General features: G+C 40.2%; 46 protein-coding genes, 11 tRNA genes and 1 rRNA gene (1 of these 58 only partly in view). 39 read left to right on the plus strand and 19 right to left on the minus strand.

Features of this window, described 5'->3' with window-relative positions:
• Window positions 1–58: 58 nt before the first annotated feature.
• The 9 genes from CWC11_RS02095 (at window position 59) to CWC11_RS02135 (ending at window position 7,884) form a co-directional block, all read left to right on the plus strand.
• Window positions 59–135 (plus strand) — tRNA-Asp (locus CWC11_RS02095).
• Between the two features lie 37 nt (window positions 136–172).
• Window positions 173–249: transfer RNA gene (locus CWC11_RS02100), tRNA-Asp, on the plus strand.
• Between the two features lie 53 nt (window positions 250–302).
• Window positions 303–379: transfer RNA gene (locus tag CWC11_RS02105), tRNA-Asp, on the plus strand.
• A 239-nt stretch (window positions 380–618) separates the two neighbouring features.
• Complete coding sequence (locus CWC11_RS02110) at window positions 619–1,332, plus strand: response regulator transcription factor (protein WP_138681396.1); 714 nt, start codon at window positions 619–621, stop codon at window positions 1,330–1,332.
• The gene (locus CWC11_RS02115) at window positions 1,329–2,684 is read left to right on the plus strand and encodes a HAMP domain-containing sensor histidine kinase (RefSeq protein ID WP_138681397.1); all 1,356 of its coding nucleotides are present in this window, start codon (window positions 1,329–1,331) and stop codon (window positions 2,682–2,684) included. Before CWC11_RS02110 ends, CWC11_RS02115 begins: the two co-directional genes overlap by 4 nt.
• A 112-nt stretch (window positions 2,685–2,796) precedes the next feature.
• Window positions 2,797–4,836 (plus strand): TonB-dependent receptor domain-containing protein, encoded by a 2,040-nt coding sequence (locus CWC11_RS02120; RefSeq protein ID WP_138681398.1) that lies wholly within the window; start codon window positions 2,797–2,799, stop codon window positions 4,834–4,836.
• 17 nt (window positions 4,837–4,853) lie between these two features.
• Window positions 4,854–5,987, plus strand: a complete 1,134-nt coding sequence (locus CWC11_RS02125; RefSeq protein ID WP_138681399.1) for a PepSY-associated TM helix domain-containing protein — start codon at window positions 4,854–4,856, stop codon at window positions 5,985–5,987.
• A gap of 200 nt (window positions 5,988–6,187) precedes the next feature.
• Entirely contained in the window at window positions 6,188–6,778 is a 591-nt protein-coding gene (locus CWC11_RS02130) for an ABC transporter ATP-binding protein (protein ID WP_138681400.1), read from the plus strand.
• On the plus strand, window positions 6,775–7,884 hold the full coding sequence (locus tag CWC11_RS02135) for a DUF6136 family protein (RefSeq protein WP_138681401.1): 1,110 nt from the start codon (window positions 6,775–6,777) through the stop codon (window positions 7,882–7,884). The genes CWC11_RS02130 and CWC11_RS02135 overlap by 4 nt, the downstream gene beginning before the upstream one ends.
• 14 nt (window positions 7,885–7,898) lie before the next feature.
• Here CWC11_RS02135 and fadE read toward each other — a convergent pair whose 3' ends face one another.
• On the minus strand, window positions 7,899–10,355 hold the full coding sequence (fadE, locus tag CWC11_RS02140; protein ID WP_138681402.1) for an acyl-CoA dehydrogenase FadE: 2,457 nt from the start codon (window positions 10,353–10,355) through the stop codon (window positions 7,899–7,901).
• Between the two features lie 297 nt (window positions 10,356–10,652).
• On the opposite strand from fadE, the gene CWC11_RS02145 reads away from it, so the two are divergent.
• Window positions 10,653–11,417, plus strand: coding sequence for a class II glutamine amidotransferase (locus CWC11_RS02145; RefSeq protein WP_138681403.1), 765 nt, complete (start codon window positions 10,653–10,655; stop codon window positions 11,415–11,417).
• Between the two features lie 99 nt (window positions 11,418–11,516).
• Here CWC11_RS02145 and CWC11_RS02150 read toward each other — a convergent pair whose 3' ends face one another.
• The 5 genes from CWC11_RS02150 to cmoA all read right to left on the minus strand — a co-directional run bounded on the left by CWC11_RS02150 (window position 11,517) and on the right by cmoA (window position 15,873).
• On the minus strand, window positions 11,517–12,323 hold the full coding sequence (locus CWC11_RS02150) for a DUF3108 domain-containing protein (protein ID WP_373864953.1): 807 nt from the start codon (window positions 12,321–12,323) through the stop codon (window positions 11,517–11,519).
• Window positions 12,277–12,924 carry a phosphoribosylglycinamide formyltransferase gene (purN, locus tag CWC11_RS02155; RefSeq protein ID WP_058548297.1) on the minus strand — a complete coding sequence of 216 codons (648 nt, stop codon included), beginning with the start codon at window positions 12,922–12,924 and terminating at the stop codon, window positions 12,277–12,279. The genes CWC11_RS02150 and purN overlap by 47 nt, the downstream gene beginning before the upstream one ends.
• Complete coding sequence (gene purM / locus CWC11_RS02160) at window positions 12,924–13,976, minus strand: phosphoribosylformylglycinamidine cyclo-ligase (RefSeq protein WP_058548296.1); 1,053 nt, start codon at window positions 13,974–13,976, stop codon at window positions 12,924–12,926. Before purM ends, purN begins: the two co-directional genes overlap by 1 nt.
• A gap of 190 nt (window positions 13,977–14,166) precedes the next feature.
• Window positions 14,167–15,135 (minus strand): tRNA 5-methoxyuridine(34)/uridine 5-oxyacetic acid(34) synthase CmoB, encoded by a 969-nt coding sequence (gene cmoB / locus CWC11_RS02165; RefSeq protein ID WP_002959991.1) that lies wholly within the window; start codon window positions 15,133–15,135, stop codon window positions 14,167–14,169.
• A gap of 12 nt (window positions 15,136–15,147) precedes the next feature.
• Complete coding sequence (cmoA, locus tag CWC11_RS02170; protein WP_002959989.1) at window positions 15,148–15,873, minus strand: carboxy-S-adenosyl-L-methionine synthase CmoA; 726 nt, start codon at window positions 15,871–15,873, stop codon at window positions 15,148–15,150.
• A 116-nt stretch (window positions 15,874–15,989) separates the two neighbouring features.
• Here cmoA and CWC11_RS02175 point away from each other — a divergent pair, with 116 nt between their 5' ends.
• Window positions 15,990–16,679, plus strand: a complete 690-nt coding sequence (locus tag CWC11_RS02175; protein WP_058548293.1) for a DUF3334 family protein — start codon at window positions 15,990–15,992, stop codon at window positions 16,677–16,679.
• A gap of 240 nt (window positions 16,680–16,919) precedes the next feature.
• Here the strand turns inward: CWC11_RS02175 and CWC11_RS02180 are convergent, their stop codons facing one another.
• Window positions 16,920–17,414 carry a M48 metallopeptidase family protein gene (locus CWC11_RS02180; protein ID WP_138681404.1) on the minus strand — a complete coding sequence of 165 codons (495 nt, stop codon included), beginning with the start codon at window positions 17,412–17,414 and terminating at the stop codon, window positions 16,920–16,922.
• Window positions 17,415–17,427: 13 nt separating this feature from the next.
• Window positions 17,428–18,276 (minus strand): DUF72 domain-containing protein, encoded by an 849-nt coding sequence (locus CWC11_RS02185; RefSeq protein ID WP_138681426.1) that lies wholly within the window; start codon window positions 18,274–18,276, stop codon window positions 17,428–17,430.
• 249 nt (window positions 18,277–18,525) lie between these two features.
• On the opposite strand from CWC11_RS02185, the gene aspS reads away from it, so the two are divergent.
• The 3 genes from aspS (at window position 18,526) to CWC11_RS02200 (ending at window position 21,320) form a co-directional block, all read left to right on the plus strand.
• On the plus strand, window positions 18,526–20,304 hold the full coding sequence (gene aspS / locus CWC11_RS02190) for an aspartate--tRNA ligase (RefSeq protein WP_138681405.1): 1,779 nt from the start codon (window positions 18,526–18,528) through the stop codon (window positions 20,302–20,304).
• A gap of 159 nt (window positions 20,305–20,463) precedes the next feature.
• Window positions 20,464–20,694: a hypothetical protein gene (locus tag CWC11_RS02195; protein WP_058548290.1), complete on the plus strand. Its 231-nt coding sequence runs from the start codon at window positions 20,464–20,466 to the stop codon at window positions 20,692–20,694.
• A gap of 29 nt (window positions 20,695–20,723) precedes the next feature.
• Window positions 20,724–21,320: a pentapeptide repeat-containing protein gene (locus tag CWC11_RS02200; protein WP_138681406.1), complete on the plus strand. Its 597-nt coding sequence runs from the start codon at window positions 20,724–20,726 to the stop codon at window positions 21,318–21,320.
• 86 nt (window positions 21,321–21,406) lie between these two features.
• On the opposite strand, the gene CWC11_RS02205 is transcribed toward CWC11_RS02200, so the two are convergent.
• On the minus strand, window positions 21,407–21,730 hold the full coding sequence (locus CWC11_RS02205; RefSeq protein WP_138681407.1) for a hypothetical protein: 324 nt from the start codon (window positions 21,728–21,730) through the stop codon (window positions 21,407–21,409).
• A gap of 126 nt (window positions 21,731–21,856) precedes the next feature.
• Here CWC11_RS02205 and CWC11_RS02210 point away from each other — a divergent pair, with 126 nt between their 5' ends.
• On the plus strand, window positions 21,857–22,600 hold the full coding sequence (locus tag CWC11_RS02210) for an alpha/beta fold hydrolase domain-containing protein (RefSeq protein WP_138681408.1): 744 nt from the start codon (window positions 21,857–21,859) through the stop codon (window positions 22,598–22,600).
• 62 nt (window positions 22,601–22,662) lie between these two features.
• Here the strand turns inward: CWC11_RS02210 and CWC11_RS02215 are convergent, their stop codons facing one another.
• Complete coding sequence (locus tag CWC11_RS02215; protein WP_138681409.1) at window positions 22,663–23,865, minus strand: bifunctional alpha/beta hydrolase/OsmC family protein; 1,203 nt, start codon at window positions 23,863–23,865, stop codon at window positions 22,663–22,665.
• A gap of 267 nt (window positions 23,866–24,132) precedes the next feature.
• On the opposite strand from CWC11_RS02215, the gene CWC11_RS02220 reads away from it, so the two are divergent.
• Window positions 24,133–24,972 (plus strand): isopenicillin N synthase family dioxygenase, encoded by an 840-nt coding sequence (locus tag CWC11_RS02220; RefSeq protein ID WP_138681410.1) that lies wholly within the window; start codon window positions 24,133–24,135, stop codon window positions 24,970–24,972.
• A 278-nt stretch (window positions 24,973–25,250) separates the two neighbouring features.
• On the opposite strand, the gene CWC11_RS02225 is transcribed toward CWC11_RS02220, so the two are convergent.
• Window positions 25,251–25,673: a DUF1801 domain-containing protein gene (locus CWC11_RS02225; RefSeq protein WP_138681411.1), complete on the minus strand. Its 423-nt coding sequence runs from the start codon at window positions 25,671–25,673 to the stop codon at window positions 25,251–25,253.
• A gap of 137 nt (window positions 25,674–25,810) precedes the next feature.
• On the opposite strand from CWC11_RS02225, the gene CWC11_RS02230 reads away from it, so the two are divergent.
• Entirely contained in the window at window positions 25,811–27,205 is a 1,395-nt protein-coding gene (locus tag CWC11_RS02230) for a DEAD/DEAH box helicase (protein ID WP_138681412.1), read from the plus strand.
• 115 nt (window positions 27,206–27,320) lie between these two features.
• Here the strand turns inward: CWC11_RS02230 and CWC11_RS02235 are convergent, their stop codons facing one another.
• Window positions 27,321–28,064, minus strand: a complete 744-nt coding sequence (locus CWC11_RS02235; protein ID WP_138681413.1) for a DUF3307 domain-containing protein — start codon at window positions 28,062–28,064, stop codon at window positions 27,321–27,323.
• Window positions 28,064–28,687, minus strand: a complete 624-nt coding sequence (locus CWC11_RS02240) for a hypothetical protein (protein ID WP_138681414.1) — start codon at window positions 28,685–28,687, stop codon at window positions 28,064–28,066. The genes CWC11_RS02235 and CWC11_RS02240 overlap by 1 nt, the downstream gene beginning before the upstream one ends.
• Before the next feature lie 168 nt (window positions 28,688–28,855).
• Here CWC11_RS02240 and CWC11_RS02245 point away from each other — a divergent pair, with 168 nt between their 5' ends.
• The 8 genes from CWC11_RS02245 (at window position 28,856) to CWC11_RS02280 (ending at window position 36,193) form a co-directional block, all read left to right on the plus strand.
• Window positions 28,856–29,359 (plus strand): LabA-like NYN domain-containing protein, encoded by a 504-nt coding sequence (locus CWC11_RS02245; RefSeq protein WP_138681415.1) that lies wholly within the window; start codon window positions 28,856–28,858, stop codon window positions 29,357–29,359.
• Window positions 29,360–29,533: 174 nt separating this feature from the next.
• Complete coding sequence (nudC, locus tag CWC11_RS02250) at window positions 29,534–30,457, plus strand: NAD(+) diphosphatase (RefSeq protein ID WP_058548715.1); 924 nt, start codon at window positions 29,534–29,536, stop codon at window positions 30,455–30,457.
• A gap of 9 nt (window positions 30,458–30,466) precedes the next feature.
• The gene (locus tag CWC11_RS02255) at window positions 30,467–31,645 is read left to right on the plus strand and encodes a cystathionine beta-lyase (RefSeq protein ID WP_138681416.1); all 1,179 of its coding nucleotides are present in this window, start codon (window positions 30,467–30,469) and stop codon (window positions 31,643–31,645) included.
• Window positions 31,646–31,798: 153 nt separating this feature from the next.
• Window positions 31,799–32,626 carry an ABC transporter permease gene (locus tag CWC11_RS02260; RefSeq protein WP_138681417.1) on the plus strand — a complete coding sequence of 276 codons (828 nt, stop codon included), beginning with the start codon at window positions 31,799–31,801 and terminating at the stop codon, window positions 32,624–32,626.
• Window positions 32,623–33,531, plus strand: a complete 909-nt coding sequence (locus tag CWC11_RS02265; RefSeq protein WP_058548279.1) for an ABC transporter ATP-binding protein — start codon at window positions 32,623–32,625, stop codon at window positions 33,529–33,531. Before CWC11_RS02260 ends, CWC11_RS02265 begins: the two co-directional genes overlap by 4 nt.
• On the plus strand, window positions 33,531–33,905 hold the full coding sequence (locus CWC11_RS02270; protein ID WP_138681418.1) for a PH domain-containing protein: 375 nt from the start codon (window positions 33,531–33,533) through the stop codon (window positions 33,903–33,905). Before CWC11_RS02265 ends, CWC11_RS02270 begins: the two co-directional genes overlap by 1 nt.
• Before the next feature lie 199 nt (window positions 33,906–34,104).
• The gene (locus CWC11_RS02275; RefSeq protein ID WP_058548277.1) at window positions 34,105–34,899 is read left to right on the plus strand and encodes a putative porin; all 795 of its coding nucleotides are present in this window, start codon (window positions 34,105–34,107) and stop codon (window positions 34,897–34,899) included.
• Between the two features lie 481 nt (window positions 34,900–35,380).
• Window positions 35,381–36,193, plus strand: a complete 813-nt coding sequence (locus CWC11_RS02280; protein ID WP_138681419.1) for a putative porin — start codon at window positions 35,381–35,383, stop codon at window positions 36,191–36,193.
• Between the two features lie 90 nt (window positions 36,194–36,283).
• On the opposite strand, the gene CWC11_RS02285 is transcribed toward CWC11_RS02280, so the two are convergent.
• A complete protein-coding gene (locus tag CWC11_RS02285; RefSeq protein WP_138681420.1) occupies window positions 36,284–38,131 on the minus strand; it encodes a M2 family metallopeptidase in 1,848 nt (615 codons plus the stop codon).
• A 167-nt stretch (window positions 38,132–38,298) separates the two neighbouring features.
• Between CWC11_RS02285 and CWC11_RS02290 the strand changes: the two genes are divergently transcribed.
• On the plus strand, window positions 38,299–40,575 hold the full coding sequence (locus CWC11_RS02290) for an acyl-CoA dehydrogenase (protein ID WP_138681421.1): 2,277 nt from the start codon (window positions 38,299–38,301) through the stop codon (window positions 40,573–40,575).
• A 71-nt stretch (window positions 40,576–40,646) separates the two neighbouring features.
• On the opposite strand, the gene CWC11_RS02295 is transcribed toward CWC11_RS02290, so the two are convergent.
• Window positions 40,647–41,081, minus strand: coding sequence for a hypothetical protein (locus CWC11_RS02295; protein WP_058548273.1), 435 nt, complete (start codon window positions 41,079–41,081; stop codon window positions 40,647–40,649).
• A gap of 145 nt (window positions 41,082–41,226) precedes the next feature.
• Entirely contained in the window at window positions 41,227–42,195 is a 969-nt protein-coding gene (cysK, locus tag CWC11_RS02300; RefSeq protein ID WP_058548272.1) for a cysteine synthase A, read from the minus strand.
• 364 nt (window positions 42,196–42,559) lie between these two features.
• On the opposite strand from cysK, the gene CWC11_RS02305 reads away from it, so the two are divergent.
• The 12 genes from CWC11_RS02305 to CWC11_RS02360 all read left to right on the plus strand — a co-directional run bounded on the left by CWC11_RS02305 (window position 42,560) and on the right by CWC11_RS02360 (window position 48,013).
• Complete coding sequence (locus CWC11_RS02305) at window positions 42,560–43,711, plus strand: dicarboxylate/amino acid:cation symporter (protein WP_138681422.1); 1,152 nt, start codon at window positions 42,560–42,562, stop codon at window positions 43,709–43,711.
• A 108-nt stretch (window positions 43,712–43,819) separates the two neighbouring features.
• Entirely contained in the window at window positions 43,820–44,470 is a 651-nt protein-coding gene (uvrY, locus tag CWC11_RS02310; protein WP_004589511.1) for a UvrY/SirA/GacA family response regulator transcription factor, read from the plus strand.
• A gap of 6 nt (window positions 44,471–44,476) precedes the next feature.
• A complete protein-coding gene (uvrC, locus tag CWC11_RS02315; RefSeq protein WP_138681423.1) occupies window positions 44,477–46,300 on the plus strand; it encodes an excinuclease ABC subunit UvrC in 1,824 nt (607 codons plus the stop codon).
• Window positions 46,301–46,341: 41 nt separating this feature from the next.
• Window positions 46,342–46,887, plus strand: coding sequence for a CDP-diacylglycerol--glycerol-3-phosphate 3-phosphatidyltransferase (gene pgsA / locus CWC11_RS02320; protein ID WP_058548269.1), 546 nt, complete (start codon window positions 46,342–46,344; stop codon window positions 46,885–46,887).
• Between the two features lie 211 nt (window positions 46,888–47,098).
• Window positions 47,099–47,174 (plus strand) — tRNA-Gly (locus tag CWC11_RS02325).
• 31 nt (window positions 47,175–47,205) lie between these two features.
• Window positions 47,206–47,279: transfer RNA gene (locus CWC11_RS02330), tRNA-Cys, on the plus strand.
• Window positions 47,280–47,316: 37 nt separating this feature from the next.
• A tRNA-Leu gene (locus CWC11_RS02335) sits at window positions 47,317–47,403 on the plus strand.
• Between the two features lie 65 nt (window positions 47,404–47,468).
• Window positions 47,469–47,544, plus strand: a tRNA-Gly gene (locus tag CWC11_RS02340).
• Window positions 47,545–47,583: 39 nt separating this feature from the next.
• Window positions 47,584–47,670 (plus strand) — tRNA-Leu (locus tag CWC11_RS02345).
• Window positions 47,671–47,719: 49 nt separating this feature from the next.
• Window positions 47,720–47,795, plus strand: a tRNA-Gly gene (locus CWC11_RS02350).
• Between the two features lie 19 nt (window positions 47,796–47,814).
• Window positions 47,815–47,888, plus strand: a tRNA-Cys gene (locus CWC11_RS02355).
• Window positions 47,889–47,926: 38 nt separating this feature from the next.
• Window positions 47,927–48,013 (plus strand) — tRNA-Leu (locus CWC11_RS02360).
• Window positions 48,014–48,033: 20 nt separating this feature from the next.
• On the opposite strand, the gene CWC11_RS22765 is transcribed toward CWC11_RS02360, so the two are convergent.
• The 3 genes from CWC11_RS22765 to CWC11_RS02370 all read right to left on the minus strand — a co-directional run bounded on the left by CWC11_RS22765 (window position 48,034) and on the right by CWC11_RS02370 (window position 51,684).
• Window positions 48,034–48,171, minus strand: a complete 138-nt coding sequence (locus CWC11_RS22765; RefSeq protein ID WP_171038385.1) for a hypothetical protein — start codon at window positions 48,169–48,171, stop codon at window positions 48,034–48,036.
• 327 nt (window positions 48,172–48,498) lie between these two features.
• The gene (locus CWC11_RS02365) at window positions 48,499–50,097 is read right to left on the minus strand and encodes a BCCT family transporter (protein ID WP_138681424.1); all 1,599 of its coding nucleotides are present in this window, start codon (window positions 50,095–50,097) and stop codon (window positions 48,499–48,501) included.
• A 171-nt stretch (window positions 50,098–50,268) separates the two neighbouring features.
• Window positions 50,269–51,684: an alanine/glycine:cation symporter family protein gene (locus CWC11_RS02370; protein ID WP_138681425.1), complete on the minus strand. Its 1,416-nt coding sequence runs from the start codon at window positions 51,682–51,684 to the stop codon at window positions 50,269–50,271.
• A 617-nt stretch (window positions 51,685–52,301) separates the two neighbouring features.
• Here CWC11_RS02370 and CWC11_RS02375 point away from each other — a divergent pair.
• Window positions 52,302–52,500 (plus strand): 16S ribosomal RNA (locus CWC11_RS02375) (it continues 1,337 nt past the right edge of the window).

The raw sequence follows: 52,500 nt of genomic DNA on the forward strand, positions 1-52,500 counted from the left end.
CGAGTCCCGTCCACTCCGCCACTATTTAAACACTGTTATGTTACAAAATTTGTATGCTGGAGTGGTAGTTCAGTTGGTTAGAATACCGGCCTGTCACGCCGGGGGTCGCGGGTTCGAGTCCCGTCCACTCCGCCAACAAATTTAGTAATGACAAGTAATATGATATCTCTGCGGAGTGGTAGTTCAGTTGGTTAGAATACCGGCCTGTCACGCCGGGGGTCGCGGGTTCGAGTCCCGTCCACTCCGCCATTTGATATCGTAACAAAATTAGTAAGTGCATTACCCCATGCACATACCACTGCGGAGTGGTAGTTCAGTTGGTTAGAATACCGGCCTGTCACGCCGGGGGTCGCGGGTTCGAGTCCCGTCCACTCCGCCACTTGTTATTTCCTCAATAGCAAGTTTATAAACTCCTTAGTTAAATAATTCCATTAAAAACCTCTATGTAAGCTTTTTAGCAGTTAAACTTCAGTCTTTAAATTATCTTTTATGTTCCTCCTTTATATGATCATTAAGTTTATGTAGATAACAAACAATAGTTGATTCAGTGTTTTTGATATTGATTTGTATTTCTATTTGCTTTAAGTTCTTTGCATTCGATCACTAACTAGGTTTGATATGCCAAGTTCTCTAGCATTTCAGCACGCAACCCCCGAATTTGAAATTTTAGTCGTTGAAGATGATAACTTGCTCAACGAGCAAATGAGCGAGTTACTAACCGCTCAAGGTTATGCTGTGACGTCGTGTTTTGATGGTGATGATGCATTGCACCTTGCAGTAACTAAAAGTTTTAACCTGATCTTATTAGATGTTATGTTGCCGGGAAAAGATGGTTTAACTATGTTAAATATCTTGCGCAGTTGTAATAACATTCCGGTGATTATTGTTTCGGCTAAGCATGCAGAAGAGGAGCGAATTAAAGGGTTATCTGCAGGGGCTGATGATTATCTTGCCAAACCATTTAATAGCCAAGAACTGCTTTTACGCGTCGATTCTGTGCTAAGACGCGTGTTTAAACAAGACGGTAAAGCACCTTATGTTGCTAATATTGATGGGCTTGAAGTTAACAGTTTACACCAACAGGTGAGCTTACATGGTTCAGTGGTATCCTTTACGCCTATTGAATTTGGTTTATTACATATTTTGATTAAAAATCAGGGGCAGATATTGCTAAAACCTTTTTTATATCAAGTGGTATTAAATAAACGTTTTAGTCAATATGATCGTAGCTTAGATATGCATATGAGCCGAATACGTAAAAAACTAAATAATGCGGGCTGGGATGGAGCGCGTTTGCAAACTGTACACGGCAAGGGGTATTGCATTAAATGACCCGGCGTTTATTTTGGAAACTATGTTTAATTATTGGCACCGGCGTGGTGGCCATGTTTTATTTAATCAATGTTGCAGTTACTCACTTTGAAAACGATATGAGTATGCTCTCAGAGCCAAGTCGTGCGCAATTACTTGAATGGCAGAAGCAGGCAGAAGATATTTTACACCAAGATGATATTGAGGCACTTGAGCTATGGGTAAGTGACTTACAACAGCAAGAGAATATTTGGGCTGTAATTGCCCGAGCGGATGTGGTTGAGTTGGCTGGCAATCGAAACCACCGTTATGAATATACCGGTTACAACCTTGGTCGTAGTATTGATTGGAAAATTCACCTGTATTTTGATCACGCCCCAGTGGTGCAATTACCTTTCACTCATAACGAAGCAAGTTTAGTAGTTCAGTTGCCTGAGCGTATGCGCCCAGGTTCACTGTGGAATGCTACACGCTTATCATTACAGGTTTTTTTACCTATGCTGATTTTAGTGTGCTTATCCATTGTGTTATATCGCCATATTATGCATCCCATTAGAGAAATGGACAGTGCCACTCGCGCATTTAGTTCAGGAGATTATAGTGTTAGGATCAGAAAACAGTTTGGCTCTCGCAAAGATGAATTAACCCAGTTGGCAGCAACTTTTGATTTAATGGCTGAGAGGATAAGCGAGCAGATCATGCATCAAAGAGTGCTGTTAACCGATCTATCCCACGAATTACGTACACCACTAACGCGCTTAGATATTGCAACAGACAACTTATTAGCCAAGCAGCACGAATTTTCTCTCGAAAACCAAGCGAAATTAGAGCGCATTCATAAAGAGTCGTTACATATACGTAAACTGGTTGAAGATACCTTGACTTTATCTTGGCTCGATAATGAATCACCTCAGCTGCGAGTAGAATCGCTTGATATTGTAGATTTACTTGAAATATTAATTGAAGATGCACGCTTTGAATACCCCGATAAGCGAATAATAGCCCAGTTACCCAGTCAAGCGCTTATTGAAAATAGCAATCATAGGGCGCTTGGCCAAGCCATTGAAAATATATTAAGAAATGCACTGCGCTATACCCCCAAAAATAAACAGGTTGATATCAGCTGCCACGATAGTGGTGACCGATACCGGATTATTATTGCCGATCAAGGTCCCGGGGTTCCTGAGCACTATTTAAATACTATTTTTAGACCCTTCTTTCGTGTTGACTCTTCTCGTTCGCGTAACAGCGATAGCTTTGGTTTGGGGTTAGCTTTAGCTCAACGTCAATTAAATGCGATTGCAGCAGAGGTGGTAGCAAATAATAACACAGCAGGTGGCTTGAGCATGACACTATGGGTGCCAAAAAAATAGACTAATAAAGGCATATTATATTTATGTTTAAAATGTAACAAATGTAAAATTGCTATACATAACCATAAAAGGTAATGATAATCCTTTTTATTTACAAAAAAGGACACTTACCTTGAAAAAGTTAGCCCTAGCCAGCGCTATTGCTGGTGTATTTAGCTTATCTGCTTTTGCTGAACAACAAAACGAAACAACAAAAACATCAGTTGAACAAATTACGGTTGTGGGCTCTGCCACTAACCTCACCATTTCGGCCGAAGAAATTGAACAGTATCAGGCTAACGATTTAGCCGATATCTTCCGCTACTCACCTTCTGTAAGCGTAGGCGGCTCGGTTGGTGTTGCACAAAAAATTTATATTCGTGGTGTTGAAGATTCTTTATTAAACATCACAGTGGATGGCGCTCAACAAACATCAACACTATTTCATCATATTGGCCGTGTGACAATTGATCCTGATTTATTACAACAAATCGATGTTCAAGCCGGTGCTGGCGAAGCAACCAGTGGCCCAGGTGCTATAGGTGGTTCGATTCGGTTTAAAACAAAAAATGCACAAGATTTATTACAAGACGACGAACAGTTTGGCGGACGTGTTAAAGCTAGTTACTTTTCGAACGATGGCACTCGCCTTAGTGGTAGTGCCTATGGCAAGTTAAGTGATACTTGGGGTGTTTTAGGCTACTTTAGCACCATTGAGCGCGATAACATGAAAGATGGTAATGGAGATACCATTTATGGGACTGCAGCAGATCAAGACATGTTATTTATTAAAGCCAGCGGTGAGCTTGCCAATAATCATTACTTGTCGCTTAGTATCGAGCAACGTGATGAAGAAGGTGAGTTTTCGGCACGTCCAAACTGGGCTGTACAAGAAGGCGGAGCGTTATACCCAAGTGAGGCCCAGCGTGATACTTACGTTGCAAATTATATCTTCTCTTATAGTCAGTTATTACATTTAGAAGTGAGTGCATATCAAACTGAATCATCTTTTGAAGGTGGACGTTTTGCATGGCTTGCCGATATTGATACCTATGGTTTTGATATTAGAAATACCAGCATTATTGATGAACATAAATTTACCTATGGTGTTGATTACCGTGATGATGAGGTCAGCAGTGGATCAGCTTCTGGTGCGAAAGAGAATGCTGAGCAAGGCAGTGTTTTAGGTGTATATGCTCAAGGTTATAGCGATATTACACCCCAGTTATTACTGAGCTACGGGGTACGCTACGACAGCTATAAATTCCAACAACAAATTTTATTAGATGAATATTATGGTACGCCTATCACAGAAAGTGCATCAAGTTTAGATGACAGTGAAGTGAGCTTTAATGTGGGCTTAGCCTACGATATAAATGAAGCGTGGACGTTCGGCATAGGTTATGCTGAAGCTGCAAGAGGAAAACAAATTGGTGATGGTTTTACCCTAGATGGGTATTTGTATGATGGCTCTGATGCACCTGTTGTATCTGAAAGCTTGGTTCCTGAGACAGTAACAAATATTGAAGCCTCAATCGCGTACTCAAGTGCAAATTTATCAGCTAAAGCCAGTATTTATCACTCAGCCTTAGATGATGTGATTTTTGAAGGGTATGAAGGGAACTCGGTATACAACAATATTGGTACGCTTAATACCAAAGGATTTGAGTTTGACCTAGCTTATCGAGTACAAGCATTTGACTTCTTCTTGGGTTTTTCTGCTGCAGATACTGAGCTTGAACCACGTAATGGCATATATTCTGTAAACTATGATGCAATTGATATTAATGGTTACGAGTTTGTTGGCTTAGGTAATAGCCGAGGTAATACTTGGGTTGCTGGCGTTGATTATTCGATTAATACCGATGCCAAGGTTGGTTTAAGTGTAACTAAAGTGGACTCACTAGATATAGAGACATTACATCAAGCGGTTGATTTAGGTTGGACTGATTCAATCTATACATTAAATAAGCCAAGCTACACTACAGTTGATATTTATTCTCAGTGGCATGTCACAAATGAATTATTATTGAATGTGGCAATTACGAATTTATTCGACTCGCTTTATATCGATCATTCAAGCGTTGGCGACTATGGTGAAGTTTTCCCTACCGTTGTTGGGCCTTATGAAGCTGGACGTGATATTCGCTTATCTGTCTCATATCAGTTTTAAGACATAGTTTTAATTTTATGTTTTTAAAATTATTTAAAAAGTGGGTCTTTTGGGCCCACTTAGTTATTGGTGTTTTAGCGGGCTTATTTATTTTTAGCATGGCTTTGACAGGTGCTATCTTAACTTATGAACGACAAATCGTAGAGCTCAGTGAAATGCGCTTTACGGTTGACTCTGTTAACCAACAACAAACTTTATCAACAGATGAGGTTGTGGCTATTTTGCAAAAAAAGCATCCAGATGAGCCACATATTTATATTCGTTGGGTAAATAGAGAAGGGGCCGCTATTCCAGCGTGGGCTGGTAAGCATAGTTATTTACTACATCCTTATACTGGTGTTGTGCTACGAGAGGGTGAGGGGGGGGCCGCAGACTTTTTCCATGTTGTTACTGACCTGCATCGATATTTATTGTTGCACGGACCAGCACAAGTTGTAGGAAAAAATATCAATGGTTATGCCAATCTATTGTTTATCTTTTTATTGCTATCTGGAGCCTACCTTTGGATCCCGAAACGATTTAATCGCTCGGCACTAAAAGGCCGTTTATTATTAGCAAAAAAATATAAACATACTCAACAACGAGATCGGCAATGGCACTTTGCATTTGGCTTTTGGTGTTTGCCTATCTTATTGGTGTTATCGTTAACAGCAACGTTGTTTCATTTTGATTGGGCCAATAAAGCTTTATATGGCGCATTTTCTCAAGATGTACCAGTAAGAGAAAGGCATCCGTCAGTATCCGATTTATCGGCCGATATACAGCCTTATGAAGTATTATTGCAACAGGCTAAAACGCACGCACGTAATAATGGTGCTGCTGATTGGTATTCTATCTGGGTAGAGTTAGGCAACAAAAAGCATGAAGCAAGGTTTTATATTGATACCAGCATTGGTCACCGGCAGGAGCTAGCCTATTCGTTGTACTTAGATACCAAAACCGGAGATCAAATAAAAACTTTAAGAAAATCAGATTGGTCGCCTGGTGATCAAGCATGGGGCACTGCACGGTTTTTACATACAGGTGAATATTTTGGTGTAATTGGGCAAACAATTGCTGGTATTGCTTCTCTTTTGTGCTGTTTATTAGTTTACACCGGTATAGTTTTAGCGTGGCAGCGTTTAGGTCCTAGACGTAAAGTTAAAACATAGCAGAGCGAATATAAGCAGATAAAATATTTCGTCACAAGCCGCTTTAATTTTATTAAGGCGGCTTTTTCATTTGTGCGGATTGCAAAACATAACAACTTAACCCAACATATTGCTGATGGTGCGCAAAAGAATAGTGTTACATAACAGTGAATAGCGCTTTTTGTTATGCTGCTGTAATGGTCTAATAAATAGAGAAAATAATGTTACAAGTCAAAGGATTATATAAGCAGTTTGGACATACTATTTTGTATGAAAATTATAATAGACAATTTTTAGCGCCAAAGATTTGCATTGAAGCATCTAATGGCCAAGGGAAAACAACTTTATTGATGATGCTGGCGGGGCTTGAAACTTATCAAAGTGGTGAGCTTTTGTTTTCTGGAAGCGCATTAACCGAACCACATAAGCAAGTTGCTATAGCCTCAGACTGTATTGCTTTACCCGACTTCTTAACAGCAAAGCAAATAATTAACTTATCCTCAAATACATTTGGCTGTCGTTGGCCGGCAGCTATAGTTGATGGATTTAGTTTTAATGAATTTCTAAATACACGTTTTGACGCCCTTTCATCAGGCAATCAAAAGAAATGTCAGTTAATTTTAGCGCTTATGCGCGATGCACCGTATTTACTGTTAGATGAACCCAGTGCAGCTCTTGATCAAGCGAGTATTGAGTATTTATTAATTTTGCTTGATGAATATTTAGTAAATCAGCCACATGGTCAAATAATTATTACCTGTCACGAGCCAGCTCCTTTTGTAAGACATGGCTTTGAGTGTATGCCTTTATGATTTCAAATTTAAAACAATCAATTGGCCAATACCGCTCTTTTATGGATTATCGTTTACAGGCATATAAAACTGAACTTATGCAATTATTTTTACAACTGAAACGCTTCGGGTTGTTATTTTTAGTGGTGTTAGGCTCGTCAGTACTAGGTTTAATATTGCTACTATTTTTAGGGCTTGGAAAAATTATTGATAGTAGTGATACACCTCAATATGGTGCGCAGATGGCTTGGCTGTATTTGTTGCTACAAAGTGTAATGTTGAGCGCAATGAAGTCTGCAATAAAAAACTCCGCCCAACGAGCGTTTCAACAGACATTGGTAAGGCGGTATTGGCTTGGTTTGATGGATATAAAGCTTATGCTGCTAAGTAATGGCTGGTTGATTGCAAGCCTTGTTATCGCGATTGACCTGAGTATAAACCAGTGGCTTAGAGTGCCGCATTTTTTTGTGTTTTTACTATTACAATTTACGCTCGGCATTTTATGCTTATACAAACCAATATCGCTTGTTTATGGATTTTTATTATCAGCAATGTGGCTTATGTTACCGTTTGATGTAAGCCCACTAATTTATCAGTGTGGGTTTGTGCTGTTGTTTGCGTTAAGTACCTTAATGGTACCTTTTAATTTTGCAGCTAAGTTAGAGATGAGCTCACTTACAGGCTTTTGGCTAATGTTTTTTATACACAACAGCTGGACTTTGATTTGGCGAGGTGCTTTATTACTGTCCCTATTTATGGCATTTGAGGTATTACTACAAGAGCGCGCTAATTTAGCAGTTATATTCAGTGTTTTGTCATTTGCTTTTGTGGTGTTGTTTAGTAGTTCATTACAATTTGATTGTAGTCAGCTACATCAAAAATATAGTGTGTTTTTTAAAATGCAGAATAAGCAAACGGCATTTTTTATTGGCCAATTTGTTCCTAGTTTAATCGTGCTCTTACTTTCGCTTATTGTTTTTTTTGCTTTATTTAACCAAGCAAGTGGCGTGCTGCTATTAACTGGTATTATTTGGTGCGGACTCCAACAAGCTATCGCGCAAAAAAAACCAGCGCATTATGCGCTGGTTTGGATGGTTATAACAGGCTTGTTATTAGCTTTGTATTAACTGCTTATAATCAGTTAAGCTGCATCTGCCTTTTTGTCTTCGCTTTTACGTGCGGCTTTGCCTGCTAATAAATCAGCTGGGTCAAAGTCATCAACGTTAATTACGTCTAAACGGGCTTTTTCTACAGCAGCTAATTTATCAGCTTCTGCTTGACTTAATATGCCAGCTTCAAGGCCCATTTGCGCTACTTTATCAAGTTGAAAGAATGGCAGTTTAAGCCCTTTCTCTTTACACACTCGCTCAAATAACGGCTCTACAGCCAGTACGTCTTTAAGTGTTTGCTCTTGACGGCCTACTAAATTAAGAGGTTCGTCAGTTAAGTAAACATAGCTTGCTAAACGGTTACGCGTTTCGCTAGGTACTTGTAGTAGTTGTGCTAATTTATGCTCAAGTTTGTCTGTAGGTTTACGAACTGGGCGACCAAACGGGAATAACAATACTTTTAGTACGCCACGTAGTGGGGCAGATGGCATGTTATTGATTAAATCAGCAAGTGCACGTTGGCAGTGGTAAAGATGATCCTGACAACTCCATTGTACAAGTGCAAAATCTTCTTTTTTACGACCTTCATCGTTGTAACGCTTAAGCGTTGCAGACACTAAGTAAAGGTAGCTTAGTAAGTCACCTAAACGTGCTGAAATACGCTCTTTACGTTTAAGAGAGCCACCAAATACCGCCATACTAATGTCAGACATAAGTGCAAGTGATGCACTAAAGCGAGACGCAATTCGGTAAAACTCAGCCGTTTCGTCTTTATAAGGTACGCTTGTGAAACGTGCACCTGTCAATGCAAGCCACTTAGTACGTACAAGGTTCGACATAGTAAAGCCAATGTGGCCCATTAGCGCTTTATCAAATACGTTAAGCGCTTCTTCGCGGTCTTCAATTTCACATGCGCCAAGCTCTGTTAGTACAAATGGATGACAGCGAATTGCACCTTGACCATAAATAATCATATTACGGGTCAAGATGTTTGCACCTTCAACGGTAATGGCAATTGGTGCGCCTTGATAGCCACGACCTAAATAGTTATTTGGCCCAAGCATGATGCCCTTGCCGCCAAGTACATCCATTGCATGAATGGTTGAGTCGCGCATTTGCTCAGTAAGGTGGTATTTAATAATAGCTGAAACAACCGATGGCTTTTCACCTAAATCAACTGCACCGGTAGACATGCTAACAGCTGCATCTGAGCTGTAAGCGTAACCTGCAAGTTTAGCCAAAGATTCTTCAACACCTTCCATTTTACCAATAGGTAAGCGGAACTGACGACGAATACGGCTATAAGCGCCTGTAGCTAAAGCGATAGTTTTAATGCCACCGGTTGAATTTGACGGCAATGTGATTGCACGGCCAACCGATAAACACTCAACCAGCATACGCCAGCCTTGGCCTGCCATTTCTGGGCCGCCAATAATGTAATCAAGTGGTACAAATATGTCTTTACCGCGAGTTGGGCCATTTTGAAATGGTACGTTAAGCGGAAAGTGACGACGTCCAATTTCTACTCCAGGAGTATCTGTTGGAATAAGTGCACAGGTAATACCCGGCTCTTTAACATCGCTTAATAAACCGTCTGGATCTTGTAGTTTAAATGCAAGACCAAGCACTGTAGCTACTGGTGCAAGTGTAATGTAACGTTTATTCCACGTAAGGCTTACACCTACAACTTCTTCGCCGTTCCATTGTCCTTTACACACAACACCGTAATCAGGAATTGAGCTTGCATCAGAGCCAGCCTCTGGCGAGGTTAGTGCAAAACAAGGGATTTCTTTACCGCTCGCTAAGCGCGGTAAGTAATGATCTTTTTGCTCTTTTGTACCATAGTGCTGTAATAATTCACCCGGGCCTAAAGAGTTTGGTACACCAACAATTGACGAAAGCAGTGTTGATTTACTCGTTAACTTTTGAAGTACACAAGATTGTGCAAACGCAGAGAACTCTAAACCGCCGTATTCCTTTTTGATGATCATGGCAAAAAATTGATTATCTTTTAGGTATTGCCATACATCTTGAGGAAGGTCAGTAAGCTCGTGTGTTGCTTCCCAATCATCTAGCATGCTACATACTACTTCTACAGGGCCATCAATAAAGGCTTGTTCTTCAATAGTAAGTTTAGGGATTGGGTATTGGTGTAGCTTTTTCCAATCTGGGTTACCACAAAATAAATCAGCTTCCCACCACGTAGTACCGGCATCGATTGCTGACTTTTCTGTGTCAGACATGCTTGGCGTTACTTTTTTAAAGGTAGAAAAAATAGGCTTGATTATATATTGCTGACGAATGCCAGTAACAGAAAGAGGAACCGCGATGATCAAAAAGATCAACCAGCTAATTAAACCAAAAGCACCCGCAAAGGTACCAATTAATAAAGTTGCGGCAGAAACACCAAGTGCTGTGTTCCAACTCGCTCTGTGGTAAATCGCGATGCTGAGCAATACGATTAAACCGAGTGTAAATATGAGTGTCATTGCTTATTCCTTAATAGAGGTCAGACCACCTCAGTTAGAGTAGCGCTAGTGAGCCTAAGTTTCAAGTACATTACAGTGTTAAATTATAGTCGAAATAGCCATAATTAATTCACAGCTTCCCTTAAAGAGGAACGAGCATGCATTGCCACTGCATTTAATTCAACGATTAGTTATATTAAAGCGCTAAAAATCAGTAAATCAGCTAGCCAAAAAAGGTTTTTTAAGTAAATATGTCTGCTGTAGCGCAATGTAAAGCACAGCGTTATTTATACGTATTTTTTAAGGGTTAGTTTATTAATGTGTGAATTACTTGGCATGTCAGCCAACGTACCTACCGATATTTGTTTTAGTTTTTCAGGGCTTTTAGAGCGCGGTGGCAATACCGGCCCGCATAAAGATGGTTGGGGTATTACCTTTTACGAAGGTAAAGGTTGTAGAACGTTTAAAGATCCTGAGCCAAGTTATCAATCAGAAATTGCAAAGCTCGTTAAAGCGTACCCAATTAAAAGCGTGTCGGTTATTAGCCATATTCGCCAAGGTAATCGTGGGCGAGTGTGCCTTGAGAACACCCATCCGTTTACACGCGAACTTTGGGGCCGCGAAATTACCTATGCACACAATGGGCAGCTTTCTAATTATCACGACTTAAAACCTGAGTATTATCGCCCAGTGGGCAACACCGACAGCGAGCTGGCATTTTGTTGGTTGCTTGATAAAATTCGTGAAAAATACCCAAAACGCCCCTCAAATATGGCCTCTGTTTTTAGATACGCCGCTAAGCTTTCGCACACGCTGCGTGAAAAGGGTGTATTTAATATGCTGCTTACTGATGGGGTGTTTGTATTAGCGTATTGTACTAATAACTTACATTACATAACGCGCCGAGCGCCATTTGGTAAAGCAACCTTGATAGATGCTGATATGGTAGTTGATTTTAACGAAGAAACCACACCAAACGATGTAGTAACCGTAATAGCTACACGCCCACTCACTAATGATGAGCGCTGGCAAAAAATGCAGCCGGGTGAGTTTGCTTTATTTAAAATGGGCGAGTTAATTTAGCGCTAAATTAAAAACATAAAAAAACGCGATGTAAAATCGCGTTTTTTTATTCAATATACACTTTTACCAGTGTGCATAATTAATTATTGCAAATAGGTGTTATAGCGCCTCTACGCTAGCATCGCTTTTGTCTGCTACAGCTGCAGGAGCTGCGACAGGTTGAGTAACGGTAAACGAGTTCATTTGCACTTCAAACTGCTCCATCCCTTTTTCACCTTTCCACATACGTACTAGCATGTAATCCATTTCAGGAGCAAACCATGCAAGAGCTTGGCGTTTGTCATTATCGTATAAGCGTTTAACTTTAATGGCTTCTACATTGCCAATAGGCAACGAAATCATTTCAGTGCCTGTTACTTCAAAGTTATAGTCGCGGCGGTTACCTTTTTTATCAATAAGCGGAAACGAGAAATTAGTTTCGCCTTTTTTTAGGCCTTCACGTACTTGTACTTGGTACGAAATAGCGTCCTGAAATTCGTCAGTCCACTCGCATTTTAGCGGGTATTCGCTAGTGCTACTTGTAACCACTTTATTTTGCGTATCAAAGTCTATTTTGTAATCTTTATCTGGGCCTGTGCCTGTACGCACCATGTTGTAATGATGTGGGGTAACTTTGCCATCTTTGTATGTAAACTTTGAGGTTTCTTCGCGCGAGTCAGAAAAAATCATCCACTCTATATTGCTGTGATAAGTAAGCTCGTAGTTATTATCGCTTAATTTTTTAAGCTCACGTACGGCTTCACCATGATTTTTACCTTTGCGTAAAATATCATAGCTTGCTTGATACTGTGTTAGTTCGCCTGCAATAAGGCTAGTAGGAAGTAAAGCGCCCGCACATAATAGCAAGGCACTTATTTTTTTATTGTGGGTAGTGCGCGCCGTGTGCAGGAAGTTGTTTTTCGTCAAGAACTGCATAATCTGCTTCCATAGTAAGTCTTTGTTCACTGAACCATTTGACCACCAAAGGATAAATTATATGCTCTTGCTCGTGCACGCGCTTTGCTAATGTCTCTGCTGTATCATCCTTGAGTACAGGTATTTGCGCCTGAAGAATAACCGGACCGCCGTCTAATTCTTCAGTAACAAAGTGAACACTTACGCCATGAACATCGTCTTTTGCATCAATTGCTCTTTGGTGGGTATTCAGCCCCTGATACTTAGGCAACAAAGATGGATGAATGTTCAACATTTTTCCAACATATTTTTGCACTAAGCTAGGAGTAAGAATACGCATAAACCCAGCTAATACAACTAGATTCGGCATAAAAGAGTCGATAACGTTCATTAATTGCGCATCATAGGCTTCGCGCGAGTCAAAATCTTTATGACTCAGCACTTTTGTAGCAATACCTGCTTGTTTAGCACGCTCTAGGCCATAAGCGTCTGCTTTATTGCTAATAACAGCCGCTATATGTCCATTTATCTCGCCACGTTCGCAGGCATCAATGATGGCTTGTAAATTAGAGCCACTACCTGAGATCAAAACTACCAGACGAGTGGGTGCCATTACTTAGCACCACCTACAATTTCTACTTGCTCTTCGCCTGGCGCTGCATCGTGAATTTCACCAAGGTGCCATGCATTTTCGCCTAAGTCTTTTAAAATAGTTAAGCTTTGTTCAAGTTTGTCTGCAGGGACTACTAATACCATGCCAACACCACAGTTAAATGTACGGTACATTTCGTGTGTAGCAATGTTACCGTTTTCTTGTAGCCAGTTAAAAATACTTGGCCACTGCCAGCTATCGCCTTTAACCACTGCCTTTGCAGAACCTGGTAACACGCGAGGAATATTTTCCCAAAAGCCACCGCCAGTAATGTGCGAAAGGGCATGCACGTCAACTTGCTTAAATAACTCAAGTAAAGGTTTAACGTAAATACGTGTAGGCTCTAATAAATGCTCGCCTAATGTTTTACCGTCAATTACTTGGTTTGTATCAGCGTTTGATACTTCAAGTACTTTACGAATTAAAGAAAAACCGTTTGAGTGAGGACCGCTAGATGCAAGCGCAATAAGCTGATCGCCTGCTGCTACTTTAGTGCCATCAATAATTTTAGATTTTTCTACTACACCGGTACAAAAGCCTGCCATGTCGTAGTCTTCACCATCATACATACCTGGCATTTCTGCTGTTTCGCCACCAATTAGGGCACAACCAGAAATCTCACAACCTTTACCAATACCGGTTACTACATCGGCTGCTGTGTCTATATCTAGTTTACCAGTTGCATAGTAATCTAGAAAAAACAGGGGTTCAGCGCCTTGTACTATTAAATCGTTTACACACATTGCAACTAAATCAATACCAACAGTGTCGTGCTTTTTTAAGTCGATAGCTAAACGAAGTTTAGTACCAACACCATCAGTACCAGCAACTAATACAGGTTGCTTGTAACCTTCAGGAATTTCGCAAAGTGCGCCAAAACCACCAATTCCGCCCATAACTTCAGGACGACGAGTTTTTTTCACTACGCCTTTAATACGCTCAACAAGTGCATTACCAGCGTCGATATCTACGCCCGCGTCTTTATAGCTTAGAGACTGTTTTTGTTCGCTCACAGGTTTTCCTCAAAATAGTTGTTTTGGGTTGCTTAGAAACGCGCGTATTTTACAACAATTGCAACTGCGCGGCTAGCGCAAATGTAATTTTGAAATAATAAACAAGGACACTTGTCCGCTGTTTGTTGTTTAAATAAACAAAAAAACGCCCGCAGGCGTTTTTTTAGTATTAAAAGCGTTAAATTAACCGTTACGCTTTTGCGGTTAATATAGCTCTAAGTGGAGCTGGGTAGCCTTCAATGGTTTTACTTGTATCGTTTGGGTCTAAAAAGTCTATTAACGACTCGTTTTCCATCCAATCGGTTTTGCGTTGTTCTTCAAGCGTGGTAATAGCGCAATCTTTTATTTGCACATCTTTAAAGCCAACGCGCTCCATCCACAGTTTTAATGCAGCAGTACTTGGGATAAACCACACATTGCGCATTTTTGCGTAGCGGTCGGTAGGCACGAGTACTGTATTTTCATCGCCTTCAATAACTAAGGTTTCTAGCACTAACTCGCCACCTGGGCGAAGCTGCGCTTTTAACTGCGCTAAAAAATCAATTGGCGAGCGACGATGATAAAGTACCCCCATCGAAAAAACCGTATCAAAGGCTTTAAGTTCCGGTAGGGCTTCTACACCTAGTGGTAATAAATGTACGTTTTCGTCTGGGTTGTAGTGTTTAATAGCCTGAAATTGACATAAAAATAAATCAGACGGGTCAATACCCACTACAAACTCGGCGCCTTCACCGCGCATACGCCATAAATGATAGCCAGAGCCACAGCCAATATCTAACACTGTACGGCCTTTTAATGGCTCAATATGAGGTAGGAGGCGATCCCATTTCCAATCACTGCGCCATTCGGTGTTTATTTCAATACCGTGCACACTAAATGGGCCTTTTCGCCAAGGCATCATTCGCTTTAGTAAATGCGTTGCTTGTTTTTGCTCGCCTTCGCTCATTTCTCCAGGCGCGCCAATTTCTACCTTAGTAGCGACGTCAACATGTGTAGTTTTTACTTCAGGCAAATTTTTAAGTACTTTTTGCCATTTAGGTAAATCACCATGGCTTGCCTCTAACTGCCAATGTTTTAATTGAGCGGGTAGGGTTTCTAGCCAGTGGCTAAGTGGGCTTTGTGCAATTGCAGCGTAAAATTGGTTAAACCATTGAGACATAAATTACTCTTTTTATTTAATTGCTACCATTGAGCAAAAATTAAAACATTGATACCACACCTGTGTCTGGCTAAAGCCAATATCACTTAAACGATTAAAATGAGTGCTGAGTGTATCGGGGCGCATTACGTTTTCAATAGCAGTGCGTTTTTGGCTTATTTCAAGCTCTGAGTAGCCATTGTGACGTTTAAAGTCGTGGTGCAAATCAATTAATAAGTTATCGCATTGCTCGTTTTCGGCTTTAATTTTTTCGCTAAGTAGCAGCACGCCACCGGGCTTTAAGTTAGCGTATATTTTTTCAAGCACGGCTTGGCGCTGAGCATGAGGTATAAATTGCAGCGTAAAGTTCATTGCCACAACCGATGCGTTTTGAATTTCAAGCTCGTTAATATCGCCAAGGGTAACAGTAACCGGCACGTCCGATTTAAACCCTTGTAAATGCATTTTACAACGCTCAACCATGGCCTGTGAGTTATCTACTGCAATAATGTGGCAGTTATCAGTGCGAATATTACGGCGCATACTTAGTGTTACTGCACCTAGCGAGCAACCTAAGTCGTACAGGTTTGAATTACTTTGTGCGTATTCGCCTGCTAATTTACCCATCGTGCTTACAATGGTGGCATAACCAGGCACAGAGCGCTGGATCATATCAGGAAATACTTCAACCACATTTTGGTCAAAGCTAAAATCTTTTACTTGTTGCTCAGAGGCGTAAATACTGTCTTTTATGGTCACGAAGGCAGTCTCTTTAAAAATAATGGCACTATTTTAACATTTTATGCTGGATAGTCAGTGATAAATTCAGTAGCTTGGCTAGAATTATGAATAATAAGTATAAAAGAGAACGTTAAATGAGCAAAAGTAAGATCATCAGCACCGACGATATTTTAGCAACCCTATGTCATTCGGTAACAGGTGTACTCACATCAGCCAGCGGTAACAGCATTAGTTACTCTGCAATGGTACAAAAAATAACCCGCACTTGCATGCGCCCAGACATAGGCTGCTTTGTATTATTTGATGGCGGCTTTACAGGGTTAGTCGTTACAAACTTTACCTCACAAGCAGCGATGGAGATATACGGCGACTACATGCGTAACATGGGTATGCCGGAGGAAGAAATTGCCCACAGCCATTTATCAGACGACGTATCTAATGTATTAGGTGAGCTGATGAACCAAATTGTTGGCGACTTTACTTCTAAAGTACGCGAGCAGTTGCATACTTCTATTACTCAAAACCAGCCAAAAATGATGGCGATTAATAAACAAGTGCAAATATCGGTAGATACCACTATGGATCGACCACAAGCACGCCGCGTAACATTTACAACCAGCAAACAAAATATCTTTTACCTTGAGCTGGCAATGGATAAAACAGAGTTTATTAAACTTCACGACTTTGACATTGTAGATGCAATAGACCCAGACGATATTATTGAAAACGAAGCTAAGCAAAAAGCCGAAAAAGCAAAAGCAAAGTCAAAAGAAGCAGAACAAGATGATGCCGATGACGACTTTATGGCAGGCTTAGGGCTTTAATGTTATGTAGGTTGGGTAGAGCGAAGCGAAACCCAACACGCTTTTGAGCTGCCAGTTTAAAGCTTTCAGCGCTCAGTAGAAAAGTTACCAAAGAGAACGCGATGTTAAATCACGTTCTTTATTACTGAGCACTTTGATTACGAGTTAGGTTGTATTTATATTTTCGCTGACCGCTGACCGCTGACCGCTGACCGCTGACCGCTGACCGCTGACCGCTGACCGCTGACCGCTGACCGCTGATCAATACGGATTCTCACCCATCGCGACTACCACACAAAAAATTCGTAAATCTAACTCTAACTGATGATACAGCGGCTCCATGTGACAACACAGTTTATAAAAGCCTTTGTTGTGGTCTTTTTCTTTAAAATGCGCGAGTTCGTGTACGACTAGTGCTTTTAATAGTGGCTCGGGGGCGCGCAATAAATCGCTGTGAATTGCTAAATCGTGCTTACGGGTTTTACCTTGCATACGGTAGGTGTGAGTACCCAATGCATTGGTGACCATATCACCTTGTTTTTTAAATGCAGCACGACCAAACGGCGGGGCGTTTTTTAAATATTGTTTTTTTAAATCAGTGGCGTAGCTGTAAAGCAGTTTATCGGTGGTTATGGTGTGCGCTTGCGGGTACTTTTTTAGTAAGTAGTTACTTACTTTTTTGTTTTTAATTAGGCTTAATACCTGCTCAACAATATTGGCTGGGTAGCCGGTAAAATAGCGTGCGTATTCACTCATTTTTATTCTCTATTTAAAAAAGCGTAGGCTGGTGGGCTTCTTTTTCACCGCTGAATGGATTTAATACTGGGTGACTGTACGCTAGGTCTTCACAAAATTGGCGTGCAAGTAGTGGCGATTCACGGTTATCGGCAGTATGAAAAAACACATATGGTGTTTTACCCTCATCAAGCCATTGTTTTACTTTACTAAGCCACGGTTTATAAAAGGATTTATAGTCGTTTTGTAAATCGGCTATGACAAAACGCGCCATCGGCTGTGAGCCAGTAGCTATCGCATGTACAGGTAAGTGCGGCTTTTTTTGTTGTGCATCTATTAGTGCCTCAGTGGTTGGCTTAACTGCAAAAAGCGCCCGTGTATCCATAGAAATACGATTTATGTTATTTGCTATTAATAGTTGGTTAAGTGCTACCTCGGCTTCGCCTTTTTTAAAAAACTCAGTATGGCGTACTTCCACCCCGTAATTTAGCTCCTTGGGGAGTAAGCTAATAAACTGGGCGAGCTTAGGTAAATCGTTTGGGCCAAATGCTTTGGGTAATTGCAGCATTATTTGCCCTGTTTTTTCAAGTATTGGAGCAAATAACGTAAGCCAATCGGTAAGCTCTGTTTGTACATTACTAAGCTGTAGCTCGTGGCTAAAGCGACGATGAAATTTAAACGTAAATTTAAAATCGTCGGGTACGCTATTTGCCCAGCGCAATACGGTGCTTGGCGATGGGTCGGCGTAAAAGCTGGTATTGCCTTCAACTGAATTAAAATGCTGGGCGTATTGGCTAAGCATATCGGCGTTTTTACAGTGGCTTGAAAATAAATTGCCTTTCCACGCGTTGCTCGACCACTGAGGGCATCCAATATATAACATATAAATAGCTGATAAATTACTTCGTGACGCAAGTGTACCAAATACATTTGGTAGTTGCTGCAAATTAACATTACAAAGCTAAACACACGCCCTAGCATCTTAATGTTAGTTGAGTATAATGCAGGGCTTAATTTGATTATTTTTAGATTGCTAGCGGCTTTATTTGTATTGTGGTGACCTGTTTTTTAAATCACACGCCTTAAAACAAATAACTTTAACCGTTTAAGCCTTTTATCTGACAGGAAAACTATGCGCTCTATATATTGCGGACAGCTAAATAAAACTCACGTAGATCAAGAAGTTGAACTATGTGGCTGGATCAACAAACGACGTGACCTTGGTGGACTTATCTTTGTCGATTTACGCGATAGAGAAGGTTTAGTACAAGTTGTATTCGATTCTGACATTGAAGAGTTAATGAGCTCTGCTAATACACTTCGTCAAGAATTTTGTGTTCAGTTAAAAGGTATTGTTCGCGCACGTCCAGACAGCCAAGTAAATAAAGACATGGCGACTGGCGAAATCGAAATTTTAGGTAAAGAGCTTAATATTATTAACCGCTCTGAACCGCTGCCACTTGATTTTAACCAAGTAAACTCAGAAGAGCGCCGTTTAAAGTATCGTTACTTAGATTTACGTCGCCTTGAAATGAGCGACCGTATTAAATTACGTGCTAAAGCAAGCAGCTTTGTTCGTCGCTTTTTAGATGAAAACGGCTTTTTAGATATCGAAACACCTGTACTCACTAAAGCAACGCCAGAAGGCGCACGCGATTATTTAGTACCGAGCCGAGTTCATAAAGGTAGCTTTTACGCTTTACCACAGTCACCACAGTTATTTAAGCAATTGTTGATGATGTCGGGTTTTGACCGTTACTACCAAATTGTAAAATGTTTCCGTGATGAAGATTTACGTGCCGATCGCCAACCTGAATTTACTCAAATAGATTTAGAAACCTCGTTCATGAGCTCTGTTCAAGTACGTGGCATGACTGAAAAAATGATTCGTGAAATGTGGCAGTCATTACTAAACGTTGATTTAGGCGACTTCCCAATTATGCCTTACAGCGAGGCAATGAGCCTTTACGGTTCTGATAAGCCAGATTTACGTAACCCAATGAAATTAGTTGATGTTGCTGATTTAGTAAAAGATGTAGAGTTCAATGTTTTCTCGGGTCCGGCTAACGACGAAAAAGGCCGTGTTGCTGTATTAACAGTACCAGGTGGCGCTAAGCTTTCGCGTAAACAACTTGACGATTACACTAAGTTTATTGGTATTTACGGCGCTAAAGGCATGGCGTGGATGAAAGTAAACGACCGTGATGCAGGCGCTGAAGGCGTTCAATCTCCAGTGGCTAAGTTTTTAAACGAAGAGGTAATTACCCAGTTACTTGATCGTACTAACGCACAAACTGGCGATATTATTTTATTTGGTGCCGATAAACGTAACGTTGTAAACGAAGCAATGGGCGCGCTTCGCTTGAAGATTGGTGTTGATTTAGAAATCACTAACCTTGATAGCTGGGCTCCGCTTTGGGTTGTTGATTTCCCAATGTTTGAAGAAGATGACGAAGGCACGTTACATGCTGTGCATCATCCTTTCACCGCACCAAAAGATATTAGTGCAAGTGAGCTTGAAGCAAACCCAGCAGCGGCTATTTCAGATGCCTACGACATGGTATTAAACGGCTACGAAGTAGGTGGTGGTTCGGTACGTATTCACAATGCAGATATGCAAGAAGCCGCATTTAGAATTTTAGGTATTGATGCACAAGAGCAACAAGATAAGTTTGGCTTTTTACTTGATGCACTTAAATATGGTACACCGCCGCACGCAGGTTTAGCATTTGGCCTTGACCGTCTAGTAATGCTTTTATGTGGTACAGATAACATTCGTGACGTTATTGCTTTCCCTAAAACAACTCAAGCGTCATGTTTATTAACTAACGCGCCTAGCAAAGCTAATAGCGATTCGCTTACTGAGCTTGCTATTAACGTAGTAGAAAAAGCAATTCCTAGCGAAGAGTAATTTGCTTAGCTTATTTGCTTTTAGCTAAATTTAAAAACCCTTAAGTTATTGCTTAAGGGTTTTTTTATAGTTAAATTATAGTTAGTTTACTATTTGTACTAATCCACCATGGCATTTAACTAAGCGAATTGGTATTTAGCACTTTGAAAAGGAATTCTTATGTCGTTCAATCTAACTTTATTTGGTGAATTTTTAGCTTTTTTTATTGTGTTGTGCGTGCCTATTTTTGCTGTAGCAAGTTACAAAATAGGTAAACGAAAAAGTACCATGCCCGCAGTTTTAGCCTTTGTTGGTGGGTGCTTAGCGCTATTTCCGTTATTTGCTTTAATTTTTATAGCGTTGTTAGCACTAAAAAAAGACTTACCTAAAAATAACCCCTATGCCCATTAAATACACCTAATTACGGACAAGTACAAACAGTGTTAATTTATAACAATAAGCATTACTACGATCAGCAATTTAGTACCTTGCAGTTAGCAGAGCAAGCAATTGAAAATACTGAATTTGAAGAGTGTACGTTTATAGAATGTGACTTATCGCAGGCGCACTTTAAAACGTGCCGATTTATACAGTGCAACTTTAAAAATTGTAATCTGTCGTCAGTCAAGTGGGGCTACAGCTCGCTTGAAAATGTAAGCTTTAGCCATTGTAAGTTAAACAGCGTGCAATGGGGCGATGCAGATTGGGGAGCGCTAAGCATAAATGCGCCAGTGAGCTTTAATAGTTGTGAGCTCAGTAATAGCTCTTTTTTTGAGTTAACTTTAAAATCTCTGAAATTAATTCACTGCTTTGCAAAAAACGTTGATTTTAGACATGCCGATTTAAAGCAAAGTAAATTTACCGGGACAGATTTTCGCGATAGTGAGTTTTTTCAAACCAATTTAACTAAGTGTGACTTTGTTGGTGCAACTGAGTTTAATATTGATTTAAACAATAATATATTAGCGGGCGCTAAGTTTGAGCGCTTTGAAGCACTTAATTTGCTTACAAGCCTTGATATAGAACTGTGTGACTAATTTACGTTATTTAGAAGCTGCAAAGTGCGAGCTTCTAAATAATGAATAACCTAATATAGAGGTTAAACAGTCGCTTTAGCTAGGTATTAACAGCTAGGGCCATTTTTGTTACGTGCACTTGCAAGTGCACGAGCAATTTCAAGCAGTGCAGGGGTAATATCATCAGCGCCGTCTTTTACAAGCTTAGTTACATCACCCGATGAATATAAGCTATCGCGCGGCGACTTAATACCTAACTCACGAACAAAGTCTTTTGTTTTGCCTGTGCTGCCTGTTTCAATAAATTTAAAAATAATACGCTCGTTATTACTTTTAGGCTCGGCCTGTAACACGGCGATTTCTTCTTTGTAGGTTTCTATTCGACTTTGCAAAATGTCGATACGTTGTTCAATGGTGTTGTATGATTTCATGGGGGTACTTTTCTAAATTAACTAAGAATAATACGCGTATTATCGCATACATTAGCAATGGCGCGCGCTAACCTTTATAGTAAAAGTTATTTTTATTTAAAAACAATAGTTTATATAAGTTTAAACATGCATAAAATAATAAAAAAGTTAATAACATTAAGCGCACTTAGCCTAAGCGCGAGTTTAATTTCACCTTTTAGCTTTGCACAAGACGATGAAATAGTAGATCAAAGTCGCAATCGAACCATACCTATCAATATCACACTTCCAAATAACAGTAATACATGCAGCGCGCAGATAAAGTGCCCTGTAGCTTTTATTAATGCGGGCTACGGCATTAGCCACAATGGGTACGAGTTTGCGAGTAAGCTGTTTAACGCACACGGTTATTTAAGCATTGCAGTAGCGCATGAACTTAAAACCGACCCTGCGCTTAATCGTATGCAGCCATATTTAACTACCCGCATGGAAAACTGGCACCGCGGTGTAGTAACACTTAAGTTTTTAGTTAATCAGCTAAGTGCGCAATACCCTGAGTATGATTTTACTAAACTTACTTTGTTTGGGCACTCTAATGGCGGTGATATATCAGCTTTATACGCTTCAATTTATCCAGGAGAAGTAAACCAAGTAATTACACTGGATCACCGTCGCATTTTGATCCCGCGTAATAAAAATATACGCGTACTGACACTGCGCGGTAGTGATTACCCAGCTGACGCTAACGTGCTATTAAACGATACAGAGCTTAAAGAGTTTCCGGTTAGCCAAGTAACGATAGAAAAATCCCGACATAACGATATGTACGATGGCGGGCCAGCGTGGCTGGTGGAGAGAATGAGTAAAGAAGTAGGGGCGTTTTTAAATTAATAAAACTTGTAGAGCTTTACTTTATTAGATAGCGCAGCCATGGCTGCGCTATTGTGTTTTAGTTACTCAACTAACTCACTGACAACAAGGGGGCTGTTATGCAGGGTTTTATGTACTGGGCATTTGTCGGCTATTTCTAGCAGACGTTGGCGCTGTGCTTCGGTTAAATCGCCACGTAGGGTAATTTTACGGGTGATGGCTTCAAGGTTTTGCGTGGATTCACCGTTGTTGCAATCTTGGTAGTAGTCACGCGTGTGTTCAAGCTCTACTTTTACATGATCAAGCGGCAGTTTTTTTAATGTTGCGTACATACGCAGTGTCATCGAGGTACATGCGCCTAAACCTGCGAGTATATGATCATATGGATCAGGGCCTAAATTATTGCCGCCTACCTTTAATGGTTCGTCGGCTATCCACGTATGGTCTTTTGTACTTACGTGCTGGGTAAAAATATGATCTTTTTCTTCTACTAAGACTTTTCCACCTTCTAATTTTGCACTGTAGCCGGTTTTATCATATTTAACATATCGGTTTGCCCAATTAGCAATAATAGTCGCTGCGTAATCGGCGTCATTTTTATTGCTTAATAAGTGATCGGCGTTATCTAGGCTTATAAAACTTTTAGGATGTTTAGCTGATGCGTAAATTTTTTCGGCTTCAGAAATATTCACTGTTGCATCAACAGGGGAGTGCATAACCAATAGCGCGCGTTTTAATTTGCCTATATGGCTACGATCGTATTTTGCTATGTCGTCTACAAATTGCTTTTTAATGGTAAACTCACGACCAGCTAAGCTTACTTTAGCTTCACCCGCGGCGTTAATTTCATCTAAATGCGCTTCAAAATTATGCGCTACATGCTGCGCATCTGATGGTGCTCCAATAGTTGTAATCGCTGATATTTCAGGAATGTGTTCAGCGGCAGCAAGTACGGCTGCGCCGCCTAAGCTGTGGCCAATTAATAACTGTGGGGCTTCGAAGTTTTTACGTAAGTGATCGGCTGCGGCAACTAAGTCTTGAATGTTTGAAGAAAAATTACTGTTGGCAAAGTCGCCATCGCTATTACCAAGGCCGGTAAAATCAAAACGCAGTACGGCTATGCCTTGTTGCGTTAATGCTCGGCTGATACGCGTTGCGGCAGCAATATCTTTACCGCAAGTAAAGCAGTGGGCAAAGAGTGCATAAAATTTTATGTCGCCTGATGGGCGTTCGAGTTGGCCGGCAAGTTCTAAATCACCGCTTTTAAAAGATACTTTTTGTCGCATGGATGAGCCTTAGTGTCACAATTAAATACGTTACAATGATAGACCAGATATAAGCACTAATGTGTGCAAAATCAATGTTTATTATACTTTGATCTCGATCAAGGGAACTGTTTGTTAAATAGCCTTGAGGACATTTGTCCTTATGTTTTTGGGGTGATTTGTCTATCCTCGCACGGCGCTATAATGAAGGATTTGCTACTTTATCTTGGCATGTTAGCTATATTTTAAAGCAGTTCACTTCTAACAACCTATTCACTGGAACGTACAATGCAATTACCTACTGTTGATTATAAAGCTCCCGATGCGGCTGCTCACTTTGTTGAATCGTTAAGAAATACTGGTTTTGGTGTATTAAAAAATCACCCAATTCCACAATCTTTAGTTGAGTCTATCTATAAAAATTGGCAAGACTTCTTTAATTCAGAGCAAAAGCACGACTTTTTATTCTCTAAAGAAACGCAAGACGGTTATTTTCCGCCTTCAGTATCTGAAGTAGCTAAAGGCTTTACAGTAAAAGACATTAAAGAGTACTTTCATGTTTACCCTAAAGGCCGTGTACCGGCGCAGCTTGAAGCTGACGTACGTGAGTACTACCGCTTAGCTAACGAATTTGCAGCAACGCTTTTAAGCTGGGTTCAAGCAGAGGCACCAGCGGATGTACGTGCTAAGTTCTCTATTGATTTAAAAGACATGATTGCTGATTCTGAGCAAACATTGTTACGTATTTTACATTACCCGCCAATGACAGGTGACGAAGAGCCAGGTGCTATTCGCGCTGCTGCCCACGGTGACATTAACTTGTTAACTGTATTGCCAGCGTCAAACGAGCCAGGCCTACAAGTTCAAAAAACAGATGGCGGTTGGTTAGACGTACCATGTGATTTTGGCAGCCTTATTATTAATATTGGTGACATGCTACAAGAAGCGTCGGGTGGTTATTTCCCATCGACTATTCACCGTGTAATTAACCCTACAGGTAAGGCGTCTACTAAATCACGCATTTCGTTGCCGCTGTTTTTACACCCGCGTCCTGATGTTGTGCTTTCTGAGCGTTACACTGCTGATAGTTACCTACAAGAGCGCTTACGCGAGCTAGGTGTTAAGTAATATTATATTTATTGAGTTAAATATAAACAAAAGCGGCTATTAGCCGCTTTTGTTGTTTTTAAGCAAGGTTATACCAATTCGTAATAATACTTAATCATTTTGCGGGGCTAAATGTGTCGCTACCTGCGCTTAAAAATGCTCATTTACGACTGCATGGATGCAGAAGGTAGAGCAATGCAGGAGCAATTGCCGAGAGCAACTAAATAGAAAATTTTTTGCCAAGCTTTCAACACGTTTTTCCAGCCTCAAAATTGATCACTTAATTAAGCAGATTGGTATTAATTTTTTGGGTATGTTTGTTTCATTATTAAAACCGACTCAGCAATTATTTGCTCAAGTATAGCTAAATCGATATTTTCTAATTTCGTCACGTATAAACAGCTTTTACCTAAGCTGTGTTTACCAAGCTTATTTAATAATGCCGCTATTTTGGGGTGATCAAACCCGGGCATAATATAAATAGAAAGCTTAGTTTTACGTGGTGAAAAGCCGGTGATTGGCCATTCGCCTGTACGGCCTGAGTCGTATTTATAGCTGTAGTGATCAAAGCCTATAATATCTTTACCCCATATAACGGGTTTTGACTGCGTTACTTTTTCAAACAGGGTTAGTAAAGTTTGTGTGTCTTCAATACGTTTTGAATCTATACTTTCTAGGCATTGCTTAAGTGTTATTTGATTAGCTTGAGTTTTTAATGTCATAGCGTTGATTTGTATTGTTATTAGCTACTTTTAAGGTTAGCACTTAATTTGCAAAGTGAATATTTCCATGCATTTCTAAGTTAGTTGCGTATAATGCGCCCTTGGCCGGTTTGGCCTCTATTTTATTGAGAGATTTTATGAGTTTTGATGGTTTAGGTTTATCACAGTCTTTAGTTAATGCGGTTTTAGAAAAGGGCTATGAAACGCCAACGCCTATTCAGGCTCAAGCAATTCCTGCAATTATAGAGCGTCGCGATGTAATGGCGGCTGCGCAAACAGGCACTGGTAAAACCGCAGGTTTTACGTTACCGCTAATTGAGCGTTTATCGTCGGGCCCTAAAGCTAAAAGCAATCACGTACGTGCACTTATATTAGCGCCAACTCGTGAGCTTGCATTGCAAGTTAGCGAAAACGTAGAAGAGTACGCTAAGCACTCTGACGTAAGTTCGTTTGTAGTGTATGGCGGTGTTAAAATTAACCCGCAAATGCAGCGCCTTCGTAAAGGGGTTGATATTTTAGTAGCCACGCCGGGTCGATTAATTGATTTACATAATCAAAATGCAGTTAAGTTTGATAGTGTTGAAGTACTCGTGCTTGATGAAGCTGACCGTATGCTTGATATGGGCTTTATTCACGATATTAAACGCCTTATTGCTAAAATGCCTGCTAAGCGCCAAAATCTTATGTTCTCAGCAACATTTTCAGACGATATTCGTGCATTAGCAAAAGGCCTAATAAACGATCCTGTTGAAATTTCAGTTGCAGCAAAAAACACCACGGCTAAAAGTGTAACGCAAAGTGTTTATGCAGTAGACAAACCACGTAAAACAGCATTATTAAGTCACTTAATTCGTAGCAACGATTGGCAGCAAGTTTTAGTATTTAGCCGCACTAAACACGGCGCTAACCGCTTGGTTAAACAACTTGAGCGCGACGATATAGTAGGCGCAGCTATTCATGGTAATAAATCACAAGGCGCACGTGTAAAAGCACTTGATGGTTTTAAAAGCGGAGAAGTACGTGTACTTGTAGCGACTGATATTGTGGCACGCGGCCTTGATATTGTAGAGCTTCCGCATGTAGTAAACTATGACTTACCAAATGTATATGAAGATTACGTACACCGTATTGGTCGTACAGGTCGTGCTGGTGCGTCTGGTCATGCGATTTCGTTTGTAACAACTGAAGATGCAGTAGATTTATACGGCATTGAGCGCTTTATTGGAGAGCTTATTCCTCGTGCTGAAGAAGAAGGTTTTGAACCAGTAAACCCAGTAGCTGAGCGTGCATTAGATGCTCGCCCACTACCAGCTAAAAAGCCTAAGAAAAAACAGCCTTTTAATAAACCTAAATCTGATAGCAGCAAGGCTAACAGTAAAAAGCCAAACAATGGCGGTAATGGTACAGGCCCTCGTCGTGGAGGTTCTAAAAAGCCAGCAGCCAAAACAGACGATAATGCACAAAACCCATGGGCAAAACGCCAATCGGTTGGTGGTAATGGCCAGCGCCGTCGTCGCACAAATAACGATTAATCATTATTAATGATTGTATTGGCCTTTAACTAAACGCTAATACAAAAAAACGCGCTACCTTTTTAATAAAAGTAGCGCGTTTTTTATTATCTGTAATTTGTACTTAATGTACTGCCTACCTAATCAAATAATTAACGCCTAATCCTATAAACAGGGTAACACTTACACTTAATAAGGTGCCTAGCATTACATATTCGGTGAGCTTTTTATCTTTACTGGCACTTAAATCGCCAAACCTAAATACCGACTTTGCAGCGAGCAAAAAGCCAAGCCCCGCAAACTGATCTAGCAATATAAAGCTCAGCATTAATACACGCTCTATCATGCCAATGCTTTGCCCAGCCAATGGCAAGCTGCCCTCACTTGAAAAGTTAGCGGTGAGCCTCTCTAGCATCATTCTTATAAATACGGCACTTGGGCTTAATATAATTAAATATCCGCATACAACCCAGAGTACTTTAGGGTTCGTGGCAAGTGCGCTTACGTATGCGATTAAACTTTGGTTATCGGTTATATAAATACACAGCGCTATTATTACGGCTATATGCGCTATTTGGTCGAGTAAAAAGGGCACAACCCCTTTATTTGAATACGACTTAGCAATATCAATAAAGTAATGGCTAAGCATAATTACAGCTGTGGCAAGTAACACAGTACTTAGTTGTTGCCAGCCAAATGTATATTCCCAAAGAGTAAGAATTATAGCGCTCGTAATGCCATGAACTAGCACATGTAAGTAGAGCTTTTTAGCCTTAAAGTGGCGGGTATTTCGCTCGTTTACCCAACTCATTGGTTGCCAGTAAAAATCAGCGAGAAGATGGCCAATAATAAGTGCCACGAGTAATAATGAAAACGCCATTATACAATTCCTTTTATTATATTTTTTATTACTTGTTCGCTATAAGTTATAAATCGCTCTATAAGCTGGTAATTGGCTAAATTAAGCAGCTTAGTAACGTTTTCGCGGCTCGTATTTAGCTCTTTAGCAAGTGCTGCATGGCTGTTATCTGTGTGCGTTAAATACACGTACAAAGCGTTGGCCTGCTTTTGCGTTATTTTGCTCAGCAAGGTATCAGCAAAGGCGAGATTAAGGCTAAAGCTTTCATCTACTGTTTGCTGTGCAATAGTAAAAACAAAGCGTTGATTCGCTATTTTATCTAGGCCTTGCCCTGAAAGTACAAACGCAGACCCCGTTGCGGTTTTAATGTCACTGCGTGGGTTATCAACGTTGCCAAGTGCCATACTCTGCCTTAGTTCGTATCCGGCTGACTTTAAATGTAAATATATCAGGATGGCGGTTTTAATTAACTGCTCACTTTGGTTTATTTGCAGTTGAAATGCATCACCCCGGTAAATGTTCCAAAGCGTTGTTTTATTACAAACTGCACGCAAACTTTGCTCTAGTTGATAAAGCATGGCATCGTACTGCTGCTTAGGTATTTTTTGCGATTTAATGATATCGCCGCTGATCACACCAATCATAAAAATCCAATAAGTAACCAATTTAGGTTACATAGGCCTAAGTAACCAAATTTGGTTACATTTAATTAAGTAACCAATTTAGGTTACTTAAAGCATAATTGCAAGGAACACTCATTTATGGCCCCAACGTTAATTGGGCCATTTGCCTTTATCCACTTAGGAAAATAAATGACTTCACATAACGAGCCGCAAAACAATAAACCCCGTGTTGGTATTTTTGTTGATGTACAAAATATTTATTACACGTGCCGTGAGAGCTACCGCAAAAATTTTGATTACAATGCCTTTTGGGCGCAAATGAAACAGCAATACACAATTGATTGTGCTTTTGCGTATGCAATTCATCGCGGTGATGAAAAACAAAACCAGTTTCAAAACATCTTGCGGGCCATTGGCTTTGAGGTAAAACTTAAGCCTTTTATTCAGCGTCGAGATGGCAGCGCGAAGGGCGATTGGGACGTAGGCATAACGATAGACATGCTAGAGCAAGGTAAAAATCTCGATAAAGTTATTTTACTCTCTGGCGATGGTGACTTTGCTTTATTATTGGGGCATTTAAAACACCAATATAATGTACCATGCGATGTTTACGGCGCCGATAGGTTAACCGCCGAAGTGCTTAAACAAAGTGCTGAGCAGTTTCATTTAATTGACAATTCCTTGCTCCTTTAACAGCAAAAAATAGTTAAAAAAGAGCAAGCTAAGTGCCTGCAACATGAGAGATTTTAATACAAAGCCGTTATAGATTAATAAAGCCTTATATAGGCTTTTTTTATTGCTGTAATCAATTGGGTTTGCTAAATGATTATGGTAATTTTAAAGCATAACGAGTTACCAAGGACTTACATGCTTCATTACAGCAACATGCCACTAGATAGAGGTTCTAATTTTCGTAAAGACGCTGCGTGGTTAAGCGCAAAAATGTCGGCGCAAAGTAAGTGGCTTTTGGTTAATAATAACCATACATTGTTTTATAAAAATTCCCCACAGGTGTGCTATTTAACACACCAACAAATTGCCCATTTAGATTTATCAGATGCGCTGTTTTTAGGTTCAAATGACGAACAACACGGTGTATTTGCACTTGATGTGTCGGCCATACACGATGACGAGCTAGCCCCAATTATTGGCGATGCGCAATTTTTTGATATTCGCCAATATGGTCCACAAGTGGCTATGCAAGATGGCTCAATTGCGGCACTAGCGCGTGGTTTATGCTACTGGCACGCAACACATAGCTTTTGCGGGCGTTGTGGTAGTAAAAATAAGTTAGTTGAAGCAGGGCACTCACGCTTATGTGAAAACGAGCACTGTAAACACCCTACATTCCCACGCACTGATCCGGCGGTAATTATGGTGGTTACAAAAGTATTTGCCGATGGCGTAGAGCGCTGTTTACTTGGCCGCCAAGCAATATGGCAGCAAGGTATGTATTCATCGCTTGCTGGGTTTGTTGACCCAGGTGAAACGCTTGAACAAGCGGTTGCTCGTGAAGTAAAAGAAGAGGCGGGCGTTGACGTTGAAAATGTACGTTATATTGCCTCTCAGCCTTGGCCGTTCCCTTCATCTATTATGCTTGGCTTTATTGCACAGGCTAAAACTGAGCAAATTAATGTAGATAAAAACGAATTAGACGATGCTAAATGGTTTACCCGCGAAGAGGTAGCCGAGTTTGGCAATATGGGCGACGAGGGCGAGCATTATAAACTTCCACGTGTTGACTCTATTTCACGCTTTTTAATTGAGCAATGGCTTTCAAATAAGGTTTAAGGATTGATAATGTCGAGCAAAAATAAAAACACTCAATTAGTGTCATCAGGGCGCAAAAAAGTCTATACCCATGGCGTAGTAAACCCGGTAGTGCAACGCGCTTCTACCATTGTATTTGATAGCGTGGCCGATTTAAAAGAAGCCGCTAAAACGCGTGGCGATAAAACTTTATTTTATGGTCGCCGTGGCACAAGTACGCATTTTGCCCTGCAAGAAGCCATTACTGAGCTTGAGGGTGGCGAAGGCTGCGCGTTATACCCCTGTGGTGCCGCAGCGATTAGCCAAGCGTTGCTGTCGTTTGTAAAAACGGGCGATCATATTTTAATGGTTGATAACGTGTATGAGCCAACGCGCGATTTTTGCGATAAAATTTTAGCAGGCCTTGGGGTAACAACCACTTACTACCCACCAACTATTGGTGCGGGTATTAAAGAGTATATACAGCCAAATACTAAGGTATTGTTTTTAGAATCTCCGGGCTCTATAACCATGGAAATACAAGATGTACCAGCCATGGTAAAGGTAGCAAACGAGCAAAATATTATGACCATGCTTGATAACACCTATGGTAATGGATTGCACTACCGCCCATTAGAGCATGGGGTAGATATTAGTATACAAGCGGCAACAAAATATATTGTAGGCCATTCAGATGTAATGATGGGTGTAGCGGTTGCCAATAAAAAATACTGGCCGACCCTTCGAGAACACTCTTATTTACTAGGTCAGTGCACCAGCGCCGATGATGCATATTTAGCCCTTAGAGGCTTACGTACAATGGGCGTGCGTTTAAATCAACATGAAAAAGCAGCCATAGAGGTTGCCAAATGGCTTGAGCAACATGAGCTTGTTGATCACATTCGCCACCCTGCATTTGAAACCTGCCCAGGGCATGCGTTTTTTAAACGCGACTTTGATGGCAGCAACGGCTTGTTTTCATTTGTAATGAAAACCGGCAATCAAAAAGCAATTGATGCATTTTTAGATAGCCTTGAGCACATTAAAATGGGCTTTTCGTGGGGCGGTTTTGAAAGTTTAGTAACGGCTAATTTATCCATGAAAGGACTTCGTTCAAAAACCGGCTGGGATTTAGGCCCTGTTATACGCTTGCACATTGGCCTTGAAGACGTTGATGATTTAATTAGCGACTTAAGCCAAGCGCTTGAGGTATACAAACAGCATTTATAAAATTTGGCCAAAATAAACGATGTTTGGCCTGTTACATTTAAATGGTTTGTTACAAAGCTCGCCTTAGGTGGGCTTTTTTTTGCTGGTAATTCAAGGTGTTTACACTTAGTGTTGAACAATACTTTGAAAATAAAACGTCATTAAGGATAGCCAATGGCAACATCATCAATAATAAACATAGGGCGATTAACGCAAATTGCGGGCTTTGAGCTTATTCGTATGTTTTTAACTAAGCGCGGCTTAATTGCTATGGCCGCTTTTGCGCTGGTTTGGTTATTAATATTGCGCTACCCAATAGGACAAGCAGTTAGCATTATTAGTGCGCCTAATTTTGAACAAATGGTGCGTGATATTTCAGGCACAATTGGCTTAAGTAAGCTACTTGATTGGCCAGAGTCTGAATTTGCCATGTACTGGCTCGTGGCGCTGTATAGTTTTCCGCTATTTGCTATTTTTATTTCCAGTGACCAAACTGTTGGCGACAGAGAGCGAGGAACGCTGAGGTTTATATCGCTGCGCGCTACGCGCTTTGAAATTTTGTTTGGCTGCTTTTTAGGACAACTTGGTGTACTGGCGTGTTTATTAGCTATAACCCTTGTTGCCACACTAGGTGTACTTGGCTACAGAGATCCCAGCTTATTAATGGGCGGCTTTACGCGCGCACTTTCTATTTTTATTGTTATGGTAATAGTGCTTAGCCCATTTGTAGCACTAATGAGTTTAATAAATACCTTTGCGCGATCATCACGTTTAGCCATTGTATTGGCTATTTTATATTTTGCTGGTGGCGGCATTGTTGTAGGAATACTGGCATGGCAGGTACCGGCTTTAAATGCACTTGATTATATATTCCCAGGTGTTAACTCTGAGCTATTAGCAGGACAAAACTTACCTTTATTGAGCGCATTAGGTGTACCACTTATACAAAGTGCGGGGTTTATTGCTATTGCACATAGAATATTTACAAGGAGTTCGCTATGAGCGTATTAATAAAAGCCAGCGGCTTAAGTAAATCGTATGGTGCAAAGCAAGCACTTAATAATGTGAACTTTGAAATTAATAAAGGTGCGCCAGTTGCGTTAGTGGGCCCCAATGGCGCCGGTAAAACCACACTATTTAGTTTGCTATGCGGGTATATAAACCCAAGCCAAGGTGAGCTTTCTATTTTAGGGTATAAGCCTGGTAGCGCTGCACTTTTTAATAAAGTCAGTGCATTACCGCAAGATGCGCAGTTAGACCCGCGTTTTAATATAGATAAGCAACTGGCTTTTTACGGCAAGTTGCAAGGTATGGGCACCAAGCAAAGCCATACCGAGGCACTGCGTGTACTTGATTTAGTGGGCTTAAAAGAAGTAGCAAAACAGCGTGCGGGCGATTTATCTCATGGTATGCGAAAACGGGTAACTATAGCGCAAGCGCTTATTGGCTCTCCGCAAATTGTTATGCTTGATGAAGCCACTGCGGGGCTTGATCCTATTCATGCCAGAGAAGTGCGAGAGCTGGTATCTAGCTTAAGTAGCGAGGCTACATTTATTTTAAGCTCGCACGATTTAACCGAGCTTGAGCGTTTATGCTCGCAAGTGCTGCATTTAGATAAAGGCATACTGAGCGAGCATCAAACTAAAGAGAATAATACCGATAAACACTTTTATACATTAATGCTTAACGAGACTTATCAAAATGTAGAGCAACAACTACAATCGTTAGCAGGTGTGAGCCGTGTTTATATGAGCCAACACAAAGAATATGTCGTTGAATATCAGCCAGCAAATGAGCCGCTGGATATTGCTTTGTTAAACTTTTGCCATCAACAAAACTGGCAATATAGGCAATTAGTAAACGGTCACACATTAGAAAATCAAATATTTAAACAGGAGAAAGCATAATGGGATTACTAAGCGGTTTAATGGGTAATGCAAGCGAAATAGATGACTCAGATCTTGAAAAATTGCTTGCCAATACGCTTATAGATGGCGAGCAAGTAGAAAAAGCGTATAAAGTGATTCGTGACTTGTTTATTTTTACAAACAAGCGTTTAATTTTGGTTGATAAGCAAGGTATGACGGGCTCAAAAATGGAAATGGTGAGTATTGCTTACTCTAAAATCACCAAGTTTAGTAAAGAAAGTGCAGGGCACTTTGATTTAGACGCTGAGCTTAAAATTTGGATTGGTTCAGACCCTACACCCATTAGTAAAGAGTTTAAGTCGGGCGATAATATTAACGAAGTGTACCGAGTAATTAGCCAACACGCACTTTAACTTTTCGTACATTGTTTAAGTAGTTGTTGATTAGATGTTGCAACTACTTTAATATTACAGTTTCTTACACCTCCTTACAATTAACTTAATAAATACAACTAGTTAATTAAGTTTTCATTCAGTTTCCCGGCGTTAGCATGTGCATACTTTAGTCAATGAGCTAAAGCATAAAAAGCAATGTACAAAGGGAAGTCTTACAATGAAAAAATTAGCAGTTATTATTTCAAGCATTTTATTATCTAGCACTGCGGCTGCTGCAGACAGCTATAACTCAATCAGTAACTTAAGCTACAAAGATAGCGATAACAACGATACCGTTGCTGTAGACTCTATTTATTACTTATCTCCTAAAAAAACATTAGGCCCGTACGATCAGTTTGAGTACATCAATAAGCAAACTAACGTATACGGCAGCTACGCTGATGACGACTTTGCAGATGTAACTAACGTCGGCGGCGAATACTTTATTAATGAGTTTTTAGTGGGTGCTTCATATGAAAACGTTGACCCAGATTCAGGCTCTAACGGTGAACTTTACAAACTAACCGGCGGTTACTTTTTTAACCCAGACTTACTTGCAAAAGTAACACTTGTTGAAAACAAAGACGGCGATGACTTTGCATTATTTGATTTAGCATACAACTACATGTTAAATGGTACCGATTACGTAGGTGTAACACTTACATCAGATGACGATTTTGATTACCGCGCTGTTGCAGCTAAATATTTCATTGATTTACAACAAGGTAATTACTTAACGTTTGAAGGTAAATACGAAAGCATTGAAGATGCAGAGAACCAATGGGTAGCAGAAACAAACTACTACTTCTCAAAAGCAACGTCTGTATTTGCTAACTACAACAAGCAAGATACATACAGCTTTGGTGCTCAGCACTTTATTAATAAAAACATTGGTCTTAAAGTAGGTTACGAGAACAATGCTGATGACTCTGATAACGATGCATACTTTGCTAACATGCGTTTTCAGTTTTAATTAATTCCCTGATTTAGTTAAAACAAAAGTATTAAAAAGCCCGCTTAATTAGCGGGCTTTGTTGTTTTTAACTCAGATTAACCGTGATAAATGTTTTAGCAGCCGCAGTTACGGTCTTTGTTCTGCTCATCTAAGTAGCTTTCTTAAAATTAAAAAGTAAAAATTTTTGAAAAATGAGAAAAATATAATTGAAGGAAACCACATTGGTGAGGTTTATCGAATAGTTTAGTTGTATCAATTTAACGACAATTTGTACCTTATTTGTTACTTTTTAAGTTTATATAATGGCATATTATTATTCTGTAGATTTAAAGTTTTCTTAATGTTTACATTTGAACGTAGTAATTAACAATTCAAGTGGTTGTTTTTGCTTTTAATTTGGTCTTCAATTCAGTTTTTGTTCATTTTATGCTGTTAGGATGCGCCCCGACTTTGGCTAGACAGCTGAGGCATAAAAAGTAATATTTATAGGGAATTTAAAATGAAAAAATTAGCCGTTATCATTTCGAGCATTTTATTATCAAGCGCTGCAAGCGCTGCAAGCACTGCAATTGCCGCAGATACTTACCAATCAATCAGCCATGTAGGATACGTGGATGTAGATGGTGATGACACTGTAAGTGTTGACTCAACTTATTATTTTTCTCCAAAAGCGACGTTAGGTCCTTATGATCAATTTGAGTACATCAATAAGCAAACAAATGTTTATGGTGCATACAGTGATAATGATTTTTTAGATGTTACTAGCATTGGCGGTGAGTATTTTGTAGAAGATTTTGTACTAGGTGCACAGTACAATAACTTCGATAGTGATTTTGGCTCAAGCACAGATGTAATTGAACTTTCAGCTGGTTACTTCTTTAATCCAAACCTTGTATTAAAAGCAACGTTTGTAGATGTTGAAGATGCTGACAATCAGTTTGTGTTTGACCTAGCATATAACCACGAATTAAACAGCACTGATTATATCGGCTTTACAGTAACAGCAGATGATGAGTTTGATTACCGTGCAGTAGCAGCTAAGTACTTTGTTGATTTACAGCAAGGTAACTACTTAACTGTTGAAGGTAAATTTGAAGATGTTGATGGCGGTTCAAGTAACTGGGAATTAGCATCTAACTACTATTTCAGCAAAGCAACATCGGTGTTTGTTACTGTTAATAAAAATGATGACTACACTCTTGGTGCTCAACACTTTTTCAACAACAATGTTGGTTTAGAAGCAGGTTACGGCAATAACTGGGATGATTCTGATTACGATGCTTACTTCGCAAATCTAAGCTTACAGTTCTAATTTAACTAAAAATTAGAATATGAATAAAAAGCCCGCTCATTTGAGCGGGCTTTGTTGTATCTAAACGTTTGAGTTTTTAACTGTAAACTATTACCAGCCGCAATTACGGCCTTTATTTTGCTCATCTAAATAGCGTTGCAGTGGTGCAAAGTAATCGAGCATGGCTGTAGCGTCCATTTGCGGTTTGCCTGTTACAGTTTCAAGTGCTTCTTGCCATGGGCGAGACGAACCCATTTCAAGCATTGCGTTTAGCTTATTCCCTGCTTCTTTTGAGTTATAAATAGAGCAGCGATGAATCGCTTTATCGTTACCGGCAATTTCACATAAGCTACGATGAAATTCAAATTGTAAAATATGCGCTAAAAAGTAACGTGTATAAGGTGTATTACCCGGGACGTGGTACTTAGCACCAGGATCAAAGTCGTCTTCGCTACGAGCGATAGGCGCTTGCACACCTTGGTACTTTTCGCGAAGTTCCCACCATGCTTTATTGTAATCTTGCGGCTTTACTTGCCCTGAAAATACCTGCCAACGCCATTGATCAACCATTAAGCTAAATGGCACAAAAGCCACTTTATCTAGTGCCATTTTCATTAATAGGCCAATGTCTTTTGATTCATCAGGTACTTGCTCTAGTAAGCCAATTTCTTTTAAGTAGCCTGGTGTAACCGAAAGGGCAATGGTGTCGCCAATGGCTTCATGAAAACCATCGTTTGCACTTTCTTGATAAAATAAAGGCTGTTTGTTGTAAGCGCGCTGATAAAAATTGTGGCCTAGCTCATGGTGAATAACAGAGAACTCTTCGCCCGTGCGTTGAATACACATTTTAATACGTAAGTCGTCTTTGCTATCTATATTCCAAGCAGATGCATGACACTGCACATCTCTGTCTTTTGGTTTTATAAACAACGAACGCTCGTAAAAGGTCTCTGGTAGTGGCTCAAATCCCATTGAGGTAAAAAAGGTTTCAGCCCCTTTTACCATTTTAAGTTCGTCGTAATTATTTTTAGCTAATAGCTCAGTAACATCGTAACCTGGATCAGCATTTTCTGGTGCGACTACATCGTAAATGTTACCCCACGCTTGCGCCCACATGTTTCCAAGTAAGTGCGCAGGAATAGGCTCATCTTGGACTACTTTATCGGTGCCGTATTTTTCACCTAATTTAGCACGAACATGACAGTGAAGAGAGTTGTATAATGGCTTTACTTGCCCCCATATACGGTCAAGCTCTTTGGTAAAGTCATCGGCTGGCATATCGTACTTACTTCGCCACATTGCGCCCGTATCAGCATAACCAAGCTCTTTGGCACCCTCGTTGGTAAGTGCAACTTGTTGCTCGTAGAGCGGGCGCATTGGTTTTGATATTTGTCGCCAGCCTTGCCATAAATCAAGTAGCTCGTTGTAATCTCGGCTGGTGGCCATTTTTGCCGTCATGTCGCCAAGGCTTAAGCAGCTGCCATCGTCTTTACAATATTTGCCTTTACCGTATAAACCCCCAAGCTCAGCCACAATAGTTGATAGCTGAGCTGTTTTTTCGGCGTCTTGCGGGGCTGGCAGGGTAAGCGCTAGTTTAAGCTTATTAAGTTTGCGGCGTGCGTCATAATCAAGTTCGAGCTCATCAAACTGCGCGGCTTGATTGGCTAAGCGCACAACGGTTTCGGTCATTTTACGATTAACTTCAGCAGAAAGTGCTGAGGTATCATGAGTAATAAAGTTTGCGTAAATCCACTCTGCACGGCTCGATTCTAAATAAAGCGCACTTAACTCTTGCTCTGTTTTTGCTATAAATGCGTTTGCATCTTTTGCGGTTACTGTTTTGGTAGCTTGTGATGAATCGCTGGTGTCTAGTGTTACCTGTGCATCGCAAGCCGATAAAGCAAGTGTGCTGGCAACCACAAGCGCGCTCATGCTGAGTTTAAAGCGTGGTGTGTTCATGGTATTCCTTTAATTTATTGTTATTAAGACGTCGATAATAGCAGCGATGTTTAAAACAATGAAATGAATACGTTAAGCTAAACTGCTCGTCGTGCAATGATTGTATTTAAATTAAGATGGGTCATAATTAAGTTACTATTTTCATTCAATGTGTAAGGAATGTGCGCATGTCAGTATTTATAATATTGCTGGTCGTGGTGGTGGTTATTTTTGCAGTTAAAGATATTCGCCTAAACCTGATCAGTCGTCCTACGTTTAAAATGTTTAAAAAGGTACTTCCACCGCTTTCGCAAACAGAGCGAGAAGCAATGGAAGCGGGTGATGTTTGGTGGGACGGTGAGCTTTTTAGCGGTAACCCTGACTGGCAAAAACTACATCGTTTTCCTAAACCTGAGCTGAGTGATAAAGAAAATGCCTTTATGGATAGCCAAGTAGAAACGCTATTAGCGATGCTTGATGATTACCAAATAGTGCAAAAAGACAAAGACCTGCCAAAAGAAGTATGGGATTACTTAAAAACAGAAGGCTTTTTTGCGCTGATCATTCCTGAAAAGTTTGGCGGACGAGAGTTCTCAGCTATTGCAAACTCTACCATAGTGTCAAAAATTGCGACCAAAAGCTTAACTGCGGCGGTAACGGTTATGGTACCTAATAGCTTAGGCCCGGGTGAATTATTACTGCATTATGGTACAAAAGAGCAGCAAGATCGTTGGCTACCAACGCTTGCAAGTGGTGAAGACGTACCGTGTTTTGCCCTTACCGGCCCAGAAGCGGGCTCTGATGCGGGCAGCATTCCTGACTCTGGCGTTGTATGTAAAGGGCTGCATAATGGTGAAGAAGTTATAGGCCTGCGTTTAAATTGGTCTAAGCGCTATATTACGCTTGCGCCAGTGGCAACAGTGCTTGGCCTTGCATTTAAAATGTACGACCCTGATGGACTACTTGGTGATGAAAAAGAACTCGGTATTACCTGTGCACTTATTCCTACCGACCATGAAGGCGTAGAAACAGGCGAGCGTCATTACCCGTTAAATATGGCGTTTATGAACGGGACGACTTACGGTAAAGACGTATTTATTCCACTAGATTGGATTATTGGTGGTGAGCAAGGGGCAGGGCGTGGCTGGCGTATGCTCGTTGAATGTTTAAGTGCTGGGCGTGGTATTTCGCTGCCAGCACTGAGTACAGCAACAGGACATTTAGCGTCTAAAATGACCTCAGCCTATGCAATGGTGCGCCAGCAGTTTGGTGTATCTATTGGTCAATTCGAAGGTGTGCAAGAGGCACTAGCACGTATTGGTGGTTTAACGTATGCACTTGAGTCGTGTAGGTTGATGACTGCAGGCGCGATAGACTTAAAATTAAGCCCGTCGGTTGTTACGGCTATTGCTAAATATCATATGACCGAAATGGGTCGTACTGTGATGAACGATGCTATGGATATTCATTCAGGCAAAGGTATTCAAGTGGGGCCTAATAACTATTTAGCCCATGGCTATATGGGTATTCCGGTATCAATTACGGTTGAAGGCGCTAATATTTTAACGCGTAATTTAATGATATTTGGCCAAGGCGCTACGCGCTGTCATCCGTTTGTGTTAAAAGAAATGGAAGCGGCGGCAATGGAAGATGACGACGCAGCACTTGATCAATTTGATGGTTTATTAATGAACCACATACTTTTTGCTGCAAGTAACGCGGGTATGGCATTTGTACATGGTTTAACACGTAGCTGTTTTGCCAAAGCGCCTGTATGCGGTGCTACCGCTGTTTACTACAAGCAATTAAGCCGAATGAGCCGTGGTCTTGCCTTTACCACCGATGTTGCCATGTTAGTACTGGGTGGCGAGCTTAAACGAAAAGAAATGATTTCGGCGCGCTTAGGCGATGTACTAAGTCATTTATATTTAGCTTCCACAGTGTTAAAGCGCTTTGAAGACGAAGGTCGCCAACAAGCTGACTTACCGTTTGTTAAATACGCAATTGAAAACTCATTGTATGAAATTGGCCAAGCGTTTGATGGCTTTTTCAAAAACTTTTCAAATCCTGTGGTTAACTTTTTACTTAAACGCATAGTATTCCCGCTTGGTAATCACTATCACAAACCAAGTGATGAAACAGCACAAAGTATTTGCGAGCACATGACCCAGCCTGGTGTATTTAGAAACCGCTTAACACATTTATGTTATGTGGATGAAAATGCCGGTACCGGTGTAATGGAGAATGCGTTTTTAGCTATGCATGATATGCAAGCGCAGTTTAAAGATTTAAAACAATGGCAACGAAAAGGTAAGGTACCTGCCACGCTTGATATAGAAGGCGCAATTAGTTACTCGTTGGAGCAGGGCTTTATAGAGCAAGCTGATGCAGATGCAATGCACCATACAAATAAGCTAAGAAAACAAGCGATTGCGGTTGATAATTTTAAACCCGATGAGCTTTAATTATTTATAAGTTTTAATTTATAGTTAAAATGCAAAAGGCCTTACACTTGTAAGGCCTTTTCTGTTAGTAGTTACCGAGCGTAAGGGTCGGCCACTATTTTATCTATATACCACTTACCCTTTTTTCGGAGCATTTTAACGCTTCTGAAATCGTCAATTTTATCGCCATTAAAATAACCCGTAAAAATCAGGTTTATTTTAGCGTTATCGCCGTATTGCTCACGTACGCTCATGTTGGTCATGTCAACTTCAATAACGACTTCGTCGTACTGCATATTAACTAAATTACGTGAAAACTGCTTAGCTGTTCCGTAAGACTTCATTATGCGGGTAAGGTTAGGTGTTGCCATAGTACTGGCTTTTTGTAAGTCTTGTTGATTATAAAGGGCATCAAAGTAAGCGGTAGCTGTATCGCCAGGGGTATCGCCAAGTGTTTTTGCATCATCCCCACATGCACTAATAAATAGGCACACAACTAAACTTAGTAAACTCGAGATCTTTTTCATGTTAATTATTATTAATTAGTTTTTTTAAAGTGTGTGGCTAATTAAAGAAGATGTAAAGCGGTGGCGGGTAATTAATAGAAAATTACATAATAAATAATAAAAAAGGATGCTATAAGCATCCTTTTTAGTATCTCAAGGAGAGAAATTATTGTACTAATTCTTGCTCGCTAAATTCTTCAGCAAACATTGGGCTAGATAAGTAACGCTCAGTTGCACTTGGTAGAATTACCACAATGTTTTTGTCAGCGTTTTCTGGTTTTTCAGCAATACGTTTAGCAGCAATTACTGCCGCACCTGATGAAATACCTACTAATATGCCTTCTTTTTTCATTAACTCGTGGGCCATTGCAATAGCATCTTCGTTAGATACTTGCTCTGCACCATCGATAACGCTTAAATCAAGGTTGCCAGGGATGAAGCCAGCACCAATGCCCTGAATTTTATGAGGGCCTGGTTTTATTTCTTCACCAGCCAGTGTTTGGCTAATTACTGGCGAGCTGGTTGGCTCAACAGCTATTGATTTAACGTCTAGACCTTTTTCGTTTTTAAGGTAGCGACTAACCCCTGTAATTGTGCCACCAGTACCAACACCGGCTACAAAAAAGTCCACTTTACCATCAAGCGCGTCAAAAATTTCTGGGCCTGTAGTTTCAAAGTGAATTTTAGGGTTAGCTGGATTTTCGAACTGTTGTAATAAAATAAACTTTTCAGGATCTGTTGCTTGGATTTCTTTCGCTTTTTCAATTGCGCCGTTCATCCCCTTAGCACCATCGGTAAGTACTAAGTTTGCACCTAATGCTTTTAATAGCTTACGGCGTTCTAAACTCATCGTGTTTGGCATAGTTAGCGTCAGTTTGTAGCCACGTGCAGCAGCAACAAATGCAAGTGCAATACCTGTGTTTCCCGACGTCGGTTCAATAAGTTCTTTGCCTTCAACAAGCTGACCTGATTTTTCAGCTTCCCAAATCATTGATGCACCAATACGACATTTAATACTAAAGCTAGGGTTACGAGATTCAACTTTAGCGTATACATTCCCACCCGTAACACGGTTAAGTTTTACCAGTGGCGTATTACCAATACTTAGTGAGTTATCTTCAAAAATAGTAGACATAATGTTCCTTTGGATACAATCTGATCAACGTGTTAATAGCCTTTGCTACTAACTATATAAATACACTTTACTGTGAGTTTAAAAAAACTAAAGTAAAGTTTGGCTATAACATATATCTATTGGGCTTATAACCAGTCGAAATAAAAATCAATCATTCGTGTTGCTTTAGTTATTAAAGGTGCGGGCTTAATTTAAAATTTAAAGGGCAGAAGTTTTCTTTAGTTAAAAAAGACGCAAAATAACCTGTAATTAATATAGATTTGTTTGTTATTTGCGCACATGAATATAACTTGAATAGTTTTATCACACAATGAGTCTAAAACATGTTAAAAACACCGTATCTAAATTCAACTAAGCAATCATAATGAACTTAATATTAAAATTAATTGCCGGTATTGTGGCCGGTATTTTAATCGGACTGTATGTACCTTTAACAGGTGTTGAGCTTTTATTTACCGTTAAAGAATTAATTGGCCAACTTATATCTTTTACTATTCCTTTAATTATTTTGTTTTTTATTGCGTCTGGTATTGCGGGCTTACCAAAAGGCTCAGGCCATTTATTAGGTAAAACAGTGGGCTTTGCTTATAGCTCTACCATTATTGCCGGTACGCTTGCATTTTTACTGGTTAGCGCGGTTATTCCACTTTTAAGTGGCGGTATTACATTTGAGGCTGAAGTAGCCACTGAAATAGGCAGTTTTATTGATTTAGAAATTCCACCTCTAATGGGCGTAATGACTGCATTAGTCACTGCGTTCGTATTTGGTATAGGTATGAGCCAACTGCAATTAGAAACGCTTAAAAAAGTTTCTGATCAGGGGCGTGATGTAATTGATGGCCTATTATCAAAAGTTATTATTCCGGCTTTACCATTTTACATTGCAGGTGTGTTTGCAGAAATGACAGTGGCAGGCACCGTGGTCGACACGCTACAAACCTTTGGTGTTGTGCTTATTGCAGCGCTAGTGATGCATTGGCTATGGCTAACAGTATTATATGTTTCTACGGGTTTATTACTTAAACGTAATCCGCTAGAGCTAGTTAAAAATATGCTACCCGCTTATTTTACAGCGCTCGGTACAATGTCAAGTGCAGCGACTATTCCTGTGTCATTACAATCAAGTAAAGCAAACAATATAAAAGAAGATGTAGCGAACTTTACTGTACCACTGTGTGCAACCATTCACTTATCTGGCTCAACTATTACGATTGTAACGTGTGCAATGGCTGTTATGTTTTTATCGCCAAATATGGAAGTACCTTCGTTGATGGGAATGCTGCCATTTATTATGATGTTAGGTGTAGTAATGATTGCAGCGCCAGGTGCTCCAGGTGGAGCCGTAATGTCGGCACTCGGTTTATTAACAAGCATGCTAGGCTTTAACGAAGGGGCTGTAGCATTAATGATTGCGCTTTATTTAGCACAAGATAGCTTTGGTACTGCGTGTAATGTTACCGGTGATGGCATTATTGCACTATGGGTTGACCGTTTTAGCGAAAAAGCATCATCTTAAATTATTAAGGCGGGGCAATAATACTAGTTATTGTTTCGCTTTATATATGGTACTGTAACGAATTAATTTTATTAAATCGCATGTTGTTAGGTAAGTGAGGATGTTCCATTGATTAATGTACTTTTAGTTGATGACCATGAGCTGGTACGCACTGGTATAAAACGTATATTAGATGACGTACGTGGTTTTAAAGTGGTTGGCGAGGCTAAAGATGGCGAAGCCGCCGTACAGTTTTGTCGTCAGCACGCGCCAAACATAGTATTAATGGATATGAATATGCCTGGCATGGGTGGACTTGAAGCGACTAAGAAAATTTGTCGTTACTGCCCAGACGTAAAAATTATTGTGCTAACAGTTAATTGTGAAGACCCGTTTCCGAGCAAAGTTATGCAAATTGGTGCACATGGGTTTTTAACCAAAGGCGCGGGATCTGATGAAATGGTACGTGCTATTCGATCAGTTCATGCCGGCCAGCGTTATATTGCCCCTGAAATTGCACAGCAAATAGCGCTAGCTCAAGTAACAGGGCGCACCGATGAAAACCCTTTTCAGAGTTTATCTGAGCGTGAACTGCAAATTATGCTAATGATCACCAAAGGTGAAAAAGCACAAGATATAGCAGAGCGTTTAAATTTAAGCTCTAAAACGGTTAACAGCTATCGTTACCGTATGTTTGAAAAACTAAATGTAGGCGGTGATGTTGAGCTGACGCATTTAGCGATTCGCCATAAAATGATTGATATAGACGTATCTCACTAGTTATATATGTCTGAATTTGATCATGTACATTTTTTAAAATCGCTATCGAGCGAGCCCGGTGTTTACCGTATGCTTGATAGCGACCAGCAAGTTATTTATGTTGGTAAAGCTAAAAATTTAAAAAAACGTGTAACGAGTTACTTTCGTAGCAACATAACCGATAGTAAAACTCGGGTTTTAGTAAGCAATATTTGTGATATTGAAGTCACGCTTACCAACACCGAGACCGAAGCACTCCTGCTTGAAAACAACCTCATTAAAAAATATCAGCCGCGCTATAACATCTTATTGCGTGACGATAAGTCATACCCGTATATTTTACTTACGAGCCATAAACACCCACGTTTAGCTTTTCATCGTGGAAGTCGTAAAGTAAAAGGCGAATACTTTGGGCCTTTCCCAAGTGCCGGAGCAGTATCAGAAAGTTTGCGCTTAATGCAAAAAATATTTCCGGTTCGCCAATGTGAAGACGCTTATTATCGAGCAAGAAGTCGCCCATGTTTGCAGTACCAGTTAAAGCGCTGCTCTGCACCATGTGTTAATAAAGTCTCTGAGGATGAGTATTCTGAGCAAGTAGATTATGTGCGTAAGTTTTTAACGGGTAAGTCGCATGAAGTTATTGCCGATTTAATAAAAAAAATGGAAACCGCTAGCGCGCAACTTAACTTTGAACTTGCGGCGAAGGTTCGCGATCAAATTATGTTATTGCGTAAAATGCAGGAGCAGCAGTCTATATCGGGCAATTTTGCTGAAATGGATGTGGTTGGTTTTGCTCATTTAAATGGCTTAAACGGGATTCATTTATTAATGATCCGCGACCATAAAGTGCTCGGCAGTAAAACTTATTTCCCTAAAGTACCAAAAGACTCTGGCCAAGAAGAAATTCTCACTTCGTTTTTAGGGCAATACTACTTAGCACCCGGAGCAACAGGGCGTATAGCAAAAGAAATTATTTTACCGTTCGAAATTGAAGAAAGTGAAGTGCTAGGTGGAGCCCTAACTCAAATTAGTGAGTGCAAAGTTACACTTAAAGTAGTGACTCGCGGAGAGCGGGCGCAGTACTTACAACTTGCGAATAAAAATGCATTAAATAGCATTACTGTTAAGCAAAGCACTCAAGACTCTATAAATAAACGTTATGCTCAGCTAAAAGCGACTTTACGTCTTGATGATATCACTAGAATGGAATGTTTTGATATAAGCCATACTATGGGTGAAAACACGGTTGCAAGTTGTGTGGTTTTTGACTCCCAAGGGCCAAATACCAAAGAGTACAGACGCTACAACGTAACTGGTATTACTGGGGGCGATGATTATGCGGCGATGGAATTTGCACTTAACAAGCGTTATAACAAAGTGGTAGACGAAGAAAAAATACCTGATGTCATTTTTATTGACGGTGGTAAAGGGCAATTAGGCCGAGCAGAACAATATTTTGCAAATTGGCCTCATGCTAAAATGCCATTGTTAGTAGGTGTTGCTAAAGGTACCAGCCGTAAGCCTGGTCTGGAAACCTTATTAATTGACGGCGGGCGTAAAACAATCCCTATGGATTCGGATGCGCCAGCGCTTCATTTAATTCAACATATTCGCGATGAATCACACCGTTTTGCAATTGCAGGACATCGTAATAAGCGCCAAAAACAGCGTACTCAATCATTATTAGAAGAAATAAACGGAGTAGGTTCTAAACGCCGCCAAACATTATTAAAATATTTAGGGGGCATGCAGGGAGTAAAAGCTGCTAATATAGAACAGTTAAAGAAAGTTCCTGGGATCAGCCCTGACATGGCTGAGAAGATATTTAACCATTTGCATGACAAGGGCTAGCCCTTCGTGCGAATATAGAAAAAAGACATATCCAAGTAGTTATGTGGAATATTCCAAACACACTCACAACCTTTAGACTTTTTCTTATCCCCATTTTTTTGGTGATATTTTACTTGCCTTATAGCTGGGCTTTTTTTGCTGCCGCTTTTATATTTTGGCTTGCATCGATTACCGATATTCTTGATGGCTATTTAGCACGTAAGCTTGAGCAATCAACGCCTTTTGGTGCCTTTTTAGACCCTGTAGCAGATAAAGTAATGGTATGTGCAGCGCTTGTTGCGCTATCTGATCATTATCAGTCTATGTATATGACAATACCTGCATTAATTATTATATGTCGTGAAATTGTTATTTCAGCTCTGCGTGAGTGGATGGCTGAACAGGGCAAGCGCGGCAATGTGGCCGTATCAAATATGGGTAAAATTAAAACAGCTGCGCAAATGTTAGCCATTATTGGCTTGATTTGGCAATATGCACCATGGATGAACTATTTAAGTTTTGCATTACTTTATGTAGCAACCTTTTTAACCTTAAGTTCAATGATGCAATATTTACGTGCAGCATGGGGTGAATTGACTAAAAATTAGCTCTAAATGTCTAATAACGCACCGTTTTAGATAAAAAGTAATCAAACAGTTCAAAACTAGCATTTTTTGTATTGACGCGTTTAATAATCTCTGTAGAATGCGTCCGTGTTGAGAGGGCATAGCCCCCTAGATAAACGAAACGGTAATTAATTAGTTGCCTGAATGTTGACTCAAAATATCGTGTTGAAATTCAAAAGCTAATAAATTAAATGCGGTACTAGCTCAGTTGGTAGAGCGCGACCTTGCCAAGGTCGAGGTCACGAGTTCGAGCCTCGTGTACCGCTCCAAGTTTATATTAAGGTTAATACCCCGTACTGGGGCGGAATGGCAGAGTGGCCATGCACCGGATTGCAAATCCGTCTACCTCGGTTCGACTCCGGGTTCCGCCTCCATTTCAACACTCCACACGCTTTAATTAGCAAACTCGATGCCCGAGTGGTGGAATTGGTAGACACAAGGGATTTAAAATCCCTCGACTAACAAGTCGTGCCGGTTCAAGTCCGGCCTCGGGCACCACTTTGTGGTTTAATTGCATTACCAAGTGCAATTTATAAAACAGTTAATATTAGAATTAATATGATGCGGTACTAGCTCAGTTGGTAGAGCGCGACCTTGCCAAGGTCGAGGTCACGAGTTCGAGCCTCGTGTACCGCTCCATATTAGTTTTATCCACTTGCTTTAAATAGCAAACTCGATGCCCGAGTGGTGGAATTGGTAGACACAAGGGATTTAAAATCCCTCGACTAACAAGTCGTGCCGGTTCAAGTCCGGCCTCGGGCACCACTTTAAATTATTTTACCAAGATAATTTAAAGTTGATAAAACAGAATTTTGCGGTACTAGCTCAGTTGGTAGAGCGCGACCTTGCCAAGGTCGAGGTCACGAGTTCGAGCCTCGTGTACCGCTCCAAATTATTTGGATACATTTAGGCGGAATGGCAGAGTGGCCATGCACCGGATTGCAAATCCGTTTACCTCGGTTCGACTCCGGGTTCCGCCTCCATATAATTTACTCCACACGCTTTAATTAGCAAACTCGATGCCCGAGTGGTGGAATTGGTAGACACAAGGGATTTAAAATCCCTCGACTAACAAGTCGTGCCGGTTCAAGTCCGGCCTCGGGCACCATCTTTACAAAAATCCTCATATTAATGATTTCCTAAATTTAAAACACCTAAAACACCTAAAACACCTAAAACACCTAAAACACCTAAAACACCTAAAACACCTAAAACACTTCGTTCAAATTCTCTAATTTTATTTTTATACTTAATTACCTTTAACATTTAAAGTTTCATCATTGTACATTCATACTAATTCGCTTAATTAATTGATCTATTTTGAGGGTAGAAAAACGTGTTGGTAGCTAGGCAAAAAATTCGTTATTTAATTGTTTTCGGCAATTATTCCAGCATTGCTCTACCTTTTGCACCCATGCAATCGTAAATGAGGAGTGTTTTAACGCAGATAGCGATACGTTTAGCCCTGCAAAATGATTAAGCATTATAGCGGGTTGGTAACAATGAACATGATGATGTACACGGGCTGTCAAAAATGAATTTTAAAGTAGGTGTATAAGCGACCCACGAAGGCCGCTTATACAAGATGAACTGTTATTGCAATTTACTTTGAGCTTTGTAAGTAGGGTATTCACTTAGTAAGCCTTGAATAAGCGCAACACACATTAAAATAAGTATTATTGAAAATGGTAGGGCAGTAGTCACCACTCCTGATTGAAGCGCTTGTAATGCTTGCGAGCCTCCAACCCAAAGTAATACAGCTGCAATCACACCTTCAACAGTAGCCCAAAATATACGTTGTGGCACTGGTGCATCTATTTTACCGCCAGCAGTTATACCGTCTATTACAAGCGAACCTGAATCAGATGAAGTAATAAAGAAGACTAATACTAAAGCAATAGAAATAATTGAGATAAAGCTAGAAAACGGAAGCTGTTCGTATACTTGAAATAAAGTAACTGAGATATCAGTTAAACCGTTTTGTCCAAGTGGCCCAACTTTCTCTATAACTTGTGTAATTGCCATATTACCAAATACACCCATCCACACCAAGCTAAGCAGAGTTGGTAGGCCTATAACAACAAGTAAGAATTCTCGTACAGTGCGCCCTTTAGAAACTCGAGCTATAAACATACCTACAAACGGTGACCAAGAGATCCACCAGGCCCAATAAAATACAGTCCAAGAATGCATCCAATCTTCATCGGGTCTATTAAAAGGATTACTCAATGGTACAAAGTGTTCTACGTAAGCTCCAAGGGTAAACCACACAGCAGGAATTGAATCAGAAAATGTAAGGGCGATAACAGCTAACAGTAAAATAAACGCACAAATTAAATTAACATTGCTTAATACTTTTACGCCGCCCTCAATACCTCTAATAACAGAAAAAATAGCAATACACGTTACTAATCCAATAACAGATATTTGAAAAGCAGTGCCGTAATCAGTGCCTAATAGGTAATTTATTCCACTGGTCGCTTGTTGTGCGCCAAGTCCTAGTGATGTAGCTAACCCAAATAAGGTAGACAGTACCGCAAGTATATCTATGATATGTCCAAGCCAACCCCATGCACGATCGCCAAATAAGGGATAGAAAACAGAGCGTATAGATAAAGGCAAGCCTTTGTTAAATGCAAAAAAAGCCAAGCTTAATCCAACCACTGCGTAAATCGCCCAGCCATGTAAACCCCAGTGATACATAGTTGCACCTAAAGCTAATGAATGTGCTTGTGCTGAATTTGGCTCTACCCCCATAGGCATATGATACCAACCGGTATAATAGGCTGTTGGCTCTGCAACTCCCCAAAAAAGTAAGCCAATACCCATTCCTGCTGCAAAGAGCATAGCAAGCCACGACATATAGCCATGTTCTGGACGAGCTTTAGCACCCCCTAAACGAATTTTACCTAAAGGAGAAAATGCTAAAATAACGCAAAAAATCACAAAGGCATTGGCTAATAGCATAAAATAACTATCGAATTGATTAATAATGGCGTCTTTAGTGGAGGTTAGAGCATCACGGGTAACGGTAGGGTCAAAAACTAAGGTAAGTATTACAAATAAAACGACTAGAAATGCGCTTATTCCAAATACAGGGTTGTGGATATCAAACCCCCATTTTTGTACATTATCTTGCCCAACTTGATAATCAGTGGTATCGATACTGTATTTTTTTGTCATGTCATCCATTGGATCTCCTTTTTTATAGATAACTTTTACATGTTCCTATACGTTATTAAATATAAAATAGTTTCAAAAATTAATATAAGCTTTTCTTATTAAAGCTAGTACTTAATCTTTTTAAAATATGTAAATAAACTATAGAGCTAAAAAAGCGAGCCGTAGCTCGCTATTTGATTTTTATTTCCAGGCCTGAGGGTCGACCTCTTTATTCAGCTTCGGGTGCTTACTCTTATCAAATGTAGGAGTTAGTCCTTTTTTGCGTTGTTCGTTATAGTCTTTTGAAAGCCACACAACAACACCTGAAAGCATAAACAGCGCTATTACGTTTACAATGGCCATTAACCCCATTGATATATCAGCTAATGTCCAAATTAAGCCAAGTTCACCAATAGCGCCAAACATCACCATTGCTAATACAAGCAATCTAAAAATAAACATGCCTTTATTAGAGTTATGTTCTAAAAACATTAAATTAGTCTCAGCGTATGAATAATTAGCAACAATAGAAGTAAAAGCAAAGAACAAGATAGCGATAGCAACAAAGTAAGAACCCCAGCTACCAACATGCTCTTGTAAAGCTGCTTGCGTAAGTTCAATACCCATCACCCCAGACTCAGGTACTAATTGTTGAGATAGTAAAATTAACGACGCGGTCGCGGTACAAATAACAATAGTATCAATAAATACACCCAGCATTTGTACATAGCCTTGTGATGCCGGATGAGGTGGATAAGGCGTTGCAGTTGCCGCAGCATTTGCTGCGCTACCCATACCGGCTTCGTTTGAGAATAATCCACGTTTGATCCCTTGGATCATTGCCTGTGTTACACCATAACCAATAGCACCTGCACCTGCTTGTTCAAGTCCAAAAGCACTTTTTATAATAAGTACTAGTACATCAGGTAAAGCCGTAAAGTTCATTGCACATACATACAACGCAACTAATAAATAAGCTAATGCCATAAAAGGCACAACCATTTCTGCAAATCGAGAGATTGTTTTTAAGCCACCAAAGATAATAATACCTGAGCCAACAACAAGTACTATTCCTACAATATATTTTGGTACATCAAACGCTACTTCAAATGCTGCAGCAATAGAGTTTGACTGTACGGCATTAAATACTAGGCCAAAAGCTAAAATTAAACATAACGAGAATAAAACGCCCATCCAACGCTTACCTAAGCCTACTTCCATATAATAAGCAGGGCCACCTCTAAAATTGCCTTCAGCATCTTTTGTTTTATAAGCTTGTGCCAGTGTACTTTCGGCAAAGCTAGTTGCCATTCCTATTAAGGCAATAAGCCACATCCAAAAAATTGCACCTGGGCCACCTAAATATAAAGCAACAGCTACACCTGCCATATTACCTGTACCAACACGGGCGGCTAAAGATGTACAAAAAGCTTGGAATGACGATATCTCATTATCGCCGCATTTACGCGAACCAAACATTACTTTAAACATATGTGGAAATTGGACAATTTGAATGAAGCCTAACCGAACGGTAAAAAACAGGCCTGCTGCTATTAATAAGTAGACGAGAACTTGGCCCCACAAAAGGGCACTTATACTATTTATTATGTCTGTCATGGATACTACCTAAATACATGAGTTAAAAAAGTGCTGGCAACTTACCACAACAAACAAAAAGAGTTTAGTTTTAAAGTGCAAAAAGCACAGTTATCAACAGGCTTTTGTGAGTAACTTGTGATCTAGTTGTGAGCTTCATCTGTGTATAAAATAAATCTAATTTTACTTAATAAAACGCTTGCGTAAGAATCGAATCTCCCTATAATGCGACCCCACTGAGACGGGACATGGCGGCGCGCAGCGGACATCGCATAGCAAGGCAGCAGCGGCTCAGAGAGTTAAATAAAACTTCGGTTTTTGAATCTTCTAAAAAGAAAGTTTAAAACAAAGTGTTGACTCAAAAAATAAAGGGTGTATTATTCGCATCCCTTGAGACGCTAAAGCGACTCAAAACGTTCTTTAACAATATAAAGCAATCATCTGTGTGGGCACTCGTACAGATTGAGTTCTAACAGCCAACCTACTTCGGTAGCGAGGCAAACAAATTAGAGTCTCAATTGAAACTGAGTGACCAACAGAATAATTACTTAGGTAGTTATTCAGCACAGTCAATTCAATATCGAAAGATATTAAATAAATTCAGAATTCATTGAGCTGTCGAAAGACATAAAACTTTTTAATTGAAGAGTTTGATCATGGCTCAGATTGAACGCTGGCGGCAGGCCTAACACATGCAAGTCGAGCGGTAACAGAAAGTAGCTTGCTACTTTGCTGACGAGCGGCGGACGGGTGAGTAATGCTTGGGAACATGCCTTGAGGTGGGGGACAACAGTTGGAAACGACTGCTAATACCGCATAATGTCTACGGACCAAAGG

It is taken from the genome of Pseudoalteromonas sp. S3178 (assembly GCF_005886985.1).
Classification (GTDB): domain Bacteria; phylum Pseudomonadota; class Gammaproteobacteria; order Enterobacterales; family Alteromonadaceae; genus Pseudoalteromonas; species Pseudoalteromonas carrageenovora.

What these genes read in the sequence shown, in the direction of transcription:
- CWC11_RS02195 (WP_058548290.1), top strand. Translation starts at nt 20,464, where the DNA reads ATGTCGTTCAATCTAACTTTATTTGGTGAATTTTTAGCTTTTTTTATT.
- CWC11_RS02130 (WP_138681400.1), top strand. Translation starts at nt 6,188, where the DNA reads ATGTTACAAGTCAAAGGATTATATAAGCAGTTTGGACATACTATTTTG.
- fadE (WP_138681402.1), bottom strand. Translation starts at nt 10,355, where the DNA reads ATGACACTCATATTTACACTCGGTTTAATCGTATTGCTCAGCATCGCG.
- CWC11_RS02275 (WP_058548277.1), top strand. Translation starts at nt 34,105, where the DNA reads ATGAAAAAATTAGCAGTTATTATTTCAAGCATTTTATTATCTAGCACT.
- CWC11_RS02230 (WP_138681412.1), top strand. Translation starts at nt 25,811, where the DNA reads ATGAGTTTTGATGGTTTAGGTTTATCACAGTCTTTAGTTAATGCGGTT.
- CWC11_RS02285 (WP_138681420.1), bottom strand. Translation starts at nt 38,131, where the DNA reads ATGAACACACCACGCTTTAAACTCAGCATGAGCGCGCTTGTGGTTGCC.
- CWC11_RS02180 (WP_138681404.1), bottom strand. Translation starts at nt 17,414, where the DNA reads ATGAGTGAATACGCACGCTATTTTACCGGCTACCCAGCCAATATTGTT.
- CWC11_RS02115 (WP_138681397.1), top strand. Translation starts at nt 1,329, where the DNA reads ATGACCCGGCGTTTATTTTGGAAACTATGTTTAATTATTGGCACCGGC.
- CWC11_RS02185 (WP_138681426.1), bottom strand. Translation starts at nt 18,276, where the DNA reads ATGTTATATATTGGATGCCCTCAGTGGTCGAGCAACGCGTGGAAAGGC.
- CWC11_RS02220 (WP_138681410.1), top strand. Translation starts at nt 24,133, where the DNA reads ATGCAATTACCTACTGTTGATTATAAAGCTCCCGATGCGGCTGCTCAC.
- uvrC (WP_138681423.1), top strand. Translation starts at nt 44,477, where the DNA reads ATGTCTGAATTTGATCATGTACATTTTTTAAAATCGCTATCGAGCGAG.
- nudC (WP_058548715.1), top strand. Translation starts at nt 29,534, where the DNA reads ATGCTTCATTACAGCAACATGCCACTAGATAGAGGTTCTAATTTTCGT.
- CWC11_RS02210 (WP_138681408.1), top strand. Translation starts at nt 21,857, where the DNA reads ATGCATAAAATAATAAAAAAGTTAATAACATTAAGCGCACTTAGCCTA.
- CWC11_RS02110 (WP_138681396.1), top strand. Translation starts at nt 619, where the DNA reads ATGCCAAGTTCTCTAGCATTTCAGCACGCAACCCCCGAATTTGAAATT.
- CWC11_RS02175 (WP_058548293.1), top strand. Translation starts at nt 15,990, where the DNA reads ATGAGCAAAAGTAAGATCATCAGCACCGACGATATTTTAGCAACCCTA.
- CWC11_RS02265 (WP_058548279.1), top strand. Translation starts at nt 32,623, where the DNA reads ATGAGCGTATTAATAAAAGCCAGCGGCTTAAGTAAATCGTATGGTGCA.
- CWC11_RS02290 (WP_138681421.1), top strand. Translation starts at nt 38,299, where the DNA reads ATGTCAGTATTTATAATATTGCTGGTCGTGGTGGTGGTTATTTTTGCA.
- CWC11_RS22765 (WP_171038385.1), bottom strand. Translation starts at nt 48,171, where the DNA reads ATGTTAAAGGTAATTAAGTATAAAAATAAAATTAGAGAATTTGAACGA.
- aspS (WP_138681405.1), top strand. Translation starts at nt 18,526, where the DNA reads ATGCGCTCTATATATTGCGGACAGCTAAATAAAACTCACGTAGATCAA.
- CWC11_RS02245 (WP_138681415.1), top strand. Translation starts at nt 28,856, where the DNA reads ATGACTTCACATAACGAGCCGCAAAACAATAAACCCCGTGTTGGTATT.
- CWC11_RS02370 (WP_138681425.1), bottom strand. Translation starts at nt 51,684, where the DNA reads ATGACAGACATAATAAATAGTATAAGTGCCCTTTTGTGGGGCCAAGTT.
- CWC11_RS02305 (WP_138681422.1), top strand. Translation starts at nt 42,560, where the DNA reads ATGAACTTAATATTAAAATTAATTGCCGGTATTGTGGCCGGTATTTTA.
- CWC11_RS02260 (WP_138681417.1), top strand. Translation starts at nt 31,799, where the DNA reads ATGGCAACATCATCAATAATAAACATAGGGCGATTAACGCAAATTGCG.
- CWC11_RS02125 (WP_138681399.1), top strand. Translation starts at nt 4,854, where the DNA reads ATGTTTTTAAAATTATTTAAAAAGTGGGTCTTTTGGGCCCACTTAGTT.
- CWC11_RS02255 (WP_138681416.1), top strand. Translation starts at nt 30,467, where the DNA reads ATGTCGAGCAAAAATAAAAACACTCAATTAGTGTCATCAGGGCGCAAA.
- CWC11_RS02270 (WP_138681418.1), top strand. Translation starts at nt 33,531, where the DNA reads ATGGGATTACTAAGCGGTTTAATGGGTAATGCAAGCGAAATAGATGAC.
- CWC11_RS02225 (WP_138681411.1), bottom strand. Translation starts at nt 25,673, where the DNA reads ATGACATTAAAAACTCAAGCTAATCAAATAACACTTAAGCAATGCCTA.
- CWC11_RS02295 (WP_058548273.1), bottom strand. Translation starts at nt 41,081, where the DNA reads ATGAAAAAGATCTCGAGTTTACTAAGTTTAGTTGTGTGCCTATTTATT.
- CWC11_RS02240 (WP_138681414.1), bottom strand. Translation starts at nt 28,687, where the DNA reads ATGATTGGTGTGATCAGCGGCGATATCATTAAATCGCAAAAAATACCT.
- CWC11_RS02215 (WP_138681409.1), bottom strand. Translation starts at nt 23,865, where the DNA reads ATGCGACAAAAAGTATCTTTTAAAAGCGGTGATTTAGAACTTGCCGGC.
- CWC11_RS02145 (WP_138681403.1), top strand. Translation starts at nt 10,653, where the DNA reads ATGTGTGAATTACTTGGCATGTCAGCCAACGTACCTACCGATATTTGT.
- CWC11_RS02280 (WP_138681419.1), top strand. Translation starts at nt 35,381, where the DNA reads ATGAAAAAATTAGCCGTTATCATTTCGAGCATTTTATTATCAAGCGCT.
- CWC11_RS02135 (WP_138681401.1), top strand. Translation starts at nt 6,775, where the DNA reads ATGATTTCAAATTTAAAACAATCAATTGGCCAATACCGCTCTTTTATG.
- pgsA (WP_058548269.1), top strand. Translation starts at nt 46,342, where the DNA reads ATGTGGAATATTCCAAACACACTCACAACCTTTAGACTTTTTCTTATC.
- cysK (WP_058548272.1), bottom strand. Translation starts at nt 42,195, where the DNA reads ATGTCTACTATTTTTGAAGATAACTCACTAAGTATTGGTAATACGCCA.
- CWC11_RS02235 (WP_138681413.1), bottom strand. Translation starts at nt 28,064, where the DNA reads ATGGCGTTTTCATTATTACTCGTGGCACTTATTATTGGCCATCTTCTC.
- CWC11_RS02365 (WP_138681424.1), bottom strand. Translation starts at nt 50,097, where the DNA reads ATGGATGACATGACAAAAAAATACAGTATCGATACCACTGATTATCAA.
- purN (WP_058548297.1), bottom strand. Translation starts at nt 12,924, where the DNA reads ATGGCACCCACTCGTCTGGTAGTTTTGATCTCAGGTAGTGGCTCTAAT.
- cmoB (WP_002959991.1), bottom strand. Translation starts at nt 15,135, where the DNA reads ATGTCTCAATGGTTTAACCAATTTTACGCTGCAATTGCACAAAGCCCA.
- CWC11_RS02205 (WP_138681407.1), bottom strand. Translation starts at nt 21,730, where the DNA reads ATGAAATCATACAACACCATTGAACAACGTATCGACATTTTGCAAAGT.